Source organism: Corynebacterium halotolerans (assembly GCF_050107895.1).
GTDB classification, from domain to species: domain Bacteria; phylum Actinomycetota; class Actinomycetes; order Mycobacteriales; family Mycobacteriaceae; genus Corynebacterium; species Corynebacterium halotolerans_B.
Window position 1 is genome coordinate 287,106 of sequence record NZ_JBNILW010000002.1, and the last position, 57,671, is coordinate 344,776.

Annotated in this window: 48 protein-coding genes, 1 tRNA gene and 2 pseudogenes; 31 read left to right on the plus strand and 20 right to left on the minus strand. The window is 65.9% G+C overall.

What is annotated here, in order from left to right:
• The first annotated feature begins 117 nt into the window (after positions 1-117).
• On the plus strand, positions 118-1,365 hold the full coding sequence (locus tag ACQCVD_RS03575; RefSeq protein WP_426822326.1) for a YibE/F family protein: 1,248 nt from the start codon (positions 118-120) through the stop codon (positions 1,363-1,365).
• Here ACQCVD_RS03575 and ACQCVD_RS03580 read toward each other — a convergent pair.
• Positions 1,349-1,918 carry a YdhK family protein gene (locus tag ACQCVD_RS03580; RefSeq protein ID WP_426822327.1) on the minus strand — a complete coding sequence of 190 codons (570 nt, stop codon included), beginning with the start codon at positions 1,916-1,918 and terminating at the stop codon, positions 1,349-1,351. The genes ACQCVD_RS03575 and ACQCVD_RS03580 overlap by 17 nt on opposite strands.
• Before the next feature lie 447 nt (positions 1,919-2,365).
• Here ACQCVD_RS03580 and nrdF point away from each other — a divergent pair, with 447 nt between their 5' ends.
• Complete coding sequence (gene nrdF / locus ACQCVD_RS03585) at positions 2,366-3,355, plus strand: class 1b ribonucleoside-diphosphate reductase subunit beta (protein WP_426822328.1); 990 nt, start codon at positions 2,366-2,368, stop codon at positions 3,353-3,355.
• An 84-nt stretch (positions 3,356-3,439) separates the two neighbouring features.
• On the opposite strand, the gene ACQCVD_RS03590 is transcribed toward nrdF, so the two are convergent.
• Positions 3,440-4,330 carry a LysR family transcriptional regulator gene (locus ACQCVD_RS03590; RefSeq protein WP_426822330.1) on the minus strand — a complete coding sequence of 297 codons (891 nt, stop codon included), beginning with the start codon at positions 4,328-4,330 and terminating at the stop codon, positions 3,440-3,442.
• A 71-nt stretch (positions 4,331-4,401) separates the two neighbouring features.
• On the opposite strand from ACQCVD_RS03590, the gene ACQCVD_RS03595 reads away from it, so the two are divergent.
• From ACQCVD_RS03595 to ACQCVD_RS03605, 3 genes and pseudogenes are all read left to right on the plus strand, one after another.
• Positions 4,402-5,463 carry a YeiH family protein gene (locus tag ACQCVD_RS03595; RefSeq protein ID WP_426822331.1) on the plus strand — a complete coding sequence of 354 codons (1,062 nt, stop codon included), beginning with the start codon at positions 4,402-4,404 and terminating at the stop codon, positions 5,461-5,463.
• Positions 5,464-5,659: 196 nt separating this feature from the next.
• Positions 5,660-6,886 (plus strand): MFS transporter, encoded by a 1,227-nt coding sequence (locus ACQCVD_RS03600; protein WP_426822332.1) that lies wholly within the window; start codon positions 5,660-5,662, stop codon positions 6,884-6,886.
• 97 nt (positions 6,887-6,983) lie between these two features.
• Positions 6,984-7,736: pseudogene (locus tag ACQCVD_RS03605) on the plus strand (MgtC/SapB family protein).
• 31 nt (positions 7,737-7,767) lie between these two features.
• On the opposite strand, the gene mgtE reads toward ACQCVD_RS03605, so the two are convergent.
• Positions 7,768-9,123 (minus strand): magnesium transporter, encoded by a 1,356-nt coding sequence (mgtE, locus tag ACQCVD_RS03610; protein ID WP_426822333.1) that lies wholly within the window; start codon positions 9,121-9,123, stop codon positions 7,768-7,770.
• 395 nt (positions 9,124-9,518) lie between these two features.
• Between mgtE and ACQCVD_RS03615 the strand changes: the two genes are divergently transcribed.
• The 7 genes from ACQCVD_RS03615 (at position 9,519) to ACQCVD_RS03645 (ending at position 20,569) form a co-directional block, all read left to right on the plus strand.
• The gene (locus tag ACQCVD_RS03615) at positions 9,519-11,060 is read left to right on the plus strand and encodes an FtsW/RodA/SpoVE family cell cycle protein (protein ID WP_426822334.1); all 1,542 of its coding nucleotides are present in this window, start codon (positions 9,519-9,521) and stop codon (positions 11,058-11,060) included.
• Positions 11,061-11,104: 44 nt separating this feature from the next.
• Positions 11,105-11,743 carry a phosphatase PAP2 family protein gene (locus ACQCVD_RS03620; RefSeq protein WP_426822335.1) on the plus strand — a complete coding sequence of 213 codons (639 nt, stop codon included), beginning with the start codon at positions 11,105-11,107 and terminating at the stop codon, positions 11,741-11,743.
• Positions 11,744-11,929: 186 nt separating this feature from the next.
• Positions 11,930-13,183, plus strand: a complete 1,254-nt coding sequence (locus tag ACQCVD_RS03625; RefSeq protein ID WP_426822336.1) for an aspartate aminotransferase family protein — start codon at positions 11,930-11,932, stop codon at positions 13,181-13,183.
• 1 nt (position 13,184) lies between these two features.
• Positions 13,185-14,411: an ectoine hydrolase gene (gene doeA / locus ACQCVD_RS03630; RefSeq protein WP_426822337.1), complete on the plus strand. Its 1,227-nt coding sequence runs from the start codon at positions 13,185-13,187 to the stop codon at positions 14,409-14,411.
• Between the two features lie 14 nt (positions 14,412-14,425).
• On the plus strand, positions 14,426-15,802 hold the full coding sequence (locus ACQCVD_RS03635; protein WP_426822338.1) for an NAD-dependent succinate-semialdehyde dehydrogenase: 1,377 nt from the start codon (positions 14,426-14,428) through the stop codon (positions 15,800-15,802).
• Positions 15,803-15,981: 179 nt separating this feature from the next.
• Positions 15,982-19,170, plus strand: a complete 3,189-nt coding sequence (locus tag ACQCVD_RS03640; protein WP_426822339.1) for an amidohydrolase family protein — start codon at positions 15,982-15,984, stop codon at positions 19,168-19,170.
• A gap of 355 nt (positions 19,171-19,525) precedes the next feature.
• Entirely contained in the window at positions 19,526-20,569 is a 1,044-nt protein-coding gene (locus ACQCVD_RS03645) for a formamidase (protein ID WP_426822340.1), read from the plus strand.
• 185 nt (positions 20,570-20,754) lie between these two features.
• On the opposite strand, the gene ACQCVD_RS03650 is transcribed toward ACQCVD_RS03645, so the two are convergent.
• From ACQCVD_RS03650 to ACQCVD_RS03670, 5 genes are all read right to left on the minus strand, one after another.
• Positions 20,755-21,153, minus strand: coding sequence for a low affinity iron permease family protein (locus tag ACQCVD_RS03650; protein WP_426822341.1), 399 nt, complete (start codon positions 21,151-21,153; stop codon positions 20,755-20,757).
• A gap of 341 nt (positions 21,154-21,494) precedes the next feature.
• Positions 21,495-22,454 carry a glycine betaine ABC transporter substrate-binding protein gene (locus tag ACQCVD_RS03655; protein ID WP_426822342.1) on the minus strand — a complete coding sequence of 320 codons (960 nt, stop codon included), beginning with the start codon at positions 22,452-22,454 and terminating at the stop codon, positions 21,495-21,497.
• The gene (locus ACQCVD_RS03660) at positions 22,451-23,194 is read right to left on the minus strand and encodes an ABC transporter permease (RefSeq protein ID WP_426822343.1); all 744 of its coding nucleotides are present in this window, start codon (positions 23,192-23,194) and stop codon (positions 22,451-22,453) included. Before ACQCVD_RS03660 ends, ACQCVD_RS03655 begins: the two co-directional genes overlap by 4 nt.
• Positions 23,194-24,351, minus strand: a complete 1,158-nt coding sequence (locus tag ACQCVD_RS03665; protein ID WP_426822344.1) for an ATP-binding cassette domain-containing protein — start codon at positions 24,349-24,351, stop codon at positions 23,194-23,196. The genes ACQCVD_RS03660 and ACQCVD_RS03665 overlap by 1 nt, the downstream gene beginning before the upstream one ends.
• Positions 24,348-24,989, minus strand: a complete 642-nt coding sequence (locus tag ACQCVD_RS03670) for an ABC transporter permease (RefSeq protein WP_426822345.1) — start codon at positions 24,987-24,989, stop codon at positions 24,348-24,350. Before ACQCVD_RS03670 ends, ACQCVD_RS03665 begins: the two co-directional genes overlap by 4 nt.
• Before the next feature lie 531 nt (positions 24,990-25,520).
• Between ACQCVD_RS03670 and ACQCVD_RS03675 the strand changes: the two genes are divergently transcribed.
• From ACQCVD_RS03675 to tctA, 3 genes are all read left to right on the plus strand, one after another.
• Positions 25,521-26,519 carry a tripartite tricarboxylate transporter substrate binding protein gene (locus ACQCVD_RS03675; RefSeq protein ID WP_426822393.1) on the plus strand — a complete coding sequence of 333 codons (999 nt, stop codon included), beginning with the start codon at positions 25,521-25,523 and terminating at the stop codon, positions 26,517-26,519.
• A gap of 113 nt (positions 26,520-26,632) precedes the next feature.
• A complete protein-coding gene (locus tag ACQCVD_RS03680) occupies positions 26,633-27,082 on the plus strand; it encodes a tripartite tricarboxylate transporter TctB family protein (protein WP_426822394.1) in 450 nt (149 codons plus the stop codon).
• The gene (tctA, locus tag ACQCVD_RS03685) at positions 27,082-28,638 is read left to right on the plus strand and encodes a tripartite tricarboxylate transporter permease TctA (protein WP_426822346.1); all 1,557 of its coding nucleotides are present in this window, start codon (positions 27,082-27,084) and stop codon (positions 28,636-28,638) included. Before ACQCVD_RS03680 ends, tctA begins: the two co-directional genes overlap by 1 nt.
• Positions 28,639-28,754: 116 nt before the next feature.
• Here tctA and ACQCVD_RS03690 read toward each other — a convergent pair whose 3' ends face one another.
• Positions 28,755-30,077, minus strand: a complete 1,323-nt coding sequence (locus tag ACQCVD_RS03690) for a UDP-glucose dehydrogenase family protein (RefSeq protein ID WP_426822347.1) — start codon at positions 30,075-30,077, stop codon at positions 28,755-28,757.
• Between the two features lie 107 nt (positions 30,078-30,184).
• Positions 30,185-30,751, minus strand: a complete 567-nt coding sequence (dcd, locus tag ACQCVD_RS03695) for a dCTP deaminase (RefSeq protein WP_426822348.1) — start codon at positions 30,749-30,751, stop codon at positions 30,185-30,187.
• 96 nt (positions 30,752-30,847) lie between these two features.
• Here dcd and ACQCVD_RS03700 point away from each other — a divergent pair.
• From ACQCVD_RS03700 to ACQCVD_RS03710, 3 genes and pseudogenes are all read left to right on the plus strand, one after another.
• Positions 30,848-30,921, plus strand: a tRNA-Gly gene (locus tag ACQCVD_RS03700).
• A gap of 424 nt (positions 30,922-31,345) precedes the next feature.
• Positions 31,346-32,827: pseudogene (locus ACQCVD_RS03705) on the plus strand (MFS transporter); the annotation flags it as partial.
• Between the two features lie 401 nt (positions 32,828-33,228).
• Positions 33,229-33,474, plus strand: coding sequence for a hypothetical protein (locus ACQCVD_RS03710; protein ID WP_426822395.1), 246 nt, complete (start codon positions 33,229-33,231; stop codon positions 33,472-33,474).
• 149 nt (positions 33,475-33,623) lie between these two features.
• Here the strand turns inward: ACQCVD_RS03710 and ACQCVD_RS03715 are convergent, their stop codons facing one another.
• The 3 genes from ACQCVD_RS03715 to ACQCVD_RS03725 all read right to left on the minus strand — a co-directional run bounded on the left by ACQCVD_RS03715 (position 33,624) and on the right by ACQCVD_RS03725 (position 37,330).
• Positions 33,624-34,718: an MBL fold metallo-hydrolase gene (locus ACQCVD_RS03715; protein WP_426822349.1), complete on the minus strand. Its 1,095-nt coding sequence runs from the start codon at positions 34,716-34,718 to the stop codon at positions 33,624-33,626.
• 219 nt (positions 34,719-34,937) lie between these two features.
• On the minus strand, positions 34,938-36,275 hold the full coding sequence (locus ACQCVD_RS03720; RefSeq protein ID WP_426822350.1) for an MFS transporter: 1,338 nt from the start codon (positions 36,273-36,275) through the stop codon (positions 34,938-34,940).
• 20 nt (positions 36,276-36,295) lie between these two features.
• Complete coding sequence (locus ACQCVD_RS03725) at positions 36,296-37,330, minus strand: MBL fold metallo-hydrolase (protein ID WP_426822351.1); 1,035 nt, start codon at positions 37,328-37,330, stop codon at positions 36,296-36,298.
• A gap of 96 nt (positions 37,331-37,426) precedes the next feature.
• Here ACQCVD_RS03725 and ACQCVD_RS03730 point away from each other — a divergent pair, with 96 nt between their 5' ends.
• The 4 genes from ACQCVD_RS03730 to ACQCVD_RS03745 all read left to right on the plus strand — a co-directional run bounded on the left by ACQCVD_RS03730 (position 37,427) and on the right by ACQCVD_RS03745 (position 39,522).
• Entirely contained in the window at positions 37,427-38,368 is a 942-nt protein-coding gene (locus ACQCVD_RS03730; RefSeq protein ID WP_426822352.1) for a LysR family transcriptional regulator, read from the plus strand.
• Positions 38,369-38,433: 65 nt separating this feature from the next.
• Entirely contained in the window at positions 38,434-38,826 is a 393-nt protein-coding gene (locus ACQCVD_RS03735) for a YidH family protein (RefSeq protein WP_426822353.1), read from the plus strand.
• Entirely contained in the window at positions 38,823-39,155 is a 333-nt protein-coding gene (locus ACQCVD_RS03740) for a DUF202 domain-containing protein (protein ID WP_426822354.1), read from the plus strand. Before ACQCVD_RS03735 ends, ACQCVD_RS03740 begins: the two co-directional genes overlap by 4 nt.
• A 70-nt stretch (positions 39,156-39,225) precedes the next feature.
• Positions 39,226-39,522, plus strand: coding sequence for a 2Fe-2S iron-sulfur cluster-binding protein (locus tag ACQCVD_RS03745; protein WP_426822355.1), 297 nt, complete (start codon positions 39,226-39,228; stop codon positions 39,520-39,522).
• Between the two features lie 37 nt (positions 39,523-39,559).
• Here ACQCVD_RS03745 and ACQCVD_RS03750 read toward each other — a convergent pair whose 3' ends face one another.
• From ACQCVD_RS03750 to ACQCVD_RS03760, 3 genes are all read right to left on the minus strand, one after another.
• A complete protein-coding gene (locus ACQCVD_RS03750) occupies positions 39,560-40,891 on the minus strand; it encodes a DUF2254 domain-containing protein (RefSeq protein WP_426822356.1) in 1,332 nt (443 codons plus the stop codon).
• 640 nt (positions 40,892-41,531) lie between these two features.
• Positions 41,532-43,223, minus strand: a complete 1,692-nt coding sequence (locus tag ACQCVD_RS03755) for a VanW family protein (RefSeq protein WP_426822357.1) — start codon at positions 43,221-43,223, stop codon at positions 41,532-41,534.
• A 75-nt stretch (positions 43,224-43,298) separates the two neighbouring features.
• Entirely contained in the window at positions 43,299-44,477 is a 1,179-nt protein-coding gene (locus ACQCVD_RS03760; RefSeq protein ID WP_426822358.1) for a glycoside hydrolase family 3 N-terminal domain-containing protein, read from the minus strand.
• Positions 44,478-44,708: 231 nt separating this feature from the next.
• Here ACQCVD_RS03760 and ACQCVD_RS03765 point away from each other — a divergent pair, with 231 nt between their 5' ends.
• The gene (locus ACQCVD_RS03765) at positions 44,709-45,326 is read left to right on the plus strand and encodes an SAM-dependent methyltransferase (protein WP_426822359.1); all 618 of its coding nucleotides are present in this window, start codon (positions 44,709-44,711) and stop codon (positions 45,324-45,326) included.
• A gap of 85 nt (positions 45,327-45,411) precedes the next feature.
• On the opposite strand, the gene ACQCVD_RS03770 is transcribed toward ACQCVD_RS03765, so the two are convergent.
• Together ACQCVD_RS03770 and ACQCVD_RS03775 are read right to left on the minus strand one after the other, a co-directional pair.
• Complete coding sequence (locus tag ACQCVD_RS03770; RefSeq protein WP_426822360.1) at positions 45,412-45,822, minus strand: DUF302 domain-containing protein; 411 nt, start codon at positions 45,820-45,822, stop codon at positions 45,412-45,414.
• Positions 45,823-45,882: 60 nt separating this feature from the next.
• Complete coding sequence (locus tag ACQCVD_RS03775; RefSeq protein ID WP_426822361.1) at positions 45,883-46,140, minus strand: metal-sensitive transcriptional regulator; 258 nt, start codon at positions 46,138-46,140, stop codon at positions 45,883-45,885.
• A 123-nt stretch (positions 46,141-46,263) separates the two neighbouring features.
• Between ACQCVD_RS03775 and ACQCVD_RS03780 the strand changes: the two genes are divergently transcribed.
• The 6 genes from ACQCVD_RS03780 (at position 46,264) to ACQCVD_RS03805 (ending at position 51,248) form a co-directional block, all read left to right on the plus strand.
• Positions 46,264-46,851 carry a rhodanese-like domain-containing protein gene (locus ACQCVD_RS03780; protein WP_426822362.1) on the plus strand — a complete coding sequence of 196 codons (588 nt, stop codon included), beginning with the start codon at positions 46,264-46,266 and terminating at the stop codon, positions 46,849-46,851.
• Positions 46,852-46,891: 40 nt separating this feature from the next.
• Entirely contained in the window at positions 46,892-47,194 is a 303-nt protein-coding gene (locus ACQCVD_RS03785) for a rhodanese-like domain-containing protein (protein WP_426822363.1), read from the plus strand.
• A gap of 24 nt (positions 47,195-47,218) precedes the next feature.
• Positions 47,219-48,079: a sulfite exporter TauE/SafE family protein gene (locus ACQCVD_RS03790; protein WP_426822364.1), complete on the plus strand. Its 861-nt coding sequence runs from the start codon at positions 47,219-47,221 to the stop codon at positions 48,077-48,079.
• A 179-nt stretch (positions 48,080-48,258) separates the two neighbouring features.
• Positions 48,259-49,326 (plus strand): LLM class flavin-dependent oxidoreductase, encoded by a 1,068-nt coding sequence (locus ACQCVD_RS03795; protein ID WP_426822365.1) that lies wholly within the window; start codon positions 48,259-48,261, stop codon positions 49,324-49,326.
• 3 nt (positions 49,327-49,329) lie between these two features.
• Entirely contained in the window at positions 49,330-50,025 is a 696-nt protein-coding gene (locus ACQCVD_RS03800) for an NUDIX hydrolase (protein ID WP_426822367.1), read from the plus strand.
• 245 nt (positions 50,026-50,270) lie between these two features.
• Positions 50,271-51,248, plus strand: a complete 978-nt coding sequence (locus ACQCVD_RS03805) for an arsenic resistance protein (protein ID WP_426822368.1) — start codon at positions 50,271-50,273, stop codon at positions 51,246-51,248.
• Positions 51,249-51,385: 137 nt separating this feature from the next.
• Here the strand turns inward: ACQCVD_RS03805 and ACQCVD_RS03810 are convergent, their stop codons facing one another.
• Together ACQCVD_RS03810 and ACQCVD_RS03815 are read right to left on the minus strand one after the other, a co-directional pair.
• A complete protein-coding gene (locus tag ACQCVD_RS03810; protein ID WP_426822369.1) occupies positions 51,386-51,817 on the minus strand; it encodes an OsmC family protein in 432 nt (143 codons plus the stop codon).
• Between the two features lie 129 nt (positions 51,818-51,946).
• Positions 51,947-53,359 (minus strand): MBL fold metallo-hydrolase, encoded by a 1,413-nt coding sequence (locus ACQCVD_RS03815; protein WP_426822370.1) that lies wholly within the window; start codon positions 53,357-53,359, stop codon positions 51,947-51,949.
• Positions 53,360-53,949: 590 nt separating this feature from the next.
• On the opposite strand from ACQCVD_RS03815, the gene ACQCVD_RS03820 reads away from it, so the two are divergent.
• Both ACQCVD_RS03820 and ACQCVD_RS03825 read left to right on the plus strand, forming a co-directional pair.
• Complete coding sequence (locus ACQCVD_RS03820) at positions 53,950-55,680, plus strand: ABC transporter ATP-binding protein (RefSeq protein ID WP_426822371.1); 1,731 nt, start codon at positions 53,950-53,952, stop codon at positions 55,678-55,680.
• Complete coding sequence (locus ACQCVD_RS03825; RefSeq protein WP_426822372.1) at positions 55,680-57,647, plus strand: ABC transporter ATP-binding protein; 1,968 nt, start codon at positions 55,680-55,682, stop codon at positions 57,645-57,647. The genes ACQCVD_RS03820 and ACQCVD_RS03825 overlap by 1 nt, the downstream gene beginning before the upstream one ends.
• Positions 57,648-57,671: the final 24 nt, after the last annotated feature.

Consider the following 57,671-nt stretch of genomic DNA (forward strand, 5'->3'; position numbering starts at 1 on the left):
AACGACACCCGCGCCTGCCAGCCGAGCCCCGCAACCACGCCTGTCCACTCGGCCCAGCCTGCCGCGGCTACACTCACGCTCCGAAGCCTTTCCGTTTTCAGACGCCAAGGAGCCCTTGTGGGTCGACACGCCATCGCTGCACCGCCGAAGGATGCGAGGACCACACTGTGGCGTCGCATTCTGCTGGGTTTTCTGATTCTGTGCGGCATCGCCACCAGCATCGGCCTGGTCATGCTCTGGCCGCCGGATGAGGATCCGGTGGTCGCCCCGGAGTTCACCAACACCTTCGCCCTCAACCAGGCCCAGGTCAACGGTGAGGTCTCGGCTGTGGCGCCCGGTGCCTGCCAGTCCCCCTCCCTGGGGCAGGTATTCGAGACCTCCCCCAGCAGCTCCGCAGCCGTCTCCGGCGATACCTGCACGAATGTCATCGTGGACATCACCTCCGGGGAGAATGAGGGCAGGCGCACGCTGCTCATCACCTACGGGCAGCCCGGCGAGCCGGTGTTGGCGGAAGGGGACCAGATCCGTCTGGCGGAGACGGTCGCGGCCGACGGCCAGCTGACCTACACCTTCACGGATTACCAGCGTGGCACCCCGCTGCTGGTCTGGGGGCTGGTCATCGCCGGCGCAATCATCCTCTTCGCCGCCCTGCGCGGTATCCGGGCCCTGGTCGGCCTGGTGATCACCCTCGCCGTCCTGGCCGTGTTCCTGCTGCCGGCCCTGGTGCACGGCGGCGCTCCCCTGGCGCTGGCCGTGGTGGCGGGAGCGGTGATCCTCTTCCTGGTGGTGCTGCTGGTCCACGGTTTCAACTGGAAGTCCTGTGCAGCGCTGGCCGGAACGCTCATCTCCCTCGGTATCGCGGCCTGGCTGGCCTCGCAGGCGATCAGCTCCACTCATCTCCAGGGGCTGGGTTCGGAGGACAACCTGCGCATTCTGCTCTACCTGCCGGAAGTCTCGGTCACCGGCCTGATGCTCTGTGGCTTCATCATCGGTGCCCTCGGCGTGCTCAATGACGTCACCATCTCCCAGGCCTCCACCGTCAACGAGCTCTCCGAGCTCGACCCGTCAGCCTCCCCGTTGCAGCTGTTCACCGGCGCCATGAAGGTGGGCCGGGACCACATCTCGTCGATGGTCTACACCCTGGTGCTCACCTACACCGGCGCGGCGCTTCCCCTGCTGCTGCTCATCTCGGTCTCGGAGCGACCGCTGCTGCAGACCCTGACCAGTGACCTGGTGGCCACGGAGCTGCTGCGTTCCGGGGTCGGTGCGCTGGCACTCACCCTCGCGGTGCCGATCACCACGGTGATCGCCGCGTATGTGGTGCCGGAGCGCCAGGTCACCTCGCAGGTCACTCAGCCGGCCTGAGCTCGCTCTCGGTGACCCACTTGTGGTTGGTCATCGTCATCTCCTCGGTGTCGATGTCCACCATGTACACGGTTTCCTCCGTGGAGTAGTCGATGGTGGCCTCCGCCCCCTTCATGCCGGACATGTGCTCCGCTTCGAGCACCACCTCGGTGCCGTCCTCAAGCGGTGCCTGGCCGGGGTCCGCCAGCTCCTCATGGACCACCCAGCGGTGACCGGTCACCGGTTCCCCGCCGGTGGTCGGCGTGTAGCTGACCGCATAGGCCGTGGTGTCGAAGGCGCCGGAGACCGTCGCCGGCGCGCCTTCCATCCCGGGCATGTGATCGGCGGCGAGCACCACCTCGGCCCCGACGGGGTAGGTCGGCTCAGCTGCTTCGGCGATACCCTCGGGCGGCGGGCCGCCGTCCTCCGGGTGCTGCATGTCATGCCCCTCGTGGCCGCTGCTCTCCGACGTCGTGTTCTCCGGTTCGGATGGCTCGTCGGCGCTCTGGCTGCAGGCACCCAGCGCAAGTACGGGAAGCAACAGGAGGGTGGACAGGGCACGGGCACGTTTCATGGTCACGCCTCTTTTCCGGTCGATGGCAGTTGCCGCCACCCTATACCCCGGCCCCGTATACGTCGAGGGCCGGCCACTGACCCCCTGCCACCTCCCCTCGCCCCCGCAGCACTCGTGAGCAGGGGAGACGTTGCGGCGACCGGCACCTTTGTCTGGGTCTCTCCCGGACGCGTAGACTGAAAATTCTGCTCATGCAGCAGCCCCTGACACGGCATTTCCGTCAGCTGCAGTGTGCCGGGCGCCGGGTAAAATCGACGATGACGGCGCACGGCCGGAACCTGAAGGGGATCCGCTCGGCGGCTGATGGAGGAGGAATGAGTCTGCGGAAACGGCAGCTACGGGAGCGGCCCGCTGACACGGATCCACCCGAGGACAGCTGACCCAACCACCTGCGCACTGCGTGCGGCCCCAACGGCATGAGCGATGAGAGCTAATCAAGGAGAACGCGTGAACCCTATTGTTTCCCCCGCCAAGTACACCCCCGGCGACGTGGTGGACTCGATCAACTGGAACGACATCCCCGATCAGATGGACCTGGACATCTGGAACCGTCTGATCTCCAACTTCTGGGTGCCGGAGAAGATCCCGGTCTCCAATGACATCAAGTCCTGGGACACCATGACCGAGGACGAGAAGCTGGCCACCATGCGCGTGTTCACCGGCCTGACCATGCTGGACACCCTGCAGGGCACCGTGGGTGCCGTCTCGCTCATCCCGGAGTCGAGCACCATGCACGAGGAGGCGGTGCTGTCCAACATCGTGTTCATGGAGGCCGTCCACGCCAAGAGCTACAGCAACATCTTTATGACCCTCGCATCCACCACGGAAATCAACGAAGCCTTCCGTTGGTCGCGGGAGAACGAGCACCTGCAGTACAAGGCCCGCCGCATCCTGGAGTTCTACAAGGGTGAGGATCCGCTGCGCCGGAAGATCGCTTCCGTGATGCTCGAGTCCTTCCTGTTCTACTCGGGCTTCTACCTCCCGCTGCGCTGGGCCAGCCACTCCAAGCTGACCAACACCGCGGACATCATCCGCCTCATCATCCGTGACGAGGCCATCCACGGCTACTACATCGGCTACAAGTACCAGCGCCAGCTCGAGGGCCTGTCCGCGGAGCGGAAGGAGCAGCTCCAGGAGGACACCGTCGAGCTGCTGATGGACCTCTACGACAATGAGTCGCAGTACACCGAGGAGGTCTACGACGCCATCGGCTGGACCGAGGACGTCAAGGGCTTCCTGCGCTACAACGCCAACAAGGCCATGAACAACCTCGGCTACGAGGGCATCTTCCCGGTGGATGACTGCCAGTTCAACCCCGGCGTGCGCACCTCGCTCGACCCCTCCTCGAACGAGAACCACGACTTCTTCTCCGGCTCCGGCTCCTCCTACGTCATCGGCAAGGCCGAGAACACCACCGACGACGACTGGGACTTCTGACCCTTTCCCGGCAGGGCACCCCGCGCCGGCCACCTCCGGGTGGCCGGCGCTTTCGCGTGCCCGCTTATCGACGCCCCGGCCCGCCTAGCGCCGGGCGATCGCGACCAGCTCGGCCACCGGCCCGACCAGGCGGTGCGGTCCTGTCCACACCGCGGTGAGCGGACGTCGTAACGGAGCCTCGGCGAGGGGGACCCGGACGAGCTCCCCGGACTGGAGCTGGGCGTGAACCGCCAGCGAGCTCAGTACCGCGGGACCGGCCCCCGCTGCCACGGCCACCCGGACCGCGGCGTTGCTGCTGAAGGTCTGTGCGGGGCGGGCAAGCATGGTCTGTCCCACCAGTTCCTCAAAAGCGTGCCGGGTCCCCGAACCCCCTTCCCGGCTGATCAGCGGCGTCGCGGCCACCTCCGCGATCCCCAGGGGGCGGGGCCGTGCCGCCCACGGGTGGTTCGCCGCGGTGACCACCACCAGTTCGTCCTCCTGAACCACCAGGGTGTTCAGCCAACCGGGTACGCGCGGGGTCTCCACGAAGCCCACCTGCAGCGACCCTGCCTCCACCTCCGCCAGCACCTGTGCGGAGTTGAGCACCTCGAGGTCCGCGCGGACCCGGGGCAGCCGCCGTCGCAGCTCGGTCAGCCACGCCGGCATCAGATTCTCGGCGATCGTCAAGCTCGCCCCGACCCGGATCTCCACCACCTCATCCTCCCGGCTGTGTCGGAGCCACTCCTCGAATTCCCGGGCGGCTTCCAGGAGAGTCCGGGCGTGGGCGGCGAACAGCACCCCGGCTGAGGTGGGGCGCGACCCACGCGGATGACGGTCCAGCAGCACCTCGTTCGCGCTCGTCTCCAGCTGGGTGATCATGCGGCTCGCGTTCGGTTGGTACATGCCCAGCTTCCGGGCTGCCGCGCCCAAGCTACCTTCATCGACAACCGCCACGAACAGAGCCAGGGCCTGGAGGTTGGGAAGAGAGTCTGTCATATCATCAGGATATGGCAGGGGGCCGAACTGCCGTCTACCGCATTCTCCACAACGCTGGAATTCTCAGGGTCATGTTGGCTCCAGATTCCCACTCCGCCCCCACCACCTCGCACCGGCAGAGATTCCAGGTGCGGCCACTCCTGCCCGGGGTGATGCTCTGTCTCGCGGCCGCCGCCCTCTCCTCCGGGCTGAGTCTCCTGCTGCCGGGCATCAGCGCGCTCATCATCGCGATCATCCTGGGAATCATCCTGACCAATGTGGCGCGCCTGCCGGCCGCCCTCTCCCCCGGGCTGGGCTTCTCATCCAGACAGCTCTTGCGCATCGGCATTGTGCTGCTCGGGCTCAAACTGGTCCTCTCTGACATCGTCGACCTTGGGGTGCCGCTGCTGGTCGCCATCATCGGCATCGTCACCATCGGGTTGTTCGGCACCGTGCTCCTGGGCCGTGTCCTAAGGGTCTCTCCCCATCTGACGTTGCTCATCGCCTGTGGCTTCTCCATTTGCGGTGCCGCCGCCGTCGTCGGGGCCGCCGGGGTGACTGACCCCGACGACGAGGCCGAGAAGGACACCGTCACTGCCGTGGCTCTGGTGGTCATCTTCGGCACCCTGCTGATTCCCCTGCTCCCGCTGGCGGCGAACCTCCTGGGGCTCGGCGAGGAGACCGCCGGAATGTGGGCCGGCGGCTCCGTCCACGAGGTGGCCCAGGTCGTGGCGATCGGCGGCGCGCTCGGCCCGGGGGCACTGAACGCCGCCGTCCTGGTCAAACTCGCCCGTGTTCTCCTGCTGGCCCCGGTGGTCTCAATTCTGAGTGTCCGGCAACGCCGCATCGCCCGGGACGCGCTCACCGACGGTCAGTCAGGCTCCCGGGGGACGTTGCCTCCGCTGGTCCCGCCGTTCATCATCGGATTCCTGGTGATGGTCCTCCTGCGCTCCTTCTTCGCGGTCCCGGTACCGGTGCTGGCGGTGGGTGATTTGCTCCAGACGGGTCTGCTCGCCGCCACGATGTTCGCCCTCGGCTGCGGTGTCAAGGTCCGCGATCTCTCCCGGGTCGGGTTCCGTCCCTTTGTCCTCGCCGCACTGTCGACGCTGCTCGTCATGACGGTCGCCTTCACCGGGGTCACCGTGGTGGCATGAACCCCAGCCATTCCCGGGCGGCCCTCCCCTGACCTCCAGCACCTGTCCCCGCCCGCGGCAGCGCCACGGCCGAAAGGACGCCCCGTTCCGCAGCTCCCGGTACTGAGAAGGAGTAGCCTGAAACCCGCTGCCCGACCACCTCTGTGTGGCCCGGTGGCATTTTAGGTTTCCACTCGATCTTCCTGAGGCAGGCAGTATGACTGAATCCCCGACACCGCGACGCTTTCCCCGGTCGGTTCCGGTTGTACTGGCTTTCATCGCCGTGTTCTTCGCGGCCATCAATCTCCGCGCCGGCATCGCCTCCCTGGGCTCAGTGTTGGGGGAGGTCCTCGAGGCCTTCAACACCAGTGGCGCGTTGGCCGGTGTGATCACGGCGATGCCCGGCCTCTTCTTCGCGATCATGGGGCTGGGCGCGGTTCCGCTGGCCGCCCGGTTCGGCCTGAGCAAAACGCTGACCGTCGGCATGGTGCTCACCCTCATCGGACTGGCGGTGCGGCCGTGGGTGGGGGAAATCTGGATCTTCATCGCGCTGACCGCCTTCGTCGTGGCGGGCATCGCCCTGGCCAATGTGCTGCTGCCCGCCTGGATCAAAAACCACGGTGGCCGCCACATCGTCGCCCTGATGACCATCTACAGTTCGGTGCTCGGTCTCTCCGGCGCCATCGGCCCGCTGAGCATCCTGCTTTTCAACGGCAACGACGCCTGGCGCTGGTCCCTGTTCATCTGGGCGTCGTTCGCCGCGGTCCAGCTGGTGGTCTGGGTCATCGTCGCCGCCCGCACCGGTTTCGATTTCCCCTCCGCCTCCGCTGACACCGCCGCCGGGAATGGCGGCTCCCTCTGGAAGTCCCCCACCGCGGTGTTCCTGATGCTGTTCTTCGGCCTGCAGTCGATGAACGCCTATATCCAGATGGGCTGGCTGCCGCAGATCTTCATCGACGGCGGAGCTTCCGCGAACGTGGGATCCGTAGCGTTGGCCCTGGTCGGGGCGCTGAACGTGATCGGTGGCCTCGTGATGCCGCTGATCATTGACCGCGTCCACAACCTGGCGATCTTTCCGGTGCTGTTCTCGGTGTGCTCCGCCACCGGCTACGTGGGCCTGTACTTCACCGCCGACACCGTGCCCCTGCTGTGGGCGCTCTTCCTCGGCCTCGGCGGCTTCTGCTTCCCCACCGCCATCGCCCTGATCCCCGCCCGCAGCCGTTCCCCGTTGGTCACCGCCCGACTCTCCGGGTTCGTCCAGCCGGTCGGCTATTTCGTGGCGGCGCTGGGCCCCTTCCTGATCGGCATCATCTACGAGGCCACCGGACAGTGGTCGGCGATTCTCCTGACCCTGGTGGGTGGCACCGTCGCCATGGCCGTCACCGGTTTCCGGGCCAGCCGCCGCGGCTACATCGATGACGAACTGAACGCCGCCAGCCGCTGACCGCCCAGACAGCCCCGCAGGATGCTGCAGCGGACTACCGTCCCCTATTCCGTGAGAACGGCCCGGAACGGCGCCATGCGGTAGTAGAGTCACCAGAATGATTGCGGCTGTGGCGCAGTTCCTCGAACCGGAGGGTCAGGGTCTGGCGCAGATTCTGGCGGTCCTGGTGGCGTTCGCGTTGTCTTCCCTCATCGGCCTCGAGCGGCAGCTGCGGGGAAAGAGCGCAGGGCTGCGCACGCAGACGATCGTCGGTACGGCCTCGGCGTTGTTCCTGCTGGTGAGCAAGTACGGGTTTCAGAACGTCCTGGGCGACGACGTGGTTCTGGATCCCTCCCGGGTGGCCGCCCAGGTCGTCTCGGGCATCGGTTTTCTCGGTGCGGGGCTGATCATCACGCGGGGTGGTTCCATCCACGGGCTGACCACCGCCGCCTCAGTGTGGGAGACCGCGGCAGTGGGCATGGCCGCCGGGGCCGGGCTACCGGTCCTGGCGGTGCTGGTGACGGCCCTGCATTTCGTGGTCGTGTTCAGCTACACGTGGGTGTCACGGCGGCTACCGGCCTCGAAACGGCAGACCGCCCAATTCCGGGTGGTCTATCTGGGGCGATAGGGAGTTCTCCGGGAGCTGCTCTCGCAGTGTTCCTCCCACGGCTGGAAACTGCTGGAACTGTCCACGGGCACGCTGGGACCCGCAGCGGAAATCCCGGGCCGTCCGCCGGCTGACGGCTCCGACGAGGCGGCCGTCAGCGTCACCCTGACGCTCGAAGGGCCCGAGATGACCACAGCCGCCGACACCTTCGCGGACACGACGGGTGTCCTGCACGTCCGCCTGACCAACGACGCCGGTGAATAGCGCAGGTGCCCGGGGTCCGGTGCTCCCGTGATCAGCCCAGGTTGAGGACGGTGGTGGCGATGGAGAAGTAGATGATCAGTCCCGTGGCGTCACAGAACGTGGAGATGAAAGGGTTGGAGAACACCGCCGGGTCAGCGCCCACCTTCTTCGCGATCAGGGGCATGACGCCGCCCACGCAGGCCGCCATCGTGCAGATCGCCAGCAACGTCAGCCCGATGACGAGGCCGATATCGAAGCCGTAGACAATGCCGGCGATCAGCAGTCCCAACGCCCCCAGCACTACACCGAGGACCGCTCCCACCCGGAGTTCCCGCCAGATGATCCGCGGTAGGTCACGGACCCGGACCGCTCCCACCGCCAACGCCCGGGTGACCGTCGTGGCCGCCTGGTTGCCCGTGTTTCCGCCCGTGCCGGTGAGCAGCGGGATGAACAGCGCCAACACCACCACTTCATTGAGCCGGTCCTCAAAGACGTCGAGGACCTGAACCGTCAGGATCGCCGACACCGCCAGGACGACCAGCCACACGATGCGGCTGCGGACCACCCGCATGATCGGCAGGGAGAGGTACGACTGCGGGAGGGGCTCGGAGCCGCCGGTGCGTGCCGCGTCTTCGGCGTCTTCCCTGTCGAGAATCGAGAGCACGTCATCGATGGTGAGAATTCCCACCAGCCGTTCCTCTGAGTCGACGATCGGCATGGCCAGCAGCTTCTGGGAACGGAAGAGACGTGCCGTGTCCTCACGGTTGTCGGTGACCTGGGCACTGACGGGAACATGGGTGGTGTCGGTGACCGGAGCACCCCGTTCTGCGGCCAGCAGTCCCCGCAGGCTCACCACGCCGAGCAGCTTACGGGTGTCATCTACCACTGGGACGACATAGATGGTTTCGGGTTCATCGATGCGGTCGCAGATGTAGTCGAGGGCCTCCCCCACGGTCAGGTTCGCGGGAACGGCGAGGACCTCAGGGGACATGTAGCGGCCGATGGCGTCCTTGGGGTACCCCAGCAGCGAAGCCGTCATCTGCTGTTCTTTTTCACTGAGTCCCTGCATGAGGCGTTTGACCACGGTAGCGGGCAATTCGCCGAATAACAGGGCCCGCTCATCGGGGTTGAGGTCGGTGACGATGTTCGTCAGCTGCTCTGTCTGCAAGGTGTCGATCAATTTGGCCTGGTAGGACGGGGACAGCTGTTTGAAGACCTGGAGTGCCTGATTTTTGTCCAGGACGAGAAAGAGGACGGCGCTTTCGGTGGGAGCTGTCGTCCGCATGAGATAGGAGAGTTCACCCGCGGGGAGGGTGTGCACCTGCGCAGCGAGCTTCTCCAGTTCGGCTTCGTCGTGGGGCGCACCCCGTAGAAGTTTCCGAATTGCGTTGATGGTCAAAGTCGGCATATCAGCTCCCGGATAATTAAAAGTTTAGATCAATGAAAGATGCAGGTTCCGCGGATTGTACGGCGATCCTGGCCGGAGTGGCGCACCTGAGGATGGGCGGGTGTTACACCCCGCGTCTGAATCCAGGGTTTCTGAGCGTTCGCCCCTCACCGAGGGGCACCGACCTGCCGTTGACCCGGTGCCCGTCAACCCCCTGCACAGGTCCCGGCCCGGGCACCGATAGCCCCACTGGCCGCTGTTCCCGGGGTCTGCCGGGCGCCTTCCGGCCCAGAAGCAGCTTCTCCACGCGATTCATCCGCATAGCCCTGGGCAATGGCGTCTTTTAAGGAACCTTATGAAAAGATGGCGGACACTGATCGGAGGTAAACGGGGGAAGAAGCTGAGAGGAATAAAACATGAATTCCAAGTTACCGCGGCTGGCGGAACGCAGCAGCGCCCGCGGCTCCCCCGCTCCCGAATCCCGTGGCCCGCAGCAACGCCGACCCCAGTCCACCACCGGTGGGAGATGGGGGAGTTTCTACCGGAATCTGACTTCTCTGCCGGGACTCGACTATCTGATGATCCGGATAACGGTCCTTCTCCTGACTGGCATCGGTGTCGTGATAGTGCTCTCGTCCTCAATGACGTGGTCCTATATCGAAGGCAGTGGAGTATGGGGCACCGGGGGACGCCAGGCCGCCATGGTGGCGGTAGGCTTTGCGGCGTTCTGGGTGGCGCTGAAGATACATCCGAGCAGAATCCGGAAGTTCGCACCCTGGCTGCTGGCGGGGACATTTGTCATCATGATCGCCGTCCTCACCCCGCTCGGGGTCGGGCGCGAGGAGGTGGGCGCGCAGTCCTGGCTGTCCCTCGGTCCGCTACAACTGCAACCCTCGGAGGTCGCGAAGGTCGTCATCGCGGTCTGGGGAGCCGGTCTCCTGGCTGACAACTCCCGAACCGGTCGAGGATGGGGAAACCCATTCACGAAATTCTCCCTGGTGGCCACTGCGTTGGCACTGCTCAACCTCCTCCAGGGAGACCTCGGCACCACGCTCAGCTTCGCGGCGACGGTGGTGGTGCTGCTCATCTTCGCCGGGGTCCGGATGCAGTGGGTGTGGGGCATGATGATTGCCGCCGGCCTCGGAAGCATCGCGCTGGTCCTGATGGGCAGGGGGTTTCGTTCAGCCCGGGTGGAGGTCTTCTTCAATTCCCTGTTCGGGAAGTTCGAGGACACCCAGGGACAGGCGTTCCAGTCCTACCAGGGCTTTCTCTCACTCGCCGATGGGTCGGTGTTCGGGGTCGGCCTCGGGCAGTCCCGCGCCAAGTGGTTCTACCTGCCCGAGGCCAAGAATGACTTCATCTTCGCGATTATCGGTGAGGAACTCGGGCTCTGGGGCGGCGGCCTGGTGATCGTGCTGTTCGGCCTGCTCGGCGTCTTCGGGCTCCGGACCGCCATCCGCGCCCAGGATCAGTTCCAGTCCCTGCTGGCGGCGACGCTGACGGCCGGCATCGTCTCCCAGGCTTTCATCAACATCGGTTATGTCATCGGCCTGTTGCCGGTCACCGGTATCCAGCTGCCGATGCTCTCTTCGGGCGGCACGTCGGCGATCATCACGCTGGGGTCCATGGGGTTGCTGGCCAATTGTGCCCGGCATGAACCAGATGCCGTGTCCGCGATGCAGTCCTATGGACGCCCGTTGTTTGACCGGCTGTTCTTCCTCGGCGAGCCCCGCCCGGCGGGCGGTGCCGTAGAGAAGGTGTCCGCCTCCCGCAAACCCGCCCGTTTCGGTGCCCCGGTCACTCAGCGCCGGCCCGAGGCAGACCGGGGCACTACAAAGCGGGCTCCCCGCGGACCCGACCCGACGGAGACGGAGTACCGCCAGAGCGCTTCCCCGCGCCGTCGCCGTTCCGTCCCACCTGAGCAGCGTCATCGTCCGGGGCGGGACGAATCGCGCTGAGCCGGAACCGGGCTGGACAAACAACCTGCAGAAATGAGGATCCCGTGAACAGACGGATCGCCGTCGCCGTTCTCTTGTGGGTGACCGCCATCGCGCTGGTGCTCGGCCTCTCCGCCGGCCCGGCGTGGAGCGTGGCACTCTACCGGCTGGTGGCGGTGGAGCCCCTGCTGGGGTGGGGTGCCTGGCTCTCCGAGGCCGCCGTGCTCGCCCTGGTGGCCCTGTACGGGGCGGCCGGGCTGTGGGCGTTGTGGGGCCCCCACCGCAGGGACTGGGTGCTGCTGCTCCGGTTGTTCGCCGGTGGGTTGGCCGCCTGCCTGTCTTATGGTCTCAACCTGGTGCTGAAGGGGAGTTTTTCCGCCGTGCGCCCCTGCCACCTGCACGAGGTGGTCTCGGTGTGCCCGCCGGCCGACAACTGGTCCTTCCCCAGCAACCACACGGTGATCGCGTGCTCCTTGATGATCGGGCTGGTCGTGGCCCGACCCCGGCTGGCCTGGGTGGCGGTGCCATTGGCCGTGCTGGCGGCGTGCGCGCGCGTGGCTTCCGGCGACCACTACCCCCATGACGTGCTCGCGGGGGCGGCCGTCGGAACGCTGTTCTACCTCGGGGCGGCAGCCGTCGCGCTCCCGGTCCTTGATCACGGTGCCCGCCGACTGCGTGGGGCAGCTGAAAAATACCGGTCATAAACCAAGGCTTTCCCAGCAATTCAAACAATTTTTGTTATCTGGCACACAAAAACGTCTTAACCCACTACGCTGAGGCTCACCGGCACAGCCCCGGTCCCAACCACATAGGAACGGCCGCCTTTAGGTGCGCCTGAGAACGCCTGCGGCCCCTCCTCAAGCCCATGCATTCGAGAGTTAGGACCTGTCATGGACACCACTGTCTTTGAGCAGCATGAATCCTCCATCCGCGGTTACTGCCGCAATTTTCCGACGGTGTTCGCGTCGGCGTCCAATGCCCGCCAGGTGTCGGAGGACGGCACCTCCTACATCGATTTCTTCGCCGGCGCCGGGGTGCTGAATTTCGGGCACAACAATCCGCGGATGAAGGACGCCCTGATCGAGTTCCTCCGCAATGACGGCGTGGCCCACAGCTTGGACACCTACACCACCACCAAGCGTGACTTCATCGCCCGCTTCCACGAGGTGGTGCTCGCTCCCCGCGGAATGGACCACCGCCTGCAGTTCATGGGCCCCACCGGCTCGAATGCGGTGGAGGCAGCGTTGAAGCTGGCACGGCAGGCCACCGGCCGTCGCGAGGTGGTGGCCTTCAGCCACGGCTTCCACGGCATGACCCTCGGCGCGCTGGCCGCCACCGGCAATCACGCCTTCCGCCAGTGGGCCGGGGTTCCACTCAACGACGTCGTGCGTCTGCCCTTCGAGACCGCGCCCGGCGGGGACACGGCGGTGGCGGACTACGGGGCGTCGTTACGCGATCCCTCCTCGGGTCACACCGCGCCAGCCGCGTTCATCGTGGAGGCGATCCAGGCCGAGGGCGGGGTGAACGTGGCCAGCTCCGAGTGGCTGCAGCAGGTGCAGGCGCTGGCGCGGGAGGTCGGCGCGCTGTTCATCATCGATGACATCCAGGCCGGCATCGGCCGCACCGGCAGCTACTTCTCCTTCGATGGGATGGGGCTGGACCCGGACATCATCTGCCTGGCCAAGGGGCTGGGCGGGTTCGGCACCCCGATCGCGATGAACCTGAACAAGCCGGAGGTGGATGAGCACTGGTCGCCCGGCGCGCACACCGGCACCTTCCGCGGCCAGGGTCTGTCGTTCGTCGCCGGCACCGTGGCGCTGGACTATGCCGCCGACCGGGACTTCCTGGATCAGGTGGAGGCCAAGGGGCGGGTGATGCGGGACCGTCTGGAGCAGATCGCCGCCGACCAACCCGGGTGGGAGGTCCGTGGCAAGGGCATGATGCAGGCCATCGACACCGGCGACGGGGCCCTGAACAAGCAGATCCAGGCGGAGGCCTTCCAGCGGGGTCTGCTCTTCGGCCCCTGCGGTTCGGGCGGGCGGGTGAACAAGCTGATCCCGCCGCTGACCATCGGCGAGGATGATCTGGACCAGGGCCTGGACCTGTTCGAGCAGGCCGTGCACGCCGCCCGGGAGGGATCTTAGGATGCGCCGCCGTGAGGACATGACCTTTGCCCCGTCCGAGTACGAGCGCCGGCTGCGGGAACTGCGGGAACGGATGGTGCAGCGCCGGCTGGACGCCGTGGTGGTCTCCGATCCGGAGAACCTGATGTATCTGACGGACTACCAGACCACCGGCTACAGCTTCTTCCAGGCGCTGGTGGTCCCGATCGACTCCGAGCCGGTGATGATCACCCGGGCACTGGAGGAATCCAATGTCATCCACCGCACCTGGGTGGACCGCACCCGCCCCTACCCGGACAACGGTGACGCCATCGCGGAGCTGGTGAGCGAGCTGAAGGCCCTGGGGCTGAGCAAACCCCGGGTGGGTTTCGAGCGCAACAGCTACTACTTCCCCGCCTACCAGCAGGACCGGCTGCTCGACGCCTACGGCGCCGGGCTCGTCGACTGTTTCGGGATTGTGGAGGAGGGCAGGATCCGCAAGTCGGCCGCCGAGATCGAGGTGATGCGCCGCGCCGCCCGGGCCGCCGAGGCCGGGATGTCCGCGGGACTGCGGGCGGCGGTGGCCGGGACGACGGAGAACGAGGTGGCCGCCGAGATCTCCGCGGCCATGTTCCGCGCCGGCGGGGAGTTTCCCGCCGTGATGCCGTACGTGACCTCCGGGCCGCGCACGATGATCGGGCACGCCACCTGGGAGGGCCGGACGATTCAACCCGGCGAGCACGTGTTCCTGGAGGTCGGCGGCTGCTACCGCCGCTACCACGCCGCGATGATGCGCACCGCCGTCAATGGCGTGCTGACCGGGTCCATGCACCAGGCCCAGGAGACGATGAAACGCGCGTTGTCCGAGCTGCGCGCCACGATGCGCCCCGGTATGACCGTCGGCGAGGTGGAGAAACTGGCCCGGGACGTCATCGAGGACAACACCACCGGTGCCCGGCTGATCACCCGCGCGGGCTACTCCATCGGCATCGCCTTCCCGCCCAGCTGGGACGAGGGTTACATCCTCTCGCTGATGCCGGATGATCCGACGCCGCTGGAATCGGGCATGACCTTCCACGTCCTGCCCTGGATGTGGGGCGTGGACGGGGACAAGACGGTGGGCGTCTCCGACACCATCCACATCACCGACACCGGCTGCGAGTCCCTGTTCACCCTGCCGGAGGACTTCACCGTCCACGATTCCTCCGCAACCACCAGCCCAGCCACTGCCGGCCAAGCCACTGCCGGCCAAGCCGCCGCCAGCGCCTGAAAGGAGTCGTCCCCATGACCACCCTGACCTCCATCAACCCGACCAACGGCGAGGTGGTGCGCGAGGTACCCGCCGCCACCGCTGCGGAGATCGCCGCCGTCCTCCAGCGCGCCGAGCAGGCCTTCCACGCCTGGCGGGACACCACCTTCGCCGAACGCGCACAGGTGCTGAACGCCGTGGCCGCGCACCTGCGCGAGAACACCGACACCTACGCCCCACTGATGACCGAGGAGATGGGCAAACCCATCACCGAGGCCCACGGGGAGGTGGCCAAGGCCGCGTGGGCCGCCGAACACTACGCGGAGCACGCCGAGCAGTACCTGGCCGACGAGCACATCGCCTCCGACGCCACCTCCTCCTACGTGCAGCACCTGCCGTTGGGGCCGGTGCTGGGCATCCTGCCGTGGAACGCGCCCTTCTGGCTGGCCTTCCGCTTCTGTGCCCCGGCGCTGATGGCCGGCAACACCTGCGTGATGAAGCACGATCCGCACGTCCCCGGCTGCGCGGCCGCCATCCAGGACGCCTTCAAGGCCGTCGGCGCGCCGGACGGCATCTTCCAGACCCTGCACGCGGCCACCGAGGACGTGGAGTCCGTGATCCGCGCCCCGGAGATCCGCGCCGTGTCCTTCACCGGTTCGGACCGCGCCGGCTCGCAAGTGGCCGCGGCGGCCGCCGGCGAAATCAAGCCCGCGGTGCTCGAGCTCGGCGGCTCGGACCCCTGCATCGTGCTTGCCGACGCCGATCTGGCCCGGGCCGCCCAGGTCACCGCGCTGTCCCGGATCATCAACGCCGGCCAGTCCTGCATCGCCGCCAAACGGGTGATCGTGGAACGCAGCGTGCACGATGAGTTCGTGGACCTGCTGGCCGGGCACCTGCGGGATCTCAAGGTGGGGGATCCGAACGAGGAGGACACCAAGGTGGGCCCGATCGCGCGCGGGGAACTGCGCGAGAACCTGCACCGCCAGGTGGTGGACAGTGTGGCGGCCGGGGCCACCTGTGTGCTGGGTGGAGAGCTGCCGGAAGGAGATGGCTACTTCTACCCCGTCACCCTGCTGACCGACGTCCAGCCCGGTATGACGGCGTGCACCGAGGAGACCTTCGGGCCGGTGGCCGTGGTGCTGGCCGCCGATTCCGCGGAGGAGGCGCTGGCGATCGCCAACGACACCCCCTACGGGCTGGGCGCGAGCGTGTGGACCACCACCGAACGCGGGGAGGCCATGGCCCGGCGCATCGAGGCCGGGCAGGTCTCGGTCAACGGGATCGTCAAGACCGATCCCCGGCTGCCCTCCGGCGGGATCAAACGCTCCGGTTACGGCCGGGAGCTGGGCCCGCACGGCATCAGGGAGTTCGTGAATGCCCAGCAGGTGTGGGTGGGGCCGGTGAAGCAATAAGTGCGTGAGCTGGCAGCCCCAGGAAGGTTCTCCGATGCGCACCGTCATTCCGTCGCGGTGACCTTGCATCCGTTTCGGGAGCACTGGCCGAGGACGTGGGCGGCACGGGCAGGACCCCGTGCCGGCCGAGTTCGGCCACCCCGAAACAAGGACAAGTAAAAAGCAGAAGGAGACGGACGTTGTCTGACATCAGACGCACATACCGGTCCCGGTCCCGACAGGTCGCCGCCATGCTCGCGGCGACCGTGGTGGGCGCCGGGCTGATCTCGGGGCCCGTCACGGGCCCCGTTGCCCGAGCGGCAGAAAATGAGGGTCCGAGTACCCCGCAGGAAGCAGATGTGACGGTTAACGAGGGCACGAACCTCACGGCTGCGGCAGCGCCTGATGGATCGACCGTGATTGACCTGCACGGCATGCTCTTCCGCGTGCCGGAGGGCGGCGGCGAGGCGTCCCAGCTTTCGCCGGTGGAGCACGAGACCGCGCGCCCCGATGTGGGGCCGGACGGCAGGATCGTCTATCAGTCCTATGACGGCGGCAACTTCGACATCTGGGTCGCCGGGCCCGACGGTTCCAATCCGACCCAGTTGACCGACGGTGAATTCGATTACCGCGAACCACGCTGGTCCCCGGATGGGGAGCACATCGCCTTCTCCTCCGACCGGGAGAAGGGCTCCTATGACATCTGGTCCATCGAGGTGGAGTCGCGCGAGCTGACCCAGTGGACCAGCGACGCCGGCGACGAGTCCCAGCCCGCCTGGTCCCCCGACGGTGAGGAGATCGCCCACGTGGCCGGGAACGCCGTCGCCGCGGTCAACCGCGACGGCGACAGCCGGGAGCTGGCGGCGGATCCCGGGGAGCCGGCCGTCGCGCACGCGCCGTCGTTCAGCCCGGACGGTGAGCAGGTGGCCTGGGTGCGCCACAACGAGGACGTCAGTGACCTGATGATCGGCAACGAGGCCGTGACCAGTGGCGAGGACGTCTTCCCCTTCACTCCGGAATGGCTCGACGACAGCCGGCTGCGTTACACCGCCGACGGCAAGATCCTCGAACGCGACCTCGGAGCAGCGGCGGCCACGGAGATCCCCTTCGAAGCCACCCTCCACCTGCCCGGCGCGGACTATGAGAAGAAGCCCCACGACTTTGACAGCCGGGACTCCCGCGACGCCACGGTGCTGACCCCGCAGCTGTCACCGGACGGCGATTCCATTCTGTTCGTGGCCCTCGGCGATGTCTGGCACATGCCCCTCGACGGCGAACCCCGTCAGCTCACCGATGACCAGTTCCACGAGGTCAACCCGGTCTTCTCACCGGACGGGAAGTCCATCGCCTACGCCACCGACCGGGAGGGCACCCAGGACATCTACATCCGCTCCCTGGAGACCGATGAGGAGCGCCGGGTGACCAGTCTGGAGGGCGCCGAGGTCTCCCCGGCATTCTCCCCGGACGGCACGCAGCTGGCCTTCCAGGACCAGGACGGAGCGACCTACGTCCTCGACATCGAGAGCAATCACATCCGCGAACTGGTCCCGGAGATCTTCGGGCCGGGCCGTCCCAGCTGGTCGGCCGACGGCGAAACCATCGCGCTGGCGGCGGTCAAGCAGTACTCGGAACGCTTCCGCGAGGGCACCAGCCAGATCCTGACCGTGGACGTCGAGACCGGTGAGCAGACCTTCCAGGCACCCGGCGCACCTGACGCCTCCCTGTCCACCCGCGGTGATGACGGGCCGGTCTGGTCCCCGGACGGGCAGTCCCTGGCGTTCATCATCGCCTCCCAGCTCTACACCATGCCCGTGGACGCCCAGGGCACCGCGACCGGCGACCCGCGGCCCGTCAACGAGGACGTGGCGGACGCCCCGTCCTGGAGCGGGGATTCCAGCAAGCTGCTCTATCTCTCCGGCGGCGAACTCAAGCTTGCCGACGCCGCGACCGGCGACACCGAGACCGTCGAGGTCCCGCTCCAGGTGGAACCGCACATCGAGGAAGGCGTGAAGACCATCCAGGCGGGCGCCATCTGGGACGGCAACAGCCGCGAACTGCGGGAGAACGTCGACATCACCATCCGGGACAACCGGATCGAGGAGATCACCGACCGCGGTGAGCGCGAACCCGAGGGCGAGGTCATCGACGCCACGGAGCTGACCGTCATGCCCGGAATGATGGACGCGCACGTCCACCAGGCCCTGGAGTCCCGTTTCCTCGGCGACCGCCAGGGCCGGATCAACCTGGCCTACGGTGTCACCTCCACACTGTCCATGGGCGACCAGGCCTACCGTTCCCTGGAGGAGCGGGACTCGGTGGACGCCGGTAAGCGGGTGGCCCCGCGATTCTTCGCCACCGGTGAGCCGATCGACGGATCGCGGGTCTACTACAACTTCATGCGCCCCACCGCCTCCGATGAGGACGTGGACCGGGAACTGAAGCGTTCCGAGAACCTGGACTACGATTTCTTCAAGACGTACGTCCGGCTGCCCGCCGAGCGGATGGAGAAAGTCATCGAGACCGCCCACGACCGCGGCCAGCCCTCGGCCTCCCACTACCTGAGCCCCGGCACCTTCCTGGGCCAGGACGGCACCTCGCACCTGGCCGCCACCCAGCGGCTGGGCTACGCGCGCACCATGTCCGAGACCGGGGCCTCCTACGCTGACATCCCCGCGATGTACGGCGAAGGCAACCGCATGGTGATGACCACCCTGTTCACCGAGGACTTCCTCCAGCCGGGCGAATTCCTCGACGATCCGCGCTTTGACCTGCTGCCCTCCTGGAAACAGGAAGCCCTGCTCGAGGGTGTCGAGGGCAACACCGAGGATCCGAGCGACCCGGAGTGCCAGACCGCCGAATGCCGCGAGGCCCAGACGCACAAGCGGATCAACGAGGCCGGCGGTCAGGTGCTCGTGGGCACCGACATGCCGCTGGACCACGTGGGCATCGGCATGCAGTCGAACCTGCGGGAGATGGTCGGCTACGGCTGGGACCCCTATGACGCCCTGCGTGCCGCCACCGTCAATCCGGCCCGCTTCCTCGGCATCGACGAGGATGCGGGAACCCTGGAGCCGGGCAAGGTCGCCGACCTGATCGCCGTGCGGGGTAATCCGCTCGAGGACATCGACACCCTGATGAACGTGGAGCTGTCCATGGTGGGCGGCACGGCCTACACGCAGGCGGAGCTACTGGAACCGTTCGGTACCTACGCCGAGGAGCCGGTGGCGCCGGGCAGCAGCCTGTCCTCCGGCAGCCTGTCCTCCTCCGGCAGCAGCGGACTGGGTCCGCTCGGCTCAGACGACTCCGCCGCCAAGGTCAACGAGTTCGCCGATGCTGCGGTGGCTAACCCGGAGCATCTGGTCGCCGACGGCACCGGGCACGCTCACTGAGTCCGTGGGCAATGACGCGGAGTGAGGTTCAGGCCTCACCGCTCGGGGCCGGGGCTTACCTGGCAGCCGGTGCTGGCTGATGGGGCGGGGCAATGAGGAAAATTCATCATTGCCCCGCCCCATTCTGCTGTCCCGGAGCGCACGGGGAATCAACACACCGGCTCAGGGCGATGGCAGCTCAACGCACATCCGAGAAAGCTCTGCCCCAAAAGGTGTTCTCACCAGCATTCTTACTTCAGAGCCAGGCCTGGTTCGGGGCTCCGGAGACGGATCCCTCCACACCGCCCGCCATCCCGAGTACGGTAGGGGCACAACCACAGGCTGTGACTCATATCGCTTTCAAGGGAGGTTTCTCATGACGGGATTGGGAGGGTTGAACCCCTCGGAGGGAGCACTGGTGCTGGGCCTGGTGCAGCAGCAGGTTCCGGTGGTCAACGAGCCAGCGGATGTGCGGGCCACCGCCGAAAAAGTAGCGGGCATGGTGAAAGCAGCCAAGGCCGGCCTGCCGAACCTGGATCTGGTGGTTTTTCCGGAGTACAGCCTCCACGGGTTGAACCCGAAGTCATGGGCCCGGGACGACATGCTCTGCGACCTGGACGGCCCGGAAGTCCAACTCCTGCGGGATGCGTGCGCGGGCAGCTCCGTCTGGGGATGCTTCTCATTGATGGAACCCAACCCCGACGGGGCTCCCTACAACAGCGGCATCATCGTCGACGACACCGGGGAAATAGTGCTGTACTACCGCAAGATGCACCCGATGGTGCCGCTCGAACCCTGGGAGCCGGGTGATCTTGGCATTCCGGTGTGCGATGGACCGGCCGGCTCCAAGCTGGCACTCCTCATCTGCCACGACGGAATGCTGCCGGAGATGGCCCGGGAGGCCGCTTACAAGGGAGCCAACGTCATCCTGCGTACGGCGGGATACACCGACCCCATCCGCCACACCTGGCAGGCCACCAACCAGGTCAACGCGTTCACCAACTTGGCCTACACCGCCTCAGTCGCGTTGACCGGAGCGGACTCCACCGGCATCTGGTCCATCGGCGAAGCGATGATCTGCGATGTTGAGGGCAAAGTCATCGAGCACGGGGACAATTCTCCGGATCGGATCGTCACCGGTGAAGTCATTCCTTCCCGAGCTGATCAGGCGCGGCGTACCTGGGGCGTGGAAAACAACATCTACCAACTGGGCCACCGCGGTTATGTCGCTGTGCAAGGCGGCGCTCAGGACTGTCCGTACACCTACATGCAGGATCTCGTCGAGCAGCGCTACCGGGTGCCGTGGGAAGACGAGGTGGAGATCACCGACGGAACCTCCATGGGTTTTGGCCCGCCCCGGAAACCCGGCGCCGACAGGGACACCAGCCGACGTGATGCTCCCCGCCAGACACCGGGCTGATGCCCCCGTCGCCCGCTGAACGGCTGTGGAACTGCGCGGGCGGCAACGGCGCCCCGGGTGGAGCGGCACGGCGAAGATCAGGCTGTTTCACGGCCGTCCCGCCGCTGACGGCGTGAGACATCCCCGCTGGCGTGGGGTGTGGGAATCCGCCCCGGCGGCTTCCGGTGTCCGGGAAGCGTTGGCGGTCAGACCTGTTCCGTTTCCGCAGGCTCCTCAGGAGGAGCGATCTCCTCGTTCAGCTCCTCCAGCTCCGCCTCGCCCCGGTTCTCCGCATCATAGAAAACAGTCTCGGCAGCCCCCTGCTCACGCATGAGAGCATCCAGCTTCAGATGTACCGCCGCACTATCCCTGTTCTGCGTGTTCTGGATGATGAACACCATCAGAAATATCACCAGGGTAGTGATCGTATTGATGATCAACTGCCAGGCGCCGGAGAAACCCAGAAACGGTCCGCTGACGGCCCAGACCACGATAACCGCCGCCGCGGTGACGAACACGCCGGGCCGGCCCAGGTAATTGGCGGTGGCGGAAGTAAACCGCGTGAACAGTCCCTTCGAGCCGCTGAACATCGTGCTCTCGCTCATGTGTCCTGCCCTTTCTGCATGCCGCCCCACTGGTGACAGGCGCAATCAATGGCTCCCGGGTAATACCTACCCCTCCAGAAGCAGCGACCTGGACCGACGAAGGAATGTTAACGCCGCAATCTATCCGCGTTACCCCGTTGCGGGGCCACTGCATTCATCGTCGTCGGCAGCGGCAGCTGACGCCCTCGATTTCCCGAACCCCGCCAGATTCCGGTGATTCGCCACCGAAAGCACAATTCCCGGCAGCACTCGGGAAAACCAACCACACCAGCAGCAGCACAAAGGCCCAGGCCGACCACCAACCCCAGCCCCCGTGAGCTCACCACCAAAGCTGGCAGCAGCTACTCCACCACCCCCAGCTCCACCAGGTACTCATAGGCCACGTCCGCGTAATCTTCGCCGGCCACGTCCACCCGGGCGTTGAGCTCCTGCATCCGCTCATTGGTCAGGTCCTCGGTGATCGGTTGCAGCAGGTCCGCGATCTGCGGGTACTCCTCCAGCACCTCCCGGTCGATCACGGGCGCCATGTTGTACTTCGGGAAGAAGCTGCGTGGATCGTCCAGGGCCACCAGATCCAGGGCGGGAATGCGGCCATCGGTGAGGAAGACCTCGCCCATGGTGCACGTGCCGCCGTCGATGGCGGCGTAGATCGCGCCGGTGTCCACGATGGACAGGCGCCCGGAGTCCGGCGGGGTCAGCTCATAGGCCTCGAGCATCGGGCCGAAGCCGTCGTTGCGGGCGTTGAACTCGCCCTCCACGCAGTAGGTCTGCTTCTCCGGCGGAAGCTTGGCGATGTCCCCCAGCGTCTCCAGGCCGTACTCCTCGGCGTTCTCCCGGGTCACGGCCATGGAGTAGGTGTTGTTCATCGGTGCCGGTGGCAGCCACACCAGATCGTTCTGGGCCAGATCAGCGTCTCGCACGGCCTCGTACTGGGCCTGTTCATCCGGGATGGGATCAGTCTCCCCCAGGTAGGTGATCCAGGCGGTGCCGGTGTACTCGAAACCGAAGTCCACGTCCCCGGTGATCTGTGCCTGCCGGCTGGAGGTGGAGCCGGGGATGTTGGTCAGGTCGTTGACGTTGGCGCCGGCGGACTGGAAGAGCACCACGGCGATCTTGCCCAGCAGGATCTGCTCGGTGAAGTTCTTCGAGCCCACGGCGATGTTCAGGCCGTCCAGGTCGATCTCGGACACCTCTCCCGCCAACTCGCCGGAGGGCGTGAACCCGCCACCGGTGCCCAGCCCGCAGCTGACCAGCGACACTGAAGCGACTACGGCAGTCACGGCGCTCAGGAGTTTTCTCATTTCATCCCCTTCGGGGTCAGCGCCACCTCGAGGACCCGGCCCACCCACTCGACGGCGAGCGCCAGCGCGGCCATCAGCATCGCGCCGGAGATCAGGATCGGGAAGCGGTAGAGGTTGATGCCGGTGGTGATCAGGGCGCCCAGCCCACCGGCGTCGATGAAGGTGGCGAACGCCCCGGCTCCCACCAGCAGCACCAGCGCGGTGCGGGCACCGACCATGATCACCGGGATCGCCATGGGCAGCTCGATGCGGAAGAGCACCTGGGTCGGCGACATCGACAGACCCCGCGCGGCCTCCAGCAACGTGCGGTCCACGTTGCGCAGGCCGGCCACGGTGTTGGCCAGCACGGGCAGGAAGGCGTAGATCCACAGGGAGAGCACCGCCACGGGCACACCGAAGCCGAGCCAGATGGCCAGCAGCACGATCACGCCGATGACCGGCGCGGCCTGGCCCATGTTGGCGATGAAGTTCACCGGGCCGGCGAGGAAACTGGTGGCGCGCCGGGTCAGGAGCACGCCGACGGGCACGGCGGTGAGCATCACGACGACCGCGCAGATCAGCACGATCTGCAGGTGCTGCCAGGTCAGCAGGGCCACGTTGGACAACTCCAGGGTGCGGGCCTCGATATCATCCAGGTCCGCGGTGGCCTGCCAGATCAGCCAGCCGCCGAGGATGCCCACCACCAGGATCGGGATCCCGGTGAGCAGGATCTTGTCCTCCCGGGAGAGGTTGCGCAGCATCAGGAACCACTCCCCGCCTGCTCGTTGAGCGAGCGCACGTACTCGGTCACGGAGTCGTAGCTGAGCACCCCGACATAACGCGTGCGCTCGGTGACCATCGCCCCGCCGTGGTGGGAGGCGAGCATGGCGTCCAGGGCGTCGTTAAGCGTGGAGCGGTGGTCGATGGTCTGCACCTCGATGTCCGGGGTGGGCACATGGGTGTGGCGGCGCAGCTGGCGCAGACTGATCCACTCCCGCGGGCGGGAGCGGTCGTCGAGGATGACCACGGAGTTCTCGCCGACGTCGGCAAACCGCTTTTCGACGTCCGCGACCGGCTCGCCGATGCGGGCGGTGACCGGGTGGTCGAAGGAGAGTTCGTTGACCCGCCGCAGGCTGAGCTGCTTGAGCGTGGAGCCGGCACCGATGAAGTCAGCGACGAAGTCGTTGGCGGGGGCGGCGAGGATGTTCTCCGGGGTGTCGTACTGCGCGATCTGCGCGCCCGGCTCGAGGATGAGGATGCGGTCGCCGAGTTTGATGGCTTCATCGATGTCGTGGGTGACGCACACGATGGTCTTGTTCAGCTCGGACTGGATGCTCATCAGTTCGTCCTGCAGCCGGGAGCGGGTGATCGGGTCGACGGCGCCGAAGGGCTCGTCCATGAGCACGATCGGCGGGTCGGCGGCCAGGCCGCGGGCGACGCCCACGCGCTGCTGCTGGCCGCCGGAGAGCTCGCGCGGGTAGCGGTCGCGGTAGATGGCAGGGTCCAGGCCGACCAGGTCCAGCAGCTCGTCCACGCGCTGGCGGATGCGCTTCCTGTCCCACTTGAGCAGGCCCGGCACCAGCCCGACGTTGTCGCCGACGCTGAGGTGCGGCATCATGCCGCCGCCCTGGATGACGTAGCCGATCTTGCGGCGCAGCTGGGTGGGATTCTTGTTGGTCACGTCCTCGCCGTCGATGAGGATGCGGCCCTCGGTGGGCTCGATCAGACGGTTGATCATCTTCAACGAGGTGGTCTTGCCGCAGCCCGAGGGGCCGACGAACATGACCATCTCCCCGGCCGGGATCGTCAGGTTGAGGTTTCCCACCGCGGGTTCCGACGCCCCGGGGTAACGCTTGGTCACCCCCTGCAGCTGAATCTCCACGCCGGCCTGGAAGGTGTGCTGGTCATTCTTGGTCATGTTCGGAGTCCCTTCGAGGTGGTCGCGCGGGCGATGAGCGCGAGGATGGCGTCCACGATCAGCGCGACGATGACGACGCCGAAAGTGCCCACCAGCGCGTAGTACACGGCGTTCGCGCCGCCGATCTGGCTGAGTCCGGAGAAGATGTATCCGCCGAGGCCGGGGCCGAGGGCGTAGGCGGCGATGGCGGCCACGCCCATGGACATCTGCGCAGAGACGCGCACGCCCGTCATGATGATGGGCCAGGCCATCGCCAGGCGCACCCGCAGCAGCACCGCCATCCGGCTCATCCCCTGGCCGCGGGCGGATTCCAGGAGGGCACCGTCGATGCCCTGCATGCCCACGATCGCGTTGCGCAGGATCGGCAGAACGGCGTAGAAGGTCACGATCACCACCGAGGGCATCGTACCGATACCCACCAGCGGGATCGCCAACCCCAACAGCGCCAGGGAAGGCAGGGTCAGGCCGATCGAGGACAACGCGTTGGCCACAGCCGCGCCCCAGGGCCGGTTGACCACCAGTACCGCGATGAGCAACGCGATGACCGTGGCCAGCAGCAGGGACTGCACGACCAGGCTGGCGTGCTGATAGGAACGGAAGAGGATGTCGAGCCATCTGGTCGACACGAACTCGAGCACAGCAGTTGCACCACCTTTCTGATCCGAGGACGATCCGAGGATCGACTGCAGACAGTCAGGGTGGTAACCGTCACAGTCAGACGTTTGTCCACAGTAGCGGAAAGGTCATCCGTATCCCCCAGATGGGAGGGGATTGGAGGCAGCGACGACAGCTGCCAATGAAGCCCGTTTCGAGCACTTCACGGGCGGTGGAGGCCCGGTCGAGGTTTCCGGACAGGGGGACAAGGCCGAGGCGCAACTCACCTGGCTCCCGGGCGGAAACCGTCCCGTCCGGGATGAAGGGGCACTGTCCGGAGCCGTGATCCCGGCATCAGGGCTCCCTGTTCACCAGCGGAAATCCCCGCACTCACGAGAAGGGCAGGGAATCTCCCCTAAAGCTTGTTATAAGTTATATTCTTAAGCTAACGTGATACATGCCATGTCCAGGAGTAAATCTGTAAAGCCTCACATTACGGCACTTTGCACTCTGGGTTCTCCCCACATTCCCGGACCGGATCCCCCGGCAAGCACTAGAGCATGAAGGACGACAACATGGGTGAATCAGGGACCGCGCCCCCGCGCCGACGCGGGTGGCAAGCGGTCGTCGGAGTTCTGGCGGCGGCGATCACGCTCGTGGCCGCCTTCTTCTCCATCCAATCGGCATCGGGCGGCGATGACGTCCGTTCCAACATGACGCTGATCGCCCCCGCCGCATCGGGCGGCGGCTGGGACACGTTCCAACGCGAACAGCAGCAGGCCATGCGCGCCAACAGCCTGGTCAACAACGTCCAGGTGGTCAACATCCCCGGCGCGGGCGGCACCATCGCCCTGGGCAAGCTCTCCACCATGGACGCACCCAACACCCTGATGGTGGGTGGCACCGGCCATATCGCCGCGCAGATCCAGTTCGACACCCCGGCCAAGATCGACCAGGTCACCCCCATCGCCCGCGTGGTGGAGGAGTACGACATCATCACCGTCCCGGCGGATGCGCCGTACGACACTCTCGACCAGCTCGTGGAGGCCTGGCGGGCGGATCCCCAGGGCATCGCCTGGACCGGTGGCGGCTCCTTCGACCAGTTGGTGATGACGGAGCTGGCGTTGACCGCCGACGTCGCCCCGAGCCAGACCACCTGGATCCCCTCCGACGGTGGCGGTGAGGCCATCCAGGCCATGCTCAATGACACGGCGCAGGCCTCCACCGGTGGCTTCGCCGACATGTACCCCCAGGTCGAGGCCGGTCGGCTGAAGGTGCTCGGCATAGCCGCACCGGAACGGCTTCCCGGTGTGGACATCCCCACGCTGACGGAACAGGGCTACGACGTCACGCTGACCAACTGGCGGGCGATGTTCGCCCCGCCCGGCCTGAGTGAGGAAGAGATCGCCGCCCTGCGCGAACTTGTCGACGAGTCCGTGGCCACCCCGGAGTGGCAGGCCGCCGTGGAGCGCAACAACTGGAAGTCCGTACCGCTGGAGGGCCCCGAGCTCGAGCAGTTCGTGGCGGAGGAGACGGAGAGAATCGACCAGCTATTCAAGGAGATGGAGCAGTGACCACAGCACAACAATCCCCCGGGTTAAGGGGTGAACCAGACCGTCCCGCGGTGAAACCGGGTCCGCGCCCCATCGCCCAGGGTACGGTCTGGGAAGGACGATCGGCACTGGTGATGCCCGGAGTGATCGCCGCGTTCAGCCTCTATCTGCTCTTCGGAGTGATCACCATGGATTCCGGGGACGCGGACTTCCCCGGGCCCGGCTTCTTCCCGCTGATCCTGGCGGTCGCCGGCCTGGTACTCGCAGTTCTGCTGGCCCTGCAGGCGATCCGCAGCCCGGAGGTCCCGGAGAACTCCTCGCCGCGCAGCTGGCGCTTCCACTCCGACTTCGTCGCGCTCGGCTGGTGCGTGGGCGGCTTCCTCGTCTTCGCCGTGCTGCTGCCCTGGCTGGGCTGGATCCTGGCCGGTGCCGTGGTGTTCTGGGCGCTGACCCGGGCCTTCGGTTCGCCGCGGCCGATCTTCGACATCCTGATTTCCCTGGCCATGAGTTCGGTGGCCTACCTGGCCTTCGACGTCGGTCTGGGCCTCAACCTGCCGTCCGGCATTCTGGGAGGTGGCTTCTGATGGAGGCGCTGTCAAACCTGATGCAGGGCTTCGCCGGGGCCCTGACCCCGATGAACCTGCTCTGGGTGGTACTCGGGTGTCTGCTGGGCACCGCCGTGGGTGTGCTGCCCGGCCTGGGATCGTCCATGGCCGTGGCGCTGCTGCTGCCCATGACCTTCGCGCTCGACCCGACCGCCGCGTTCATCATGTTCGCCGGCGTGTACTTCGGTGGTCTCTTCGGTGATTCCACCATGGCCATCCTCATGAACACCCCCGGGCAGGCGTCCGCGATCGCCTCGACATTCGAGGGCCACAAGATGGCGGCCAGCGGAAGAGCACCGCAGGCACTGGCCACCGCGGCGATCGGCGCGTTCATCGGCGGCATGGTGGCGTCCGTCATCGTGGTCTTCCTGGCGCCGACGCTGGCCGAGCTGTCCACCATCTTCGGTCCGGCCGAGTACTTCGCGCTGGCGCTGTTCGCCTTCATCGCCACCTCCTCGGTGGTCTCTGAATCCATCCTCAAGGGCCTGGCCTCCCTGGTGCTCGGCCTCGGCATCGCCGTGGTGGGTATCGACGCCATCTCCGGCATCGAGCGTTTCACCATGGGCACGCCCCAGCTGTTCGACGGTATCTCGCTGGTCACGGTCACCGTTGCGGTCCTGGCCCTCGGCGAGGTCTTCTACGTGGCCACCCGCGTGCGTCGGGAGCCCACCGACCTCAAGACCCGGGCGGCCGGGCGCCCCTGGTTGAGCCGCAGCGAGTTCCGGGATGCGCTGCCGGCCTGGGGCCGCGGAACCGCCATCGGCCTGCCCTTCGGCGTGATCCCCGCCGGTGGTGCGGAAGTCCCGACCTTCCTCGCCTACGACGTCGAGCGTCGCCTGGACCGGCGTCGCAAGAAGCCGATGTTCGGCAAGGGCGCGATCCGCGGGCTGGCCGCCCCGGAGGCCGCCGGCAACTCCACCACCGGCATGGCCATGGGTGCGTTGCTGGCGCTGGGCCTGCCGATCTCGGCGACGGCCGCCATCATGCTGGCCGCCTTCCGGCAGTACGGTCTGCAGCCGGGCCCGTTGCTCTTCGACCGCAATCCGGACCTGGTGTGGGCACTGCTGGCCAGCTTCTTCATCGCCATGGTCGTGCTGCTGATCATCAACCTGCCCTTCGCCCAGCTCTGGGCCAAGCTGCTGCTGATCCCCAAGCACTACCTGTACGCCAGCATCACACTGTTCTGCGGGCTGGGCATCTACGCCACCTCCGGCGCGGTTTTCGATCTGCTGCTGCTCCTGGGCATCGCGATCATCGGTTTCCTGATGCGCCGCTATGACTACCCGGTCGCCCCGCTGATGATCGGCATGGTGCTGGGCCCGCTGGCGGAGACCTCGCTTCGCGACGCCCTGCTCTCCTCCGTCGGTGACTTCTCCATCCTGGTTTCCAGCCCGATCACCTGGGCCATCTACCTCCTGCTGGCGATCGTAGTTCTGTTCGCCGTGCGCAAGGCGCTGATCACCCGCAACCTGCGTCGCCGCAGCAAGAAGGCGGAGCCGGCAGCGGAGCCGGAGGCCGAGCAGATCACCCAGTAGGTCCGCCTGCCCCGTTGATCCAGCGGGGCAGCTTCTTATCGCACGACGACAGCTCCGGCAGGTTCCTGATCGAAAGGAACCTGCCGGAGCTTCAGTTTTTGTTGTTTACCGGGCAGCTACAGGCTGCGTCCCATCGCCACGAGCTCCCAGCCGGCGTCCTGCCACGCACCCACCGGCAGCACATTACGCCCGTCGATGATCCGCTTCGCCGCCACCAGCTCCCCAGCACGCACCGGATCAATACCCCGGAACTCCTGCCACTCCGTCGCCAGAATCACCAGATCCGCCCCACGCACCGCCTCCTCCGTGGACTGCGCGTACGTCAACGTCGGAAAGATCCTCCGCGCATTATCCATCGCCTCCGGGTCATACACCGTGGTATCAGCACCAGCCAACGACAACGACCCCGCCACACTCAACGCCGGAGAATCCCGCACATCATCAGAATTCGGCTTAAACGCCGCCCCCAACACCGTCACATTCTTCCCCAACACACTCCCCCCACACACATGCTTGGCCAACTGCACCAGATGATCCCGACGCCGCATATTGATCGCATCCACCTCCCGCAGGAAGGTCATCGCCTGATCAGCACCCAACTCACCCGCCCGGGCCATAAACGCCCGAATATCCTTCGGCAGACACCCCCCACCAAACCCCAGACCAGCACCCAAAAACTTCCGGCCGATCCGCTCATCCATCCCAATCGCATCCGCCAACTGCGTGACATCCGCCCCCGCAGCCTCACACACCTCCGACACCGCATTAATAAACGAGATCTTCGTCGCCAAAAACGCATTCGCCGACACCTTCACCAACTCAGACGTCGCCAGATCCGTCACCAGAAACGGCGTACCCGCCCCAATCGCAGTGGCATACACCTCCCGCGCAACCTCCTCCGCCCGCGAGTCCCCCTTACGCACACCCAACACGATCCGGTCCGGGGTGATCGTGTCCTTGACCGCATACCCCTCCCGTAAAAACTCCGGGTTCCACGCAATCTCCACCGTGGTGCCCGCCGGGGACAACTCATCAGCCAGCTGCTGCATCTCCTCCGCCGTGCCCACCGGCACAGTCGACTTACCCAGAATCAGATGCTCACCGGAAAGCTTGGGCACCAGGTTCTCGATCACCGCCCGCACATAAGACACATCCGCCGCATAGGTTCCGCGCAGCTGCGGGGTCCCCACCCCCAGGAAATGCACGTGCGCGAACTCCGCAACCGTTTGATAGTCCGTGGTGAAATCCAACCGGCCGTTGCCCAGGTTCCGGGCCAGCACCTCCGGCAGGCCCGGCTCAAAAAACGGCACCTCCCCGGAGCGAAGCGAATCAATCTTGTCCTGGTCCACATCCACACCCAGCACCTCATGGCCAAGCTCAGCCATGCAGGCAGCATGGGTCGCACCGAGGTACCCCGTCCCGATCACAGTCATTCGCATGGAAATCAACTTATCCCCACTCCGGGGATGCCGCTTTATATCCAATTAAATGTCATCATTGGACTAGCCGAAAACTCAGTTTACCTGCGGGTTCACTCAGTATCTACTTAGTCACGGAAGTTCAGGTACGCCCGAGAGGGGGTAGGACCACGCTGCCCCTGATACTTCGACCCCAGCTTTCCACTGCCGTAGGGCACCTCCGCGGGGGAGGTCAGGTCAAACAGGGCCAACTGGCCGACCTTCATGCCCGGCCAGAGCATGATCGGCAGGTTGGCCACATTCGACAGCTCGAGCGTGATGTGGCCGTTGAAGCCGGGATCGATGAACCCGGCGGTGGAGTGGGTCAGCAGTCCGAGCCGACCCAGGGAGGACTTGCCCTCCAGTCGGCCAGCCAGGTCCGTCGGAAGCATGAACCGCTCCAGGGTGGAGCTGAGCACGAACTCCCCCGGGTGAAGCACGAAAGGCTCGTCCGGCTCCACCTCCACCAGGCTGGTCAGCTCATCCTGCTGCAGCTTCGGATCAATGTGGGTGTACTTCGAGTTGTTGAACACCCGGAAGAAGCGGTCCATGCACACATCGACGCTCGACGGCTGAACCAGATCCGGGTCATACGGATCGATTCCCAGTTTGCCGGAGTCAATTGCAGCACGAATGTCACGGTCGGAGAGAAGCACGTTCCCGAGTCTACGTGAGCAGTTTCGGGACCCGATTGCCACCCATGGCACCGATGGGTGTAAAGTGTCTCGATAGCACAGCCAAGCTGCGCTGATGCCGATGTAGTTCAATGGTAGAACATCAGCTTCCCAAGCTGAATACGCGGGTTCGATTCCCGTCATCGGCTCCACCTGAGCCCCTCGCCCCCGAAAGTACCCGGTGACGAGGGGTCAGCTCGTTCCGCATCGCCCTCTTTGTGGGCGCTTCCGGCCACGAAGGCCACTCCGCAGGCTCGGACAATGCCCGGCCCCTTCCCGCACACGTTGAGCTGCCGCCTCCGCTGAACAACTACGCCGGAGGACAAAAACCCACTCCCCCACAGGTTCTTCCGGTATCGGGCAAAGACAACTAGGGGCAATCGGGCACCCGTAAACACCCTCACCATCCCCAGGGCCCCCATCCTCACCAGCAGCAACACCGCCTGCCGCGCCAAAGCAGAATCTTCGACCTACTGTGGTGAGAACAATTGCATTTGTTTTGATACATCCAGCTTGGATATCTCCGATCCGTGTGTAATGCAGAAACGCACGCAACGCGACCGACGAGGTGGCCCCATGAGCGAAGCCCAGACCGGCACAATCACAACACAGATACCAGCACGCCTCGATCGGCTGCCCTGGTCCAGATTCCATTGGAAGGTGGTGATCGGACTCGGCAGCGTCTGGGTCCTGGATGGCCTCGAAGTCACCATGGTCGGCAACGTCGCCGCCCGGCTGACCGAGGACGGCAGCGGACTGGACATCTCTGCCGCCCAGATCGGCTTGGCCGGCGCGATCTATATCGTGGGCGCCTGTCTGGGCGCCCTCTTCTTTGGCCAGCTCACCGATGTCCTCGGCCGGAAGAAGCTGTTCATCTGGACGCTGGTGCTCTATCTGGCCGCCACCGTGGCCACCGCCTTCTCCTTCTCACCGTGGTTCTTCATGCTCTGTCGGTTCTTGACGGGTGCCGGCATCGGCGGTGAGTATGCGGCGATCAACTCCGCGATCGACGAGCTCATCCCAGCCCGGGTGCGTGGACGAGTGGATCTCATCATCAACGGCTCCTACTGGTTGGGGTCGGCCGCCGGTTCCGCTCTGGCGCTGGTGCTGCTCAACACGGCGATCTTCTCCGCCGACATCGGCTGGCGCATCGCCTTCGGGCTCGGTGCCGTCCTCGGTATCTGCGTGTTGATTGTTCGTCGCCACGTACCGGAGAGCCCGCGCTGGATGTTCATCCACGGACACGAGGAGGAGGCCGAACGCCTCGTCGACGGCATCGAGAAGGACATCGTCGAAGAGACCGGGGAAGCGCTGCCGCAGCTGGAGCCGAAGGACTCGATCACGGTCCGCCAGCGCAAGTCCATCCCCTTCACCGAGATCGCCAAGGTCGCATTCAAGCTCTACCCGAAGCGCGCCATCCTGGGCTTCGCACTGTTCGTCGGCCAGGCCTTCCTCTACAACGGCATCACCTTCAACCTCGGCACGCTGCTCAGCACCTTTTACGGGGTGTCCTCGGGCATGGTGCCGCTGTTCATCATCTTCTGGGCGCTGTCCAACTTCGCCGGCCCGGTGCTACTCGGCCACTGGTTCGACACCGTGGGCCGAAAACCGATGATCTCAATGTCCTACCTCGGCTCGGCGGCCATCGCCGTGGTGCTCGCGGTCATGCTCATGAACGAGGCCGGCGGGCAGTGGGGCTTCCTCATCGTTCTGGTCGCCTGCTTCTTCCTGGCTTCCGCGGGCGCCAGTGCCGCCTACCTGACCGTCAGCGAGATCTTCCCGATGGAGACCCGCGCCCTGGCCATCGCGTTCTTCTATGCGATCGGCACCGCCGTCGGCGGCATCACCGGACCGTTGCTCTTCGGCAACCTGATTGATTCCGGCAGCGCCACCAATGTCGCGATCGGCTTCCTCATCGGCGCCGCGGTCATGGCCGCGGGTGGCGTCATCGAGCTACTCTTCGGGGTGAAGGCCGAGGGACAGAAGCTCGAGGACCTCGCGATGCCGCTGACCATGGCGGACGCCAAGGACGGCACCGCAGCGGGTGACGACGCCCCGTCCAGCCAGGAGGACAAAGACACTTCCGCTGAGTCCCCGGAGGACGAGAACCGGCGCGCCAGTGCGGAGCGCATCGCGGAACGCCAGCGGCGTCGCACTGCGTCGCAGACCGGCATCCGGAAGTTCCGCCCGGGGCCAGGGTCGGGCGGGTACTCCCCGTGGATCCAGCCGGCCCCCACTGATGCTCCGGAAACCGCGTTGGACCAGGAGATCGAGACGATCGTCAACGTTCTCCGGGAACGTGGCCCTCTGACCAGGAACGCGCTGGCGTCTGTGGCCGGTGCGCGCTACTGGGGTCCGGGCGAGTTCCAGCGGGCCGTACGTGCGGCCACCTCGGAAGGCCGGATCGTCCGGGCCGACCGTGGCCGTCTCACCCTGCCGGAGGAGCAACCGTGACAGTGATGTGCAAGGTTCTCGGACACAGCCCCACTTTCTGGGCGGACGGCAACACTATGCGGTGGGAGTGCGAACGAGGCTGCGGCGAGGGCGACGGTTCGAAGAACTACGCCTCAGCCGCGGATGCGGAGCGGTACGCCAAGGCCCTCAACAAACGGGACAACGAGGACATCGGCAAGCGCGCGCCGCTGCTCGGACTGCTGCCGCTGCGGATCTGGCGGTGGTTCAAGAACCGCAATCAGCAGGGGTAGACAGACGAGGTCTATTAAGGAGCTCCACCGCTTCCCGACAAAAACACCGCACGCCCTGGTACGGACCGTGCGGTGTTCCGGTTTCACGGGAAACATTCATCCCGGTCCAAAGACTACGAATGACGGAGCTTCCGCTCCCCGGGCGCGTCCTACCGCTCGACGAGGTCCACGCTTTCATCCGTGATGGAGAAGCCCATCAGATCGCGGCCGACCGTCAACGGGCCGTCGTAGGTCTCCCGCGTCCGCCGCTCCAGTTCCTCGTCGCTGACGCCGGGCGCTTCCGAGGAGGTGCCGTTGACGATGTGGCTGTACACGGCCATCCGCGGTTCGGCCTTGCTGAAGATCTCGCCGGCCTGTCGGGGGTTGGTGTGGTGAGCGTACACCTGGGGAAGAGCGGAGGTGTCCTCGAACTCAGCCACCTCGTGGACCAGCAGGTCTACGCCGGTGCCGTATTCGACGACGTTCTCGTTCGGGACGGTATCACCGCTGATCAGGGCAGAGTGCCCCGCGTAGTCGACGCGGTAGCCCATGGCCGGGTCGATGGCGTTCTTCGGGTCGTGCTGGACCCGGAAGGCCGTCACCTTGACGCCGCCCTCGTCGAAGACGACGCCTTCTTCCGCGAATTCGTGGGCCTTGATTTCGGTCGTGTCCCGCTCCAGCTCACCGTCGGCGACGCGGACGTCGATGTCATCCGCGTGGGCCTGGCGCAGGCCGGCGACGAGGTCTTCCACCCCGGTCGGTCCGTACACGTTGAAGGCTCCCTCGCGCCCACCGAAGGCCGGGACGTAACCCGTCATCCAGAGGTCGCTGAGACCGTTGACGTGATCTGAGTGGTAGTGGGTCACGAAGACCCCGTCGACATCACCGATGGGAACGCCCGCCTGAGTCAGCCGCACGGCTGCCCCGCGTCCCGCATCAAAGACGAGATTGTATTCCCCCGCCTGGACCAGCGTGGACATACCGTAACGGGTGTCGCTGGGAACGGGGCTTCCGGTGCCCAGCAGGGTGACCCGCATTTCGTCCTCTGCCGGAGGCTGGGATGCCGCGTGGGTACTCGGCTTGTGAAGGTACTCCTCGGAGTCCTGGTCAGTGGAGGACATCGCGGCGACGTCACTGGTTCCCGTCTCCTCCGCAGCGCCATTGTTATTGGGCTCCGCCTCCGTGCCCGCGCAGGCGCTCAGAAACAGCGCGGCTCCCGTAACCAGGGAAAGAGCGGTGCGCTTGGCGCCATAAGTGTTTCTCACGTGAACTCCTTAATAGGTGAGCTAAAAAATTGTGCGTCTAGTGAGTCAAACTCACTAGCCGCACAGATTCATCTCACAATGCTATTTCCCCGTGTGCCGTGTAACAAACTCTCGATTAGCCCGCCGCCAGTCTCCGGCGGTGGACAGCATCCCACCTGACTGGTGGCGGCCACCGGCCGGTAAGGCACCCCGAATGCCAACACTTGCCAGGGGAGACGGTCAGGCAATATGGGCAAGGTTCTTCCGGCTGCTGTCGACGGAGATCAACACTCCCAGCAGGCACAGAGCGAGTACGCCGATCCAGATCCCACCGAGGAGGAACATCCCGCCCGCCGAGGCCATGACCGCGGTTGCGACCATCGGGCTGAAGCCGGCGCCCACCGTCGAAGCGGTCTGGAATGCCACAGAAGAACCGGTATAGCGGACCTTCGTGGGGAACAGCTCCGCGATGAATGCGCCGAGTGGCCCGAACATCACTCCCTGCAGTCCCTGCCCCAGGATGACCGCGACAGCATACCCGGAGACGGTCCCGAGGCTAGTCAGGTACAGGATCGGGAACACCGCGATGATGGTCAGGATCATGCCGGCAGCGAGAACCTTCTTCCGTCCGATCCGGTCGCACAGCCGGGCACTGATAATGGTGGTGAGCAGCATGACGAAAGCCGCCAGAGCCTTCGCGTTGAGTACTCCGGTCTTGTCCGCACCGTTGGCGACCGCCTCGCTGACCGCCCACACCGTGACCATGCCAGCCATGGTGAACTGGGCGATGCCTGCGAGCACACCCAGGGTCAGCTGGCGGGGGTGGAAACGGAACACCTCGGCGACAGGCATGCGCCGCTTGTCTGCCTTTTCCTCGAACTGCTGGAACAGCGGGGATTCCTGGACACGCAGGCGCACCACCATCGCGATCGCGACCAACAGGGCACTGAGGAGGAAGGGCACACGCCACCCCCAGGCGAGGAATTGCTCGTCGGGCAGTAGCGTTGCGATCGACATCGCGACCGTCGCCAAAGCTGCGCCTGCCGGGGCTCCCATGTTCGCGAAACTGGCGGCGAAGCCCCGTTTTCCACCGGGTGCCTGCTCAAGTGCAATGAGCATGGCACCACCCCATTCACCGCCGACTGAGATACCTTGGACGATCCGCAGCGTGATCAGCAGCATCGGAGCGAGGACACCAATACTCGCGGCGGAAGGCAGGAGTCCCATGGAGGTGGTCGCCACACCCATGAGGACCATGGACAAGACCAGCATTTTCTTCCGACCGAGCCGGTCTCCGAAGTGTCCGAAGATCATTCCGCCCAGCGGCCTGGCCAGGTAACCGGCAGCGAGTGTGCCGAAGGATGCGAAGGCCGCCATCACCGGGGACAGGTTGACGAAGAAAACCTGGTGGAACACGATGGCTGCGGATGTGGCGTACAGCAGAAAGTCATAGTATTCGATCGCACTGCCGAGGAAGCTGGAGGTGAGGATACGCCGCATATGCGGGGTGTTCAGAGAAGCATCCTTCTGCTCTGGCGGTGTGTCTTGCGCGGAGGAGAGTGTCTCTTGCGTAGTCATGGTGGTGTCCTTTTCTGCTGTCAGCGGAGAGCGGAAACGCGAGTTTGGGCGAAACTGATGCTTTCCAGGTCATCGGGAACCACCACGGGCCCGCTGAATGCCCGCTGAGCTTCTTCCCAGATATGTGCTCCGGCATCGCCGGGGACCAGGTGGTGCATGGCCAAGGCACCGACGTCGGCTGCCGCCGCAATCTGCCCTGCCTCAAACGGGGTGGTGTGGGACTTTCGGTGATGCTCGATCGTCGCGTCGCGGGTTTCCGGATCCACATTCGCGTACGCCGCCTCTGCCCACTGCATGTCGATGGCTTCGTGGAGCAGGAGATCCGTGTCCTGCGCCAGCGTCACGAGGTTGTCGCACGGTGCAGTGTCCCCGGATATCGTGACCGATCCGTGGGCGGTATCAAAGCGGAAGGCGAAAGCCGGCGCTATCGGGGGGTGCGCCACGAGCGTGGCGCTGACTGTGCAATATTCATCACGGTAAATGACAAATGGCTCCATGTCTTCCGGAGTGGGGTTGGCATTGGGGTCGAAGCCAGACTCGGCCGGGACCATGATGTCCTCGGGCTGGAAAACCGTATACGGCGACGGCCGCAGAGAATCCAGCATCCGGTCCGTGACGTCGGTGGAGTGCGCCCTCAGAGTGTGCTCCACCATGCCGACCGTTCCCTCGGTCGGACTATCCGGGAACAGCGGGGAAACCTGTGATCCGGCGCGGGGATTGACCGGGGGAAGCATATTGCGGTCCCCGGGGCCGATCACCCTCACGGGACCCTTCCGCTGTCCCGTCATCATCCATCCGAACAGGAGGAAGCCTGCCAGGTCCACCGTATGGTCGGAATGCAGGTGGGTGAGGAAGAGACCGCGGAGCTGATGCGGGTCCAAGCCCGCCTCCGCAAATTGGGTAGCTGCTCCCCTGCCACAATCCACCAGATAGACAGCGTCCTCGATGACAACAGCGGTCGAGATTCCGCTGCGCCGCTTCCCGTTCTCAGCCGGCCCCCACCAGCGGGGCCCGCCGGCGGTTCCGAGGGTGATGATACGCGGTGCTGAACTCATGTGATTCTCCTTGTCTGGCTGCGATGAAACCAAGTATGATCCACACCACAAGAAAAGGAAAGCACAATTTGTCTCACATCTAATTGAGGAATGCTTATGTTATCCGGTTTCACCCTCCGTCAACTGGAGTATTTCGTCGCCATCGCTGACAACAAGACCGTTGCCGCTGCTGCTGAGACGCTGTTTGTCAGCCCAAGCGCACTCTCACTGGCACTAGGTGCCCTGGAAACGACTCTCGGCGTCAAACTTCTCATCCGGCAGCGGTCGCGGGGCACCACTCTCACTCCCATGGGCGAGGAACTCGTGGTTGAGGCGAGGAAGATCCTGTCGGCATCCCGGAGCCTGGAATCCGCTGCCAGCGCTATCCGGGGGGAGCTATCTGGGCCGCTGAATATCGGTTGCTTCGAGACGCTATCGCCCTGGGTAGTTCCACCGGTTCTCGAGCATTTTTCCAGGAACTTTCCGCAGGTGTCGGTGGGCATCCGGGAAGGCTCCGCCGATGAGCTGCAGGATGAGATGCGCAGTGGTCAGGTGGACGCCGCCTTCGTATTCCAGCTTGAGGTCAACTCCGAACTCGAACCTGTCCAGATCGCCGAAACGAGACCGCAGGTTCTCTTGGCGGTGAATCACCCCCTTGCTGAGCAGCCCGAGATCTCCCTGGAACAGCTCAAAGACGAGCCGGCGATTCTCCTCAGTATTCGCCCTGCCTTCGACCTGGTCCAGACCATGATGATCAAGGCGGGATTCACGCCCAATGTCCGGTGGAAGGTACGAAATGTGGAAACACTGCGATCCCTGGTGGGCAGGGGTTTTGGCTACAACATCGTACTCGGCTGGCCAGGACGGCTGGATTCCCATGACGGTTACCACCTGGTACGTCGTCCTATCGCAGATCCCCTGCCCAATAATTCACTTCAGTTGGTCTACCCGAAAGGGTCGCTCTCCAACGCTAAGGTCCGTGCACTACAGGAATTCGCCCTCACCGACTTGCCACAGCCCGGACAGCGGCAATCCGTCCCGGCAGACTCCCACCGCTGAAGCCATCCGCCCCATCACGTCTCGCGGTAGTTTTCACTGTCCACTTCACCAGCAGGAGAAACCTCATGTCCTTTTCTGATTCCCGCCTCACTGACGTCCCTGAACGCAGCAAATTCGAATCCCGGCTGCTCAGTGGTGGAGATGAGCCTGACCCCCGTTTCACGCTTGCCAACGAACGCACCTTCCTTGCCTGGACCCGAACTGCGCTGGCATTTCTCGCTGGCGGAATCGCACTTGAAGCGTTTCCGCCGGAGACATTCGCCGAAGAATTACGTACTCCCGTTGCGTTGTTAATCATCGTCATCGGATTGTTGATCGCGGCTGGCTCAGCGGTCCGGTGGATCAGAGTCGAACGCGCAATGAGACACAGTCGTCCCCTTCCCCTTCCGGGTATCGTCCCACTGCTTTCGCTGGGTCTGGTTGCGGCCATTGCGGTCATCATCGGGGTGTTCCTGTGAGGAGCACGCTGGTTCGCGAACACGATGATCCCGGGTTGCAGCCGGAAAGAACTTCGATGGCATGGACCCGCACCGCCATTTCACTTGCCGTTGTCAGCATGCTCTGGCTGCGATGGTCCCATGTCTACGGCGAGATCGTGCTGATCATGGTCGCGCTCATGATCTCCGCCGCGCTGCTGATTCACCTGTCCCAGAAACGGCGCTACCGTAAGGCTGCACGGGGCTTAGCGGCAAGCCAGGTACGTGCCGACGTCCGTGGGGTGCTGCTCATGGCGGCGAGCATCATCGCCTTCGGCCTCGGCGGGTTGCTGCTCATATTGGTTAACTGACTGGAGCACCACCCCGAGCTCAGTTGTCCCCCACGCATGCCTGGATCCCGAGACTATAAAGCGAGGTAACGTGACTGACGGCAACACAGAAGCCATCCGTACCGGCGAGGCGGACGGGGTGGCAGCGCAGTTCGTCTGGCCAGGGGAAAGCACGCTTCTTGACGCCCTGCTGGAGGCAGGTATCCCTGCCTACTACTCGTGCATGGAGGGCCACTGCGGCACCTGCCAGTGCACGCTGACGGGCGGACCGTCGCACATGCTCAACAACGAGGTTCTGCCCCGCTACGAGATCGAGCAGGAAGATCAAACACTGGCCTGCCAGACCATCCGCGACGGCGAGGGACCTTATTACGCAGAATACGAGTAAAGCGGCCCCTTCATAGATTCACACCGGTTCGCCGAACCTACCGGCTGTGATCAGCGGGGTCCGTGTCCTCCGAGACCAAGGCATAGAGACGTTCAACGTCCTCTGGGTGCAGACCCGGTTGTTCCCGAAGCGACTCGAGCAACAGTCGCACCTGCCGCTGCAGTGGCCCGACGAGGTGTTCACGGTCCTCGTCCTGAACGTGATCCATCAGCATCCGGAGGACGCGAAGAAGCGTGCCGGTCACCTCAGTCTGGTCCAGGCACTTCTGCCGGAGCTGGTCGAAAGCGTGGGAGATGTACTCCTCATGGGAGAGGTTCCAGGGCTGGACGAGCACCCGTCCGGTCCCGTCCTTCAGTGCAGGAGGCGCAAGCGGTGCGGCGAGCACTGTCCGCAGGAGACTCCCCAGGCGGAGGATGACCTCGACGGCAGTGGTGGGATCGTTGATGGCCGGGCTCAGTGCCCGTAGGCCGATGTCCACGAGCTGCCGGATGGCGAAGTCCACGTCCTGGAGCATCGCCCGCGCATCAGAGATCTCGATCGCCTCAGCAAGTCCTTTCCTGTTGCGCTCCGGCAGCGGCGGCCACGCCGTTATCAGGGGTTCACCCGAGTGAATGTAGGCGCCGACCCGGGTCTCCATGCGCACGACGGTGCCGGCGGGAGCAGCCTTGAATAACTGCCCGAGATCAATCTGGCTCACCCACCCATTGAACGGGGAGGAAATGACTACGGCCTCATCCGGGGCATCGTGGAACTCCTTGGCATCCGCGTGTTGCAGGCCGGGAGGCGTGGAATCGTGGGCGGTGGCAACTGCTTCTCCCTCCACTTCGATGCTCCGCGCCACGTTGCCGACCTGGAGCCCGTGGGCCAGATGATCGAGGTGAAGGATGATGCCGATCACCGTAACCAGGGTCAGGACGATGGCGACCATCAGAGATATCTGCGGGGCCGGATCTGTAGGTTCACCACTGATTCTCGGCAGGACGAGGACGCAGTAGAAGAAGGTGGCCAGGAGGAACCCGATGACCCGTTGGCTCAGCCGGTCCCGGATGAAGGAACGCATCACTCTCGGGGAGAACTGGCCACTGGCCAGCTGCAGGCTGACCACGGTGAGGGAGAAGACCACACCGACGGTGGTGATCATCGCCCCGGCGACAGTAGCCAGCAACCAGGTGGCGGCGTTGCTGCTCATCGCCACCGTGAACGGCACGGGGGAACCGTAGCCGAGAGCGTTGTCGATAGCCGGGGTCACCAGCGCCAGCACGATGCCAACCAGCATGATCAGCGATGGATAGAAGAACAGACTCTCCTTGAAACGGTATCGCAACGCCGCAAGACGAAGCTTCCATGAGATCCCATTACCTCTGGCCACCGATTAACTCCTTATCCCCGACCATTAATCCCCCTGCTGCCAGCATTATCGCAGGTGACGATGACGACGTAGCCGCATCAGGCGCGAAAAGCAGGCATCGTCACCACCTGTCCGTTTTCAGGCAGTGCTGTCAGTGTCCTGGTTTTGTCTTCGACCCCGCCAGCCTACCGACACTCCTCTCGAACCCTGTTGTTGAACCTGTTTTGGATGTTTTCCCAGGCGCTCGGACCGTAGCCCTGACAGATCATGCAGCAGCCTCGTCCAGCTCGCTCTGACTTCGTCACACCCTGCAATCTGCACCGCCACTCAAGCTAGATCTCGGCATCAGAGGAGGCACGGAGAGCCCTTAGTTTCGCCCAGTTGTCGGGCAGGTAGCGGAAACCGGGCTTTTGGCCCTCCGGGTAAGCCACAATCCGGCAGTAGCCGCTACCTACCCGACATCCCGGCCAAAGACTCCTCAGATCCGCCGAGCATGGGGCGCAACAGCACAGCTGTCGGGTAGGTAGCGGAAACTCGGCTATCTCCCCTCCCAGAGAGCCACAAACCCGCAATAGCCGCTACCTACCCGACACCCCGCAGCTGGGCCATAGCCCCAAGAAAGTCCCCGGAGCCCCAACCCCAGAACACCGAACCTGACCCGCTAAGAACACCGCACGATCGGCTGCGGGTCATAGACGGTGGTCTGGGTTTCCCGTGAAACCTCGTTGCCCGCCAGATCCCGCACAATCCTCGTGTCAGAGGTGGTGAAGCCCGGCGCCCCACCGGAGGGCGCGCAGTCGTCGCCGGAGAGGTTCATGGTCTGCGGGGAGGTCTGCGCCCAGCGTCCGTTGTTGACGGATTCCACGTTGTAGAGCTTCTCGCCCATGATGCGCACGGTGATGTCGTTGGCGCCCATGACGGTGTCGATGCGGATCGGTATGTCCGTGTTGTTGCGGAACTGCAGGTCGATGGCACCGTCGTAGATGGTGGCCTCGCGTCCGGCCGGGTAGCGGGAGATGTAGTAGCTGTGCGGGGTGTGGGTCACGTCCTCCAGCCCGGCGAAGTATGTGGCGTTGTAGAGGGTGGTGGCGAACTGGCTGATGCCGCCGCCCACGGCTTCGCCGGCGTGGCCGTCAATGATGATGCCGCCTTCCACGTAGCCCTGGGCGGTGCCGCGGGGGCCGGTGTAGCCGTTGAGGGAGAAGGTCTCGCCCGGGAGCACCAACGCGCCGTCGACCACACCGGCGGTGATGCCGATGTTGGTGCCGGAGGTCGCGGAGAAGTCGGAGGTGGTGAACTCGCCCATGACCTCGTTGAAGGTCGCGGCCTCGGCCTGTTCGGTGGTGAAGGAGGCCGGGTCGTCGATATAGGACACCTCGAACTCGCGCTCGGCGTCGCCGGTCACGCGCTCGGGGAAGTCCGCCAGGGTCTCCTCCCAGTTGATCTCCACGCCGTCCACGTGCGGGGTGACTGCCTTGGAGCCGCCGGGGAAGGTGATCTGGGCGTTCTGGCGCTCGGCCTCGGTCTGGCCCAGGTTTTCCGCCAGGATGCCCTGGGCGGTCTCCATGTCCACCTCGGTGCGGAAGGACCCGTCCTCATAGAGGAAGTTGACCACCTCACCCATGCGTTCGGTGGGGATCACGCCGTCGATCTCGTCGCGGCCGTGGGCCACCACGGGGGCGGAGACGGCCGCGGCGGCCTCGTTCTGGGCCACCTCCTCCACGGCCGCGGTGCTGATCTCCGGTTCGGTGATCTCGGCGTCGATCTCGATGCCCGCCGGTGCCAGCCACCCGGTGACCAGCTCGTCGCTCAGCTCGGCACGGTCGATGCTCTGGCCGTTGACGGCCTCGGTGGTCTCCACGGCGCCGTCGGTGAGCGCAATGGTGGCGTCCGCCGATTCCCGGGTCAGTTCGCTTTCCACCCGGTCGATGGTGGGGTGCAGGGCGGCGTCGTCGGTGTCACTGACGATGTCCACCTCGTAGTCCCGGAAGATTCCCAGCAGGCGGGTGACCGGGTTGAGGGACTGTTCGCCGGCGTCGGCGACGGTTTCCGCCCAGTTGATGGACAGTCCCGCCTCGGCGGGCAGCACCTGGGAGGCCAGTTCCCCGGCGCGGATCTCCACGGGGTGGTGCACGGCGTCGCCCAGCTCGCGCTCCAGGGTGATCTGGGCCGCGGCGGTGTCCATGCCGCCGATGTCCACGCCACCGACGGTTGCGCCGCGCGGGACCTTGTCCTTGTTGACGAAGTAGTCCACGCCATAGGCGATCGCCGCCAGGGCGATCAGACCGATGAGAATGCCGAGGGCGATTCTGGGGCCTCGGCCGCTCCTACTCCGGGTGTTTGAGTGACTCACGTATCACAGCGTATCGGGATTGCGGGCGTTCTCCTACTTGTTTGGCGCGTCGCACTCATCCCGTTATCAGGAAATCTATGCCACAAATTGGGTTTTCAGCCGCTCAGCAGCCTCATTGATACGCTCTTCCGGGATGTCACCGGCCTCCACCGCGGCGAGTACGGCGTCCACCACCTCCCCCAGCGGCTGCCCGCTGGACCACAGCGGCTGGTCCGCACCGGCGGCGATCGCCGCCACGACGGCGTCGGTGGTGCTCATCAGATCGGTCACCGCCGCCATGCCGGAGAGGTCATCGGTGTAGGCCACCCCCTCGAAGGGCACGCCGCCGGGGTAGTCGCCGCTGCGCAGCAGTTCATAGGTGGCCGGGTCCAGGCTGCCGGGGACGTTCTGATCCCCCAGGCCGGGCACCACCATGTGCCCGATCATCACCTCGCCCGGGGCGTGGGCGAAGACCTCGCCGAAGGGCGGCAGATCCTGCTGCTCGAGCACCTCCAGCGGCGGGGTGACGGCCAGGCCCTGATGGGTGTCGCCGGAGGCCTGCCCGTGGCCGGGGAAGTGCTTGAACACCGGGGTCACGCCAGCGTCGGCCAGGCCCCGGGCGAAGGCCTCGGCGTAGCGGGCGGCCTCCTGCGGATCGGCGGAGAAGGAACGGTCCCCCACGATGTCCAGCCCGGCGATGTCCAGGTCGATCACCGGCGCGAAGTTGACGGTGATGCCGTGCGCGGCCAGGCTCTCCCCCATCTTCTCCGCCTCCGCCCGCAGCTGCTCCGGGGTCATGCTCGCCGCCATCTCCCGGGGTGCGGGCCAGCTGCCGAGCACCTCGGAGTGACGCTGGACGCGGCCGCCCTCAAAATCGATGGCCACGGAGAAGTCCCGTCCGATCTCCTCGCGCAGCGCCTGGATGTTCCGCCCCGGTTCGGTGAGCATGGCCGGATCCCCCCAGCTGGTGATGAAGATCCCGCCGGCGCCCTGCTCCAGCTTGGCCTTCGCGTCGTCATAGCTGGTCACTCCGACCATCATCAACGAGGCCACCTGCGCCCGCAGATCCTCGGTCCCCGCGGGCACGCGTGACGACGCCGTGGTGCTCGGCGACGCGCTCGAGGTTGCGGTGGCCGGATCCTCCGGCACGGTGCTGCTTGCCGACGTCGCCGGCGCCTCCCCCGCGATATCCTCCTCAGCCGACTCGCCGCAGGCGGCGAGCAGGCCGGCCGCCACGGTGACCCCGATGATGGCCGCGGTGATCTTCCTGCGCACGTGGTGCCCCTTTCCTCGACTGCCCCACCCTGGCTGACGGGCAGTCATCATTGTTACCGGCCAGTCTGCCCCATGTCGCCACCCCGGTGGCCGGCCGGGCCGGCGCACCCCGGGCCGCGACCGATACCCGCCGGGGTATCGGTCATCACCTACTTCCGGACGAGCGGGCTGAGCTGCGAAAACAGTTGGCCATGGTTGCGGCACCCCGGTGCCGGGCGGACAATGGCGTCCATGAGCAACCAGGAGATGTGGGAATCGCGCTACCGCGAACAGAAGGAGCACACACCGGACGGGGCGGAGCCCCACCCGGTGGTGATCGAGCAGGCCGAGGAGGTCATCGCCGGGGCGACGTCCGCCGGGGAATCCCCCGGTGACCTCCGCGCCGTTGACCTCGGTTCCGGCTCGGGCCGGCACACGGTGGCGCTGGCCGAGCTGGGAATGTCCGTCACGGCCGTGGATTTCGCAGCCTCGGCCCATGACGTGGTGCAACGCGACGCCAGGGAGCGTGGCGTCGAGGACCGGGTCACCTCGGTGACGGCGGATGTCGCCTCCTGGGAACCGGAGGGAAGCTTCGACCTCATCGTGGCCGCCTACCTCCACATCGAGGACCTGGGGATACTGCGGAACACCGCGCGCTGGCTGGCGCCGGGTGGCCGGCTGGTGTGGATCGCCCACGCGCCGGAGAGCCCTCACGGCCCGCCGGCGACGGTGGTGCGGGAGAGCCTCGATGATTACCGCCGCGAGCTCGAGCCGCTGGACAGCCAGCTGTCCGTGGTGAGCCTGGAGGAGTACCAGCTCAACCCGGAGTTCCTGGACATCATCGCCATCATCGAGAACCCCGGGAAGTAGCCCCGGCCTCTGACAGAAATCAGGCCCGGCCCGATCCATCCGCGGATCGGACCGGGCCTGATGGCGTTCAGTCAGCTACCGCCGCTTACTCGCCGGCAAGTGCATCCAGTGCGGCGCGCAGCCGGGTGTCCGCGTCAGCGGCGACCTCCCGAACCTGCTCGCTGCCGCTCAGCTTGACCATCGTCTGCGGGTCGATCGCCTCGACGGTGGTCTGGTCGGCCGAGGCTCCCCGGCGGACCACGACATTGCATGGCAGCAGAGCGCCGAGCTCCGGCTCCGCGCTCAGCGCCTTGTTGGCGAGGGTGGGGTTACAGGCGCCGAGGATGACGTAGTCGCCGATGGCGTCGGCGGCCTCGCCCCCGAGCTTCTTGTCGAAGGTGGCACGGATGTCCACCTCGGTGAGCACGCCGAAGCCCTGGTCGGCCAGGACTTCACGGGTGCGCTCAATGGTTTTCTCATAGGACAGTGGGACGGTGACGGTGAGGGTGTAGCTCATGATGCTGCTCCTTGGGATAGTTCGGCTCTGACGCGACCCAGCCCGGCACTGCCGGATGGGTCAGGCGAGGGAGAGGAAGAGCTTCTCCAGCTCCTTCTTGTCCATCTCCTTGTCCGGGTTGGTCAGACACTGCTCGAGGCCGCTGGCGATGATCGCGAACCCCGCCCGGTCCAGCGCCTTGGTCACGGCGGACAGCTGGACGAGGACGTCCTTGCAGTCCCGCTCCTCCTCCAGCATCCGCACGACCGCGGAGAGTTGCCCCTGGGCGCGCTTGAGGCGGTTGAGCACGGGGGTCAGTTCGCTCGATTCAAGTTGCATGCGGTTCTCCTTCACCTGGCTGAATGATGTCTTCATCGTATACCGCCCCCGGTATCTTGCATACCCCCCGGGGTATCTGCCAGACTGGCGGGGCACATCCGAGAAAACCCCGAAAGGATCGCCATGCCCTCGCCCACCATCACCACCGTCGCACCGGACACGCTGCGCCAGTGGCTCATCGACCACGAGGAGCTCACCGTCATCGACGTGCGCTCGGCCGCCGAATTCGAGTCGCTCCACATCCGCGGCTCCTACAACGTCCCACTGCCGCTGCTGTCCGAACACGCCACCGAACTCGCGGAACGGCTCGGCGAACAGGTGGTCCTGATCTGCCAGTCCGGCGTGCGGGCGGAGCAGGCCCGGCAGCACCTGGCCGCCGCCGGCGTCGACACCGCCCAGGTGCTGGACGGCGGCGTCAACGCCTTCGCAGACGCCGGCGGGGACGTCGTCCGCGGTGCGAAGCGCTGGGCCCTGGAGCGGCAGGTGCGCCTGGTCGCCGGATCCCTCGTGGTCACCGGGCTGCTCGGCGGCAAATTCCTCTCCCCGAAGCTGCGCACCGTGGCGGGCGTCATCGGTGCGGGGCTGACGTTCTCCGGCGTGAGCAACACCTGCGCCATGGGCAAGGCCCTGTCGGTGATGCCGTGGAACAAGGCCGCGGCAACCCCCACCGCCGCAAGCGCCATCAACCAGCTGCCCGACAAATCCGCCTGACCAACCGCCTCCTTCCCGAGCAGAAACCGAGGAGAAAACCATGGCAGAAATAACCGTCTCCCAGGCGCACAGCCGAAGCGCCCAGGACCAGGTCCTGGACGTCCGGGAGGGATTCGAGACCGCCGACGGCGTGATCGGCGGGACCGTCCACATCCCGATGGGCCAGCTGGGCCACCGGCTCAACGAACTCGACCGGAACCGGCCCGTCATCGTCGTCTGCCGCAGCGGAAACCGGAGCGCGGCCGTGGCCGACGCCCTCAACCGGGCCGGCTACACCGCCGACACGATGGCCGGGGGCATGACCGCCTGGCAGCGCGCCGGCCTCCCCGTCACCCAGCTCTGACCCCCTGACAAGGATGCCCACCCCATGAGCCCCACCCTCATCCTCACCCTGCTGCTGTCCACCCTGATCGGCCTGTCGCTCGGCCTGCTCGGCGGCGGCGGGTCAATCCTGACGGTTCCCATCCTGACGTATGTCGCGGGACTGGGACCGAAGGAAGCCATCGCCGCCTCCCTGTTCGTGGTGGGCGTGACGTCCGCCGTGAGCACGGTCAACCACGCCCGCAACAGTCGGGTGAGGTGGCGCACCGGCCTGATCTTCGGGGCCGCGGGCATGGCAGGTGCTTTCGGCGGCGGGCTGCTCGGCGGACAGATCCCGGGGGCGGTGCTGATGATCGCGTTCGCCCTGATGATGATCGCCACCTCCGTGGCGATGATCCGCGGCCGCAAGGGCACCGCAGCGGGCGAGCAACACCGTAACCTCCCGCTGGGGAGGGTGCTTCTCGACGGCCTGGTCGTCGGCGTGGTCACCGGCCTGGTCGGGGCCGGCGGTGGATTCCTCGTCGTCCCCGCCCTCGCCCTGCTGGGCGGGCTGGCCATGCCGGTGGCCGTCGGCACCTCCCTGCTGGTCATCACCATGAAGTCCTTTGCCGGGCTGGCCGGTTACCTCACGTCGGTACAGCTGGACTGGGCCCTGGTCGGCGCCGTCACCGTGGCCGCCATCCTCGGTTCCCTGCTGGGGGCCCGCCTGGCCGGGCGCATCCCGGAGGCTCTCCTGCGCAAGGGCTTCGGCGTCTTCGTCCTGGTGATGGGCACCTTCGTCCTGACCCAGGAACTGGTGGACTCAATGGGGGCCGCCCTCGGCGCCGCCGCCGTGGTGGCCATCGCCGCCGGCGCCTGCTGGTCGGCCGTGCCCGCCTGCCCGCTCCGGGACACTCCCGTGCGGTAGTCCAGCAGCCGACCCGACCCAGGTGTCCCCGGTTTTCTCCCCGGGCAGGGAGCCGGAACCACTGGTCAACCAACCACCCCCACACCCTCACGGGAAAGGAGTGGATATTCCATGACACATATTGCTAAGGTGATTGTCACGGAAACAACCGACTCTTACCGTGACAATTCAGGAGTGACATGAACCCCGTCCCCAACTCCGGCAACGCCCCCTTCGCGCTGTCGGTGCTCGATAACGCCCACACCGCCATCGGCCAGTCCGTCCAGGAGGCCTTCCAGGAGGTCATTAACCTGGCGCAGCTCTCAGAGCGCCGTGGCTACCACCGGTTCTGGATGTCCGAGCACCACAGCATGCCGGCCGCCGCGACGGCCTCCCCGCAGCTGATGCTGGCCCGGCTCATCGGCGAGACCTCGAAGATCCGGCTCGGCGCCGGCGGCGTCATGCTGCCCAACCATGCCCCGCTGGTCATCGCCGAGCACTTCGGCATGCTCGAGGCACTCGCCCCCGGCCGCATCGACCTGGGCGTCGGCCGCGCGCCCGGCACGGACCAGATGACCGCCGCCGCCCTGCGCCGCCATCATGAGGCCAATGACCACTTCCCCGCCCAGGTCGATGAGCTCGTCGGCTTCCTCAACGACGATTTCCCCGCGGGGCACCGGTACAGCAACGTCCACGCCGTGCCGGGACCGTGGCAGGCGGAGCAGAACCGGGTGCCGGACTCCGTCTCGATCCCGGACGTCTGGATCCTGGGGTCTTCGCCCTACTCGGCGCAGTTGGCGGGACAGCTCGGCCGCCCCTACGCCTTCGCCCTGCAGTTCGGCGACGCCGACGTGTCCCAGGCCATGGACCTGTACCGCCGGAGCTTCCGCCCCTCCCAGTACCTCGACGAGCCCTACTCGTTGATGAGCATCGGCGTCGTGGCCGATGACGACGCCGAGGAGGCGTACCGGCAGGCGCTGACCGCCGCCATGGCCATGCTGCGGATGCTCAAGCGCCAGTCCTACAGCCTGCTTCCCCCGGAGGAGGTGGAGGCCTACACCGGTTCGCTGCAGGAGAAGTACATCCTCGAGTCCTACATCCGCCGGTTCGTCAACGGCACCCCGGCCGACGTGGCCGCGGTCCTGGAGGAGTACCACCGACAGGCCCAGATCGATGAAATCATGCTGGTCACCATGGGCCAGTCGCGCCAGGCCCACGCGCGCACGGTGGACCTGATGGCCGACCACTACGGACTGCCGGAGCTGTAGCCCGTGGGAGAGGATGTCCGCCCCGGCCGCCCCGATCCGGGGCCGCAGGGTCCCGCTGGGCAGCTCGCGGGACTCCTCGCAGGACCCGGACGCTCCCCCTGGGGCTGGCCGGGACTGCCGCAGTCGGAGCCCGGCGAGGGCCCGGTGCTGCGCCGCAGCTCCGTGGTCGTGCTCGCCGGTAACATCGACGGCGACGTGGGCTTCCTGCTCCTCCGCCGCTCCCGCCGGATGCGCTTCCACCCCGGGGAGTTCGCCTTCCCCGGCGGTGGGGTGGAACCGGGGGAGACTCCGGTGCAGGCGGCGATCCGGGAATGCCGCGAGGAGACGGGGATCGTACTGACCCCGGACCACATCCTGGGCGCCTTGCCCGCCCTGACCGTCCAGGTCAGCGGCAACACCGTCACCCCGGTCCTGGCCTGGCTCGGGGACCAGGCCCGCGACTATCCGGCGCGGCAGTGGCTGGACCGGGAGACCGAGTCCACCCACTGGATCACCCGCGGCCACCTGGCCGATCCCGCACACCGCCTCACAGTAACGGACGAGCAGTGGTGGTCAGGTCCCGGGTTCTCGGTGGATGACGGATACGTGTGGGGCTTTACCGCGGTGGTGCTCGACTGGATCCTGACGGAGCTGTCCTGGAGCCGGCCTTGGGACAGCGCCCGCACCCACCGGGTACAGGACCCGGACCTGCGCCGATAACCCGCGCCGTTGTTCCGCCGCTCATGGTGGCGCAGGAACGGCGCCCCTGCACCAGGGCCGGAGACTCCGATAGCTCCGAGAGCCCGGACAGGGGCGCGGGTACCTTTGAACCTGCTGTCCTGGCTGAAGTTCCTGTGGCAACGCAGCGTTACCACGGACCGGCCAGGCCAATCGATGCTCCGCACCGCCTGGACCGCGGTGAGCTGCCCAGCCCCCGTCCACATGAATGAAGGAGTCCACTGACCGTGTCGCGTCTGGTTGCGTGGTGGGACAACTACCAGATCCCCCTGTATCTCATCAGCCTGGGCATCGGGGCCGCCATCGGCCTGACGGTTCCCGGCACGGCGCCCGCCTTTGAGGTGGCCATCAACCCCGTGCTGATGGTGCTGCTCTACGCCACCTTCCTGGGGGTGCCGCTGATCAGGTTGGGGCACGCGCTGCGTGACATCCGTTTCCTGGGCGGACTGACCGGCCTGAACTTCCTCGCCGTCCCCGTCGTGGTCTATGTGCTGTCCCGTTTCGTCGCCGATGACCGGGCCCTGTTGCTGGGTGTGCTGCTGGTGCTGCTGGCTCCGTGCATCGACTACGTGATCGTCTTCTCCGGTCTGGCCGGCGCCGCCCACGAGAAGCTGTTGGCCGCCGCGCCGTTGTTGATGCTGCTGCAGATGCTGTTGCTGCCGGTCTACCTGGGCCTGTTCGTCGGGCCGGAACTCTTCGACGTCCTCGACATCGCCCCGTTCGCCGAGGCCTTCCTCCTGCTGATCGTCACACCACTGGCCCTGGCGGCCCTCACCCAGTTCCTGGCCACCCGGCTCCGGCCCGCCCGGCAGGTCATGGCCCTGCTGGAGGCGTTGATGGTGCCGCTGATGATGCTCACGCTGACGGTCGTCGTCGCCTCCCAGATCGACGCCGTGCGTGCCGATCTCGGCTCACTGCTGCGGGTGATCCCGATCTACGTGGTGTTCCTGATCGTCATGGTCCCGCTCGGCGTCCTCACCGGACGGATGCTCAAGCAGGATGCGCGGGACACCCGGGCCACTGTCTTCTCCGGGGCCACCCGCAACTCCCTGGTGGTGCTCCCCCTGGCGCTGGCGCTGCCCGAAGTGCTCGCCCTGACAGCCGTCGTGGTGGTCACCCAGACGCTGGTGGAATTGGTCGGCATGGTCATCTACGTCCGGGTGATCCCGAAGCTGGCCCCCGGCAGGACACTGCCGGTGAGATAGGTCCCGCATCCTGCCCGCGTGATGGGGCGGGGCAGCACAAGGCCGCCGCCCCCAGTAGGAGCGGCGGCCTTACATCCAGCGGGAGTACCTGACGGGCCGCACCGGCCACTCATCCAGGCTTCTGCAGGCGGCGGGTCCTAGCTGTCCTTGCCCTGCACCTCAGTGGTGGCAGCCACCCCGTTGCCAAGGCTCCGCTTGACCGTGCACAGCTTGTCGATCAGACGGTCCGCCCGGTCAACCAGCTTGTCGCGCTGTTCCGAGTCGAGTTCCGACATATCCACGCTGAGTTGGGTGATGAGTTTTTCCACCCGGTTTTCTTCGGCGTTGTAGTCCGCGGCAACGGTGACGGCGGCATCGAAGTCCGGGCCGAGCTGGCTGGCCAGCTGTGCTTCCGCGGACAGCGAGGCGCAACCGGCGATGGCGGCCTGCAGCAGCTCGACCGGGGTGAAGACCCCTTCCGCGCCGGGCGCACCGATCTTCAGCTCTGCACCACCCATGCTGCGGACGGTGTAGGTGTTGGTACCGGTGTGCTCGGCAACCAGGTTCGGGATCGACACTTCATTGGCCATGAGACTCTCAACTTTCTGAATAGAACTGATTCTTCTCCATACACCCTACGGGGTAGGGGTATTTACGCAACCGCCCCAGGGGCCCTATGCCGGAAAATCTCGGCCCACGGTAGGGATCACCGCGCGGGGTTACTGAGCGACGGTTGCAGCGTCCTGCGCGTCCCGGTGGCTGCGCCAGCCGGGGTATGCCCCCAGCAGTTCAACCACGTCATACCCGGCGCGGCGCAACCCGCTGGCCGCGATGGAGCTGCGGGCACCGCTCTGGCAGTAGGCCACGATCGTGCCTTCCGCGGGGAGCTGATCCAGGTGCCACAGCACGCGGCCGCCGTGCAGCTGGGTGGCGCCGGGAATGGAGCCGGCGTCATACTCCCCCTTCGCCCGCACGTCGAGCAGCAGGGCTGACCCCAGGTCAGCGAGTCCGGCGGGGTCGATGGTCTTCGGGGTGGCCTGCGGCAGCCCCTCGATGCCGGTGACATAGCCCGCCACGTCATCGATGCCCACCCGCACGAGCTGGTCCCGGACACGCCGGGCAGACTGCTGGTCGGGAGCCAGCAGCACGAGGGGGCGGTCATCCTTCTCCGGGTCGACCACCCAGCCAGCGAAGGTGGCGATGGAACCGCCGGCGGGGATGTTCAGGGCGCCCGCGACCGTACCTGCATGCACGTCATCGAAGAAGCGCGTGTCCACGAAGGTCACCTCTCCAGCGGCCAGCTGCGCGGCAACCGTCTCGGCGTCCAGCTCGGGCAGCGCACCCCGTTCCCCCAGGATCGCTGGACCCCGGCGGTTCTGGTTCTTCATCCGGCCGAAGTAGGCCGGGGCGTCGGGCTGACCGTCGAGCAACTCAGCGATGAAGCCCTGCTCATCATCGTCCGCCAGGTAGCGGCCCCACCAGGAGTACAGCCGCTCATAGCCGACGGTGGTGGCCGGGACGGCCCCCAGGGACTTGCCGCAGGCCGAGCCGGCACCGTGCCCCGGGAGCACCTGAATGTGGTCAGGCAGGGTCAGGAACTTCTCCCGCAGGCTCCGAAACATCTGCTGGGCACCCTCGAAACGGGTGTCGACGCCGCCGGCGGCCTCATCCAGCAGGTCGGGCCGCCCCAGGTCCCCGGCAAACACGAAGTCCCCGGTCAGCATGTAGCCGGGCGCATCAGCGAAGGCGCCGTCCGTCACCAGGAACGAGAGGTGCTCCGGGGTGTGCCCCGGCGTGTGGACGGCGGTGATGGTGATGTTGCCGATGCGGATGTCATCGCCGTCATGCAGCCGCTCAGCGTCGAACTCATACTGCCAGTCCTGCCCACCCTCACCGGAGACATAGATATCAGCGCCGACAGCGGCAGCCAGTTCCCGGGTGCCAGACAGGTAATCGGCGTGGATGTGGGTCTCGGTCACGGCAGTGATCGTCATGCCGTTCTTCTCCGCCAGCGCGCGGTAGACATCGATATCGCGGGCGGGGTCCACCACCACGGCCGTGTTCTGCGCCTGACAGCCGATGAAATAGCTCGCCTGGGCCAGATCCTCGTCATAGATGCGCTCGATGAGCATGGTCTCTCCTTCATGGAAGTCTGGACTGCCGGAGACATCTTCCCCGGCCTTCATTACCAACATTAATACCCCAGGGGGTATTCATCAACCGTGCTGTCTGCGGGGAGCTGAACTACCTCGCACCAGCAGCCCGACACCGGCGGCCTGTGGCGACAGGGAGCTGAGGCCGGACTGTGACTGACGGCAGTGCTGCACCTTGCGCCGCTCACGGGATCCCCTCGGGCGAGTGGTTCCCGTTGCGGAATCGCCAGGCGGGCACGGGACGAGGGGCATCAAGCGATGCGGATATCGTGGCCGGATCAGGAGATTGTTGCGCCCATGATGGATCCTCTTGGACCGGGGGAATTGAACTGCAGAAGAGCTTTATTCTTCCTGTTCAGACGTTCATGTGCCGTTTTCTCACCCCGTCGAAACCCGGACCATGTGGGTGAATCCGGGGAAGGCCCGCAAGCCCAGTAGGACGCGGCGTTCCGCACTCGCGGAACCACACCCTCTGCCAGGGCAAAACCGGGAAAAATACCGGTGTCCAGCACCGGTGATAGCGTTACTTCGACATTGTTGGCATTCTCCTCCACCGAAAAGGACATGACGTGGAACTAATCCGGCTCCTGACCCAGAGGTCGCGGCCGTATCTCGGCGCGCTCATCGCCATCGTGATCATGCAGACCATCACCACCATGGCCACGCTCTTCCTGCCCTCACTCAACGCCCGCATCATCGACGAGGGCGTCGCCCAAGGCGACATCCCCTTCATCTGGCGCATCGGCGGGCTCATGCTCGGTGTCGCTTTCCTCCAGGTCATCTCCGCAGCCATCGCGGTGTGGTTCGGGTCCCGTACCGCCATGGGTGTCGGGCGTGACATCCGCGAGCGGGTCTTCGGCCGAGTGTCCAGCTTCTCCGCGGAAGACAACGCGCACTTCGGCTCCGCGACCTTGATCACCCGCGGCACCAACGACGTGCAGCAGGTTCAGATGGTCTTCCTCATGTTCCTCAACTTCATGGTGACCGTGCCGATCATGATGATCGGTGGCGTAGTCATGGCGGTGCGCGAGGACCCGGGTCTGTCCTGGCTCGTGCTCGTGTCCGTGCTCGTGCTTCTGGTCATCGTCGGCGGACTCATCGGCGGCCTGCTGCCCCTCTTTCGGACGATGCAGACCAAGATCGACCGCATCAACGGCATTCTCCGTGAGCAGATCACCGGCATCCGCGTGATCCGCGCCTTCACCCGTGAGGAGCACGAATCGCAGCGTTTCGACGCCGCCAACCTCGACCTGACCAGGCTCAGCCTGCGGATCGGCAACCTGTTCGTGTTGATGTTCCCCATCATCATGCTGGTGCTCAACGTCGCGACGGGCGCGGTGCTGTGGTTCGGCGGGCACCGTGTCGACGCCGGCAACGTCGAGGTCGGCGCCCTCACCGCTTTCCTGCAGTACCTGCTGCAGATTCTCGCGGCCGTCATGATGGGAGCGTTCATGGCCATGATGCTGCCCCGGGCGATGGTGTGCGCCCGCCGCATCGTCGAGGTCCTGGGATATGAGCCGTCGATAAGCGAACCGACCGAGCCCGTCACCCCCGAACGGCGCGAGGGCGTCGTCGAGTTCGACGACGTCTCCTTCACCTACCCCGGCGCCGACGCCCCGGTGCTCGACGCCGTCACGTTCCGTACCCGGCCGGGTGAGGTCACCGCCATCATCGGCGCGACCGGCTCCGGCAAGTCGACGCTGCTCAACCTCGTACCGCGGCTGTTCCTGCCGACGGCGGGCGACGTGCTCATCGACGGCGTACCCACCTCCCGGCTGCCGCGCGAGGCGATCACCGAGCGCGTCTCGATGGTCCCGCAGAAGCCGTATCTCTTCTCCGGCACCGTGGCGACCAACCTGCGCATGGCCGACCCGGAGGCGACCGACGATCAGCTGTGGGAGGCGCTCGAGATCGCCCAGGCGGGCTTCGTCAGCCGGCACGAGGAGGGCCTTGACATGCCCATCTCCCAGGGCGGCACCAACGTCTCCGGCGGCCAACGCCAGCGCCTGTGCATCGCCCGCATGCTCGTCGCCGAACCCGACGTGTACCTGTTCGACGACTCCTTCTCCGCCCTCGACATGGTCACCGACGCCAATCTGCGCAGGGCGCTCCGGCCCCGGTTCGCGGACGCTGCGGTGATCATCGTCGCCCAACGCGTCTCCTCCATCATCGACGCCGACCAGATCCTCGTCATGGAAGGCGGGCGGATCGTCGCCCGTGGCACCCACACCGAACTCGTCGATTCGTCGGCCACCTACCAGGAAATCGTCCACTCCCAGATGGCGGAGGACCTTAACTAATGGCCACGAACAAACCCACTCCCCTCGATGAGATGACCGAGGAAGAACTCCTCGAACTCGAAGAAAAGGTCGGCGGCGACCAGTGGTCCGGCGCCGCGCCACGCTCGGCCAAGAACTTCTGGCCCTCGGCCAAACGACTGCTCGGCCTGCTCGGCTCCTTCAAGGGCGTGATGGTCTTCATCACCCTGCTCGTGGTGTTCAGCGTGCTGCTCAACGTCTACGCACCCCGGGTCATGGGCCGCGCGATGGACGTCATCTTCAACGGCGCGATCGGCAGTCAGCTGCCGGCAGGTCTCAGCCAGGAGCAGGTCATCGAGCAGCTGCGCGCCGCCGGCGAAAACACGTTCGCCGACACCCTCTCCGGCATGAGCGTGGTGCCCGGTGAGGGCATCAACTTCACCGCCCTGGGCCAGCTGATCCTCATCGTCATCGCCCTCTACGTCGGTGCGTCGGTGTTCATGTGGTTGCAGGGCTTCCTGCTCAACCGCATCGTCATGCGCGTGATCTACCAGCTACGCGTCGACGTCGAGGCCAAGCTCAACCGCCTGCCGCTGAGCTACTTCGACCGCGGCCAGCGCGGTGACATCCTCTCCCGCACCACCAATGACGTGGACAACGTCCAGCAGGCCCTTCAGCAGGCGCTGGCCCAGGCCCTGCAGTCAGTGCTCATGATCATCGGCATCACCGTCATGATGTTCACCGTGTCCTGGCAGCTGGCGCTGGTGGCCCTGCTGGCGATCCCGCTGACCGGCGTGGTCATCGGTGTCATCGGCACCCGCTCGCAGGCGCAGTTCAAGCAGCAGTGGCGCTCCACCGGCCTGCTCAACGGGCACATCGAGGAAACCTTCTCGGGCCACGAGGTCATCACCATCTTCGGCCGCGCCGACACCGCGACCGCAGAGTTCGAGGTGCGTAACGAGGGCCTGTTCCGCTCCTCTGCGCTGGCCCAGTTCCTCTCCGGTCTGATGATGCCGATCATGCAGTTCATCTCCTACCTGTCCTACGTCGCCATCGCCGTCCTCGGCGGCCTGCGCGTGACCAGCGGGACCATGACCCTCGGTGAGGCGACGGCGTTCATCCAGTACGCCCGCCAGTTCAACCAGCCGCTCGCCGAACTCGGCGGCATGATGCAGATGGTGCAGTCCGGCGTCGCCTCCGCTGAGCGCGTCTTCGAGTTTCTCGACGCCGACGAGCAGACCCCCGACACCGGCGTCGCCTCGGTCGAGGGCCGGGCCCGCGGCCTCGTCGAGTTCCAGGACGTCGACTTCTCCTACACCGATGAGCCCCTCATCGAGGACTTGAGCCTGCGCGTGCAACCCGGCCAGACCGCCGCGATCGTCGGCCCGACCGGCGCCGGCAAGACCACGCTGGTCAACCTCATCATGCGGTTCTACGAGCTTGATAGCGGCCGCATCCTCCTCGACGGCGTCGACACCGCCGACATGACCCGCGAACAGCTGCGCTCCCAGGTCGGCATGGTGCTGCAGGATGCGGTCCTCTTCGAGGGCACCATCATGGACAACATCCGCTACGGCCGCCTCGACGCCACGGACGCCGAGGTCATCGCCGCAGCGAAGGCAACCTACGTGGACCGTTTCGTCCACGCGCTTCCCGACGGCTACGACACCGTCATCGACCAGTCCGGCGGCTCCCTGTCCGCCGGCGAGCGCCAGCTGGTCACCATCGCGCGCGCCTTCCTCTCCCAGCCGGCGCTGCTCATCCTCGACGAGGCGACCTCGAGCGTGGACACGCGCACCGAGGTGCTGGTCCAGAAGGCGATGGCTGCGCTGCGGAGCGAACGGACGTCGTTCGTCATCGCTCACCGTCTCTCAACGATCAGGGACTCGGATCTCATCCTCGTGATGGAGTCCGGCCGCATCGTCGAATCCGGCACCCACGACGAACTCCTGGCGGCTGAGGGCGCCTACTGGCGACTGCACCAGTCGCAGTTCTCCGGGGAGGATTAGGTCCGGCGTCTTCACCCTGCCCGC

Excerpts from the sequence above, each read along its gene's own strand:
- ACQCVD_RS03580 (WP_426822327.1), bottom strand. The coding sequence starts at position 1,918 with ATGAAACGTGCCCGTGCCCTGTCCACCCTCCTGTTGCTTCCCGTACTT.
- ACQCVD_RS03590 (WP_426822330.1), bottom strand. The coding sequence starts at position 4,330 with ATGACAGACTCTCTTCCCAACCTCCAGGCCCTGGCTCTGTTCGTGGCG.
- ACQCVD_RS03595 (WP_426822331.1), top strand. The coding sequence starts at position 4,402 with ATGTTGGCTCCAGATTCCCACTCCGCCCCCACCACCTCGCACCGGCAG.
- ACQCVD_RS03600 (WP_426822332.1), top strand. The coding sequence starts at position 5,660 with ATGACTGAATCCCCGACACCGCGACGCTTTCCCCGGTCGGTTCCGGTT.
- mgtE (WP_426822333.1), bottom strand. The coding sequence starts at position 9,123 with ATGCCGACTTTGACCATCAACGCAATTCGGAAACTTCTACGGGGTGCG.
- ACQCVD_RS03615 (WP_426822334.1), top strand. The coding sequence starts at position 9,519 with ATGAATTCCAAGTTACCGCGGCTGGCGGAACGCAGCAGCGCCCGCGGC.
- ACQCVD_RS03625 (WP_426822336.1), top strand. The coding sequence starts at position 11,930 with ATGGACACCACTGTCTTTGAGCAGCATGAATCCTCCATCCGCGGTTAC.
- doeA (WP_426822337.1), top strand. The coding sequence starts at position 13,185 with ATGCGCCGCCGTGAGGACATGACCTTTGCCCCGTCCGAGTACGAGCGC.
- ACQCVD_RS03635 (WP_426822338.1), top strand. The coding sequence starts at position 14,426 with ATGACCACCCTGACCTCCATCAACCCGACCAACGGCGAGGTGGTGCGC.
- ACQCVD_RS03645 (WP_426822340.1), top strand. The coding sequence starts at position 19,526 with ATGACGGGATTGGGAGGGTTGAACCCCTCGGAGGGAGCACTGGTGCTG.
- ACQCVD_RS03650 (WP_426822341.1), bottom strand. The coding sequence starts at position 21,153 with ATGAGCGAGAGCACGATGTTCAGCGGCTCGAAGGGACTGTTCACGCGG.
- ACQCVD_RS03655 (WP_426822342.1), bottom strand. The coding sequence starts at position 22,454 with ATGAGAAAACTCCTGAGCGCCGTGACTGCCGTAGTCGCTTCAGTGTCG.
- ACQCVD_RS03660 (WP_426822343.1), bottom strand. The coding sequence starts at position 23,194 with ATGCTGCGCAACCTCTCCCGGGAGGACAAGATCCTGCTCACCGGGATC.
- ACQCVD_RS03665 (WP_426822344.1), bottom strand. The coding sequence starts at position 24,351 with ATGACCAAGAATGACCAGCACACCTTCCAGGCCGGCGTGGAGATTCAG.
- ACQCVD_RS03675 (WP_426822393.1), top strand. The coding sequence starts at position 25,521 with ATGGGTGAATCAGGGACCGCGCCCCCGCGCCGACGCGGGTGGCAAGCG.
- ACQCVD_RS03680 (WP_426822394.1), top strand. The coding sequence starts at position 26,633 with ATGCCCGGAGTGATCGCCGCGTTCAGCCTCTATCTGCTCTTCGGAGTG.
- tctA (WP_426822346.1), top strand. The coding sequence starts at position 27,082 with ATGGAGGCGCTGTCAAACCTGATGCAGGGCTTCGCCGGGGCCCTGACC.
- ACQCVD_RS03690 (WP_426822347.1), bottom strand. The coding sequence starts at position 30,077 with ATGCGAATGACTGTGATCGGGACGGGGTACCTCGGTGCGACCCATGCT.
- ACQCVD_RS03710 (WP_426822395.1), top strand. The coding sequence starts at position 33,229 with ATGTGCAAGGTTCTCGGACACAGCCCCACTTTCTGGGCGGACGGCAAC.
- ACQCVD_RS03720 (WP_426822350.1), bottom strand. The coding sequence starts at position 36,275 with ATGACTACGCAAGAGACACTCTCCTCCGCGCAAGACACACCGCCAGAG.
- ACQCVD_RS03725 (WP_426822351.1), bottom strand. The coding sequence starts at position 37,330 with ATGAGTTCAGCACCGCGTATCATCACCCTCGGAACCGCCGGCGGGCCC.
- ACQCVD_RS03730 (WP_426822352.1), top strand. The coding sequence starts at position 37,427 with ATGTTATCCGGTTTCACCCTCCGTCAACTGGAGTATTTCGTCGCCATC.
- ACQCVD_RS03735 (WP_426822353.1), top strand. The coding sequence starts at position 38,434 with ATGTCCTTTTCTGATTCCCGCCTCACTGACGTCCCTGAACGCAGCAAA.
- ACQCVD_RS03765 (WP_426822359.1), top strand. The coding sequence starts at position 44,709 with ATGAGCAACCAGGAGATGTGGGAATCGCGCTACCGCGAACAGAAGGAG.
- ACQCVD_RS03770 (WP_426822360.1), bottom strand. The coding sequence starts at position 45,822 with ATGAGCTACACCCTCACCGTCACCGTCCCACTGTCCTATGAGAAAACC.
- ACQCVD_RS03775 (WP_426822361.1), bottom strand. The coding sequence starts at position 46,140 with ATGCAACTTGAATCGAGCGAACTGACCCCCGTGCTCAACCGCCTCAAG.
- ACQCVD_RS03780 (WP_426822362.1), top strand. The coding sequence starts at position 46,264 with ATGCCCTCGCCCACCATCACCACCGTCGCACCGGACACGCTGCGCCAG.
- ACQCVD_RS03785 (WP_426822363.1), top strand. The coding sequence starts at position 46,892 with ATGGCAGAAATAACCGTCTCCCAGGCGCACAGCCGAAGCGCCCAGGAC.
- ACQCVD_RS03790 (WP_426822364.1), top strand. The coding sequence starts at position 47,219 with ATGAGCCCCACCCTCATCCTCACCCTGCTGCTGTCCACCCTGATCGGC.
- ACQCVD_RS03795 (WP_426822365.1), top strand. The coding sequence starts at position 48,259 with ATGAACCCCGTCCCCAACTCCGGCAACGCCCCCTTCGCGCTGTCGGTG.
- ACQCVD_RS03810 (WP_426822369.1), bottom strand. The coding sequence starts at position 51,817 with ATGGCCAATGAAGTGTCGATCCCGAACCTGGTTGCCGAGCACACCGGT.
- ACQCVD_RS03815 (WP_426822370.1), bottom strand. The coding sequence starts at position 53,359 with ATGCTCATCGAGCGCATCTATGACGAGGATCTGGCCCAGGCGAGCTAT.
- ACQCVD_RS03825 (WP_426822372.1), top strand. The coding sequence starts at position 55,680 with ATGGCCACGAACAAACCCACTCCCCTCGATGAGATGACCGAGGAAGAA.